This window comes from Mesorhizobium sp. B2-3-11 (genome assembly GCF_006442215.1).
Lineage (GTDB): Bacteria > Pseudomonadota > Alphaproteobacteria > Rhizobiales > Rhizobiaceae > Mesorhizobium > Mesorhizobium salmacidum.
The window spans coordinates 56,159-111,702 of sequence record NZ_VFVS01000004.1 but is presented as its reverse complement, the minus strand read 5'-3'; the positions used below and the strand labels follow the sequence as shown (position 1 = coordinate 111,702).

Below are 55,544 nucleotides of genomic sequence, written 5' to 3'. Positions count from 1 at the left end.
GTCTGGCTGGTCTTGGTGTTGTTGGAGCCAGTCAGATCGGCCGAGCCGCCGATGGTCTCGGGCACCGCGCCGTTGATGACTTCCAGCGCCATCTCGGACGATTTGCGGGTGGCGACCTTCGGCTTGTCGGCCGTAAGCTTCTTCTTGTAGTCGGCGATGACGGCGTCGAAATTCGCCGGCAGCTTGCCCGCGGTGCGGCGCTCGAACTCGGCCTTCAGCTTCGGATCGGCCTTGGCGAGGCGGCCTTCCCAGTCGGTGCGCGCCTTGACGCCAGCCTTACCGGCGGTGCGCCAGGCGTCGAGGATGTCGGCTGGAATCTCGAAGGGCGGCGAGTCCCAGCTGAAGAACTTGCGCGCGCCGGCGATCTCGTCGGCGCCCAGCGGCGAGCCATGCGCCTTGTTGGTGCCGGCCTTGGTCGGGGCGCCGAAACCGATCGTCGTCTTGCAGGCGATCATCGTCGGCTTGTCCGAGTGGCGTGCGGCCTCGATGGCGTAGGCGATCGCTTCCGGATCGGTGCCGTCGATATGGCTCGCATTCCAGCCGGATGCCTGGAAGCGGGCAACCTGGTCGGTGTTGTCGGCGAGCGAGACCGGGCCGTCGATCGAGATGTTGTTGTTGTCCCAGAAGACGATCAGCTTGTTGAGCTTGAGGTGGCCAGCAAGCGCGATGGCTTCCTGGGAAACACCTTCCATCAGGCAGCCGTCGCCGGCCAGCACATAGGTGTAGTGGTTGACGAGGTCGTTGCCGAAGGCGGCGTTCATGATGCGCTCACCAAGCGCGAAGCCGACCGAATTGGCGAGGCCCTGGCCGAGCGGACCGGTCGTGGTCTCGATGCCGGTGGCATGGCCGTATTCGGGATGGCCCGCTGTCTTCGAGCCCAGCTGGCGGAAGTGCTTGATCTGGTCGATGGTCATGTCTTCGTAACCGGTCAGATGCAGCAACGAGTAGAGCAGCATCGAGCCATGGCCCGCCGACAGGATGAAGCGGTCGCGGTCGGCCCAGTGCGGGGCCTTGGGGTCGTATTTCAGGAAGCGGGTGAACAGCACCGTGGCGATGTCGGCGCAGCCCATGGGCAGGCCAGGATGGCCGGAATTCGCCTTCTCGACGGCGTCCATGGAGAGAAAACGGATCGCATTGGCCATCCGGTCATGTTGTTCACGCGACGTCATGGTACCTCCAGGGTGGGGGTTTGGGGGCTTGGGAGAGCCCTTGAAAAGGGTGCGCGACACATAGCAGGCGCGGGCTTTTAGTCAACAAATCGGGTGCACATTTGCCGGTCTTGTGATGCCGCAGGCGGGACTACTTTAGCGTTAGCGGGGGACAGTCGCGAGAGCTTTGTTGACGTGGCCTTCACCCGGTGCCTAATGTTTCTGACATAACGCGTTCTGAACGCGAACGATTCGGTGATGGGCAGGGCACAGGACGAAGGCCATGACCGGGGAAACCACGCTCAAGGAAGTAATCGCCAGGCTGAGCAAGGCCATCGAGGGGCTGGAAAACGCGGTCGCGGCCAAGCTCGAGCACGAACGCGACTATTCGGAAGCCGAGGCAGAAGTGCAGCGGATGAATGCCGATCGCTCGCGGCTGGCGCAGGAGCTCGACAATTCCGAAGCGCGCGCCGAACGGCTGGAAGACGCCAACAAGGAAGTCTCGCGACGGCTGGTGACCGCGATGGAAACCATCCGCGCCGTGTTGGACAGATAGGAGCTGGCCCGATGGCACAGGTCACGGTTTCAATCGACGGCAAGCAGTACCGCATGGCCTGCGACGAGGGCCAGGAAGAGCATCTGATCGATCTCGCCGAACGCTTCGATCGTTATGTCTCGCATCTGAAGGATTCTTTTGGCGAGATTGGCGACCAGCGGCTGACCGTCATGGCCGGCATCATGGTGATGGACGAGCTTTCCGAACTGCAGAAGCGCGTCAAGGGCATGGAGAGCGAAGTGCTGACCTTGCGCAAGACGCGCGACGAGGCACTGACCAAGGCCGACAAGAGCGACAGCGTGCTGACCAACGCGCTCGGCGCCTTGGCGCAGCGCATGGAAGACCTGGCGACGTCGCTGGCGATCACCAAGGCCTGAGGCGGGCCTCGCCGATCCCTGGCGTTTGTCTCATGCCCAATGTCACGCTTTATTTTCGCCCCGATCCGAAGGCGCGGAAAAATTTTTGCCCGTCGGGTGAATAGCCGTCATCTCCACCGTTTAATCAGTCACGTAGCGGTGCTAGGAATAGGTGCCGGCGCCGGCCGGCGATAGAATGCAGGCTAAATTTCACCAGGGGTAGGGATAGGTCATGAGTCTTCGTATCAACGACATCGCGCCGGACTTCACCGCCGAGACCACGCAAGGGACCATCAAGTTCCATGATTGGATCGGCGACGGTTGGGCGATCCTGTTCAGCCATCCGAAGAATTTCACGCCGGTCTGCACGACCGAGCTTGGCACGATGGCGGGGCTCGAGGGCGAGTTCAAGAAGCGCAACGTCAAGATCATCGGCATTTCGGTCGACCCGGTCGAAAGCCACGGCAAATGGCAGGACGACATCAAGACGGCGACGGGCCATTCGGTGCATTATCCGCTGATCGGCGACAAGGACCTCAAGGTCGCCAAGCTCTACGACATGCTGCCAGGCGGCGCCGGCGAAACCTCGGAAGGCCGCACGCCCGCCGACAACGCCACCGTGCGCTCGGTCTACGTCATCGGACCGGACAAGAAGATCAAGCTGGTGCTGACCTATCCGATGACGACGGGGCGCAACTTCGACGAGATCCTGCGCGCGGTCGATTCCATGCAGCTCACCGCCAAGCACCAGGTGGCGACGCCGGCGAACTGGAAGCAGGGCGAGGACGTCATCATCACGGCCGCCGTTTCCAACGAGGATGCGATCAAGCGCTTCGGCGCTTACGAGACCATCCTGCCCTACCTCAGGAAGACCAAACAACCTTCCGCCTGAAGCCGACTCGTCGGAACAGTTTTTGGTTTTCCTCTCCTGCGAGCCAAGTCATGCTTGACTGGCTCGACGGGGCGGACAACCATGCTCGCGGCGGGTTCCGGCGGAGAAAATCGTTCCTGCCGGCTGTGAGCGATGGAGCCGGGAATGGATGTAGCTTTGGCCAGGCCTTTGGTCAGCGGCTTCTATGACAAGCCGACCGGAGCCATCCAGTATGTCGTCGCGGACCCGACGACGAAGCGCTGCGCCATCATCGATCCGATCCTGGATTTCGACGAGAAATCCGGCGCAACGGGTACGAGGAGCGCGGATGCGCTGCTCGCTTTCATTGGAGAAAATGGGCTGGAGCTCGAGTGGATTCTCGACACCCATCCCCACGCCGACCATTTCTCAGCGGCGCACTATCTGAAACAGAAGACCGAAGCGCCGATGGCGATCGGCGACAGGATCGTCGACGTCCAGGCACTATGGAAGGTCATCTACAACTGGCCCGATTTTCCCGCCGACGGTTCGCAGTGGGACAGGCTGTTTGCCGAAGGCGAGACGTTTCGGATCGGAACCCTTCCAGTCAAGGTGCTGTTCTCACCCGGACATACGCTGGCCTCGATCACCTATGTGATCGGTGACGCCGCCTTCGTGCATGACTCGCTGTTCATGCCCGACAGCGGCACGGCAAGGACGGATTTTCCCGGCGGCAGCGCCGCGCGGCTCTGGCGTTCGATCCGGGGCATCCTGGCCTTGCCGGAGGAAACCCGGCTGTTCGTCGGCCATGATTACCAGGCCGGCGGGCGCGAGCCGATGTGGGAGAGCACGGTCGGAGCGCAAAAGGCGACCAACATCCATCTTGTCGCTGCCCGCAGCGAGGCCGAGTTCGTCGCCCTGCGCGAGGCGCGTGACCGGACATTGCCGATGCCGCGGCTGATCCTGCATGCGCTGCAGGTCAACATGAATGGCGGACGGCTGCCGGAGCCGGAAGCCAATGGCCGGCGGTACCTCAAGTTTCCGCTTGATGGGCTCTGAGGGTACGCTCCGGCTTCTTGTATACAAAGAGGGCGGCGCCAGTTTCCTGACGCCGCCCTCTATTTCGTAATCGGTCCCGGCTTTAAGCCGCCGGCTGCGCCTCGATGGTGCGCAGCGCCTGCATCTGGCGCTTGGCGGCGGCCTTGACGGCATCCTGCACCTTCTCGAAAGCGCGCACCTCGATCTGGCGCACGCGCTCGCGGCTGATGTCGAACTCGGCCGAAAGCTCTTCCAGGGTGAGCGGCTCCTCGGCGAGGCGACGCGCCTCGAAGATGCGCCGCTCGCGATCGTTGAGTACGGCCAGAGCGCCCGACAGCATGCCGCGCCGGTTTTCCAGTTCGTCCTGCTCGATCAGCATCTCTTCCTGGCTTTCGTGGTCGTCGACCAGCCAGTCCTGCCATTCGCCGGACTCGCCTTCCGTCGCCCGGATCGGCGCGTTGAGTGACGCGTCGCCGGACAGGCGGCGGTTCATCGACACCACTTCGGCCTCGGAAACGTTCAGCCGAGTGGCGATTTCGGCGATCTGGTCGGGCTTGAGATCGCCGTCGTCCAGCGCTTGAATCTTGCCCTTCACCTTGCGGAGATTGAAGAACAGGCGCTTCTGGTTGGCGGTCGTGCCCATCTTGACCAGGCTCCACGAGCGCAGGATGTATTCCTGGATCGAGGCCTTGATCCACCACATGGCGTAGGTCGCGAGGCGGAAACCGCGCTCGGGTTCGAATTTCTTGACGGCCTGCATCAGGCCGACATTGCCTTCCGAGATCACCTCGCCGATCGGCAAGCCGTAGCCGCGATAGCCCATGGCGATCTTGGCGACGAGCCTCAAATGGCTGGTGACGAGCTTATGCGCGGCCGTGGTGTCTTCATGCTCGGCATAACGCTTGGCGAGCATGTATTCTTCCTGCGGCTGAAGCATGGGAAAGCGGCGGATTTCTTCCAGATAGCGGCTGAGGCCGCCTTCGCCGGAAACGATACTGGGTAATGACTGGGCCATGATAGCGCCCCCTCTCTATTGGAGTAATGCCCCCGAAACGCGGCGGGCATGTGACGCGAGCACCAAAGGCTCGCCCGCGACATCAGATCTTATACAGGAACAAAACCAGAAAAGACAGGCATTTGTTCAACACGAAACAGTGTGTCACGCTGAAGTGAACAATGACAGTCAGGTTTTTTGATGGTTGGTTCAGAGTCTGCGGAAGCCGTTGACGAGTTGCTCCATATCCTCCGGTATCGACGCCTCGAACCTCATCATTAGATGGGTAGTGGGGTGCCGAAATGCAAGGAGCCAGGCATGCAAAGCTTGCCGGGAAAATGCCTTGACCTGAGTTTTCAGGGGCTCCGGCAGCCGATTGGCCTTGGTGCGGAATGCCAAGCCGTAATCGGGATCGCCGATAACGGGATGGCCGATATGGGCCATGTGGACGCGGATCTGGTGGGTGCGGCCGGTTTCCAGCCGGCATTCGACGAGGCTCGCGGTGGCGAATTCCCGCTGGCCCTCGCCGAAGCGCTCTTGCACGGCAAAGCGGGTGACGGCGTGGCGCGCGTCGTCGCGGTCTTCCGGCACGACGGCGCGGCGCACCCGGTCGGCAGCGCGGCCAAGCGGCGCATCGATCGTGCCGGTCGGCCTTTGCGGTGTACCCCAGACCAAAGCCAGGTAGGCGCGTTCGAGGTCGCCGGTCAGGCCGTGGTCGGCGAAAGCTTCCGATAGCGACTTATGGGCGCGGTCGGTCTTGGCGACCACCATGACGCCGCTGGTCTCCTTGTCGAGGCGGTGGACGATGCCCGGGCGACGCACCCCGCCAATGCCCGACAGGCTGTCGCCGCAATGGTGGATGAGCGCATTGACCAGCGTGCCGGTCCAGTTGCCGGCGCCGGGGTGCACGACAAGCCCCGCCGGCTTGTTGATGACGATCAACTCGTTGTCTTCGTAGAGCACGTCGAGCGCGATGTTCTCGCCCTGCGGCAGCGCCGGTTCCGGTTCCGGCATAGCGACCGACACATTTTCGCCAGCGCTCATCTTGCGCTTGGTTTCGTTGACCGGCTTGCCGTCGATGACGACGCCGCCTTGCCTGATCAGCATCTGCACGCGACTGCGTGACATGTCCGGGCCAAGCGCTGCCGCCAGCCACTGGTCGAGGCGTTGGCCGGCCGCATCCGCGCCGGCGACCAGCAAGGTGGGCGCGGCCTCTATCAACAGGTCCTCTATCAATTCGGGGGCCTCTTCGCTATGAGCGCTCATCGAAAAACCATTCCGGAATATTTGCCATGGCCCGGCCCGATGCCGATGAAGAGCAGGAAAAGCCGCTTGACCCCGCGGTCGACAAGCTGCGCGGCAGGCTCATCCGCTTCATGGCCATCAATCTCGGCCTGCTCCTTCTGGCTCTTATGGTGGTGATCGCGGCGATTGTCTACAAATCACGCAAGGCAACGCCGGTGAGCCCGCCGCTGGCCGGCGACGTCCAGGTGCCCGCCGGCGAACCGCTCAGCGGGGACATCGTGCTGCCGGTAGGCTCCCGGGTGGTCAGTCAGTCACTGTCGGGCAGCCGCCTTTCTATCGACGCCGAGCTTGCCGACGGCAGCCGTGCGATCTTCGTCTATGATATCGCCGAGCGCCGCCTGATCGGCCGTTTTGCAATCCGCAACAAATAGGCAGGCGGCAATGCAGCAATCAAGTTTGCGCCGGACATGACCGGGTTTGCCGAACATCGCCGTGTCGCGACCGTGACGCTGGTCGTCGCCGATTATGACGAGGCGATCGCCTGGTATGTCGAGCGGCTGGGTTTTACCCTGACCGAGGATGTCGATCTCGGCGGCGGCAAGCGCTGGGTGACCGTCGCGCCGGACAACGGACAGGGTGCCAGGCTGCTGCTTGCCGAGGCGTCCGACGAGGCGCAGAGGAAAAGCATCGGCAACCAGACCGGCGGCCGGGTCTTCCTGTTCCTCGAAACCGACGATTTTCCCCGCGATCACGCCGCCATGCTGAACAAGGGCGTCGAATTCCGCGAGGCGCCGCGCTTCGAGCCCTACGGCACCGTGGCCGTTTTCGCCGATCTCCACGGCAATCTCTGGGACCTGATCGAGCTGAAACGCTAGCTTGCCGGCTGTTTTTCGTTCGATGCTGCAAAGCCGGCAAACCCCAGTTGCTTTTTCCCAGCCGCCAGCCTATATCGCCCCTTCTTGAACGCGCCCATCGTCTAGCGGTCAGGACACCGCCCTCTCACGGCGGGAACAGGGGTTCGATTCCCCTTGGGCGTACCAAGCAACGGCCCGGTCGTTGCCCTCCTGACAAGCTAACAAGTTCGGACCAATACCTGCATGGCTCGGCATGCCTCGAACGCGTGCACGATGCCCCGTGAAAAACCGGCAGTTCCCATGCCCGAATCCACCTGCCGGAAGCCGAGTTCAGGGCGGTCGCCTGGACCATCCTACCGCAAGATGATGGTCTCACGGCTATCGAATCCTGACTTGGTGCGTGGGACGGCAGGCACGTTAAGGTTTGGTTTACCAATAGCCTGTCTACTGGAGACAATTCGCTTTCGGCCCGCGACCACGGATGTACTGGCGCAACTGTCGAGGGCGGAAAGGAAAGGTCGGCTCAGTGCCGGCCTTTTTGTTTTTAGGCATTGGCTCGCATCGGTTTTCGGTCCGTCGCCCGGGCGGCTTCGCAGTCGGCTCTCTCCGAACAACTTTTTGGCGAGGGATATTGCCATTGCCTGTATCGGCCCTACCATCGATTCCGGCAGTCCGCGCGCGGATTGCCGGCTGGTCGTGACGATGAGGCGTGCGATGAAAGGCGTTGCAAAGCTGGTGATCGCGGGTGTGGTGTCGACAGGTGTCGTATGCACATCGGTTGCCGCAACGCTCAACACCATGGACGCTGTCGGGGCCGCGATTCAGTCGTGCTGGACGCCGCCGGCCGACGCCGGGAATTCGACTGTAACCCTGAGTTTCAGTTTCAAGCGCGACGGTACTCTGATCGGCGCGCCGCGACCAACCGCCGTCAAGGTGGCCGGCGACGACAAGGCGCGTCAGTCGTTCATCGAGGCGGCAATAGCGGCGGTGAAGAATTGTACGCCGCTGAGTTTATCGCCGGAGCTGTCGCAAGGAATTGCCGGCAACGTGTTCACACAGCAATTCGTTTCGCCCAAGCAGTAGCGGCACGCCCAAAAAAGTCTGCCATGGAACGGGCATCAAGGTGGCTGGTTCGTCTGAATCGGAAAGCTGCGTCGGGCGTCTTTCCCTGGTTGGCGCAAATCAACGGCTCAGGCGCCGTACTTCGGCATGCCGTGCCAGATCCGGTGTCTCAAAGACATAGTCGCTCCATGCCGATTCAGGAATCTGCCCGGCCAGATAGCACTCGAGCAACAGGTTTTGCTCGGGGTTGAGCGGCCGTGGGCCACGCTCGTGATCCCGCCCGAGAGAGTGAAAAAGGTTTCTAGTCAGTTCCGACACCGTGAAGTGGATCGACATCCGCGTTCTCCTTCGCCCCTCAACGCAGCAGCACGAGCAAAGGTTTCAAGGCCAGAGACCGGTAACGCCCGATTGATCGCATGGCTCGACACATCGGCCTGCCGACGAACGCGGATCTGTCTCCGTTGCTTCCCGGTTCGTCTCAATCTTGAAATAAAAATGTAATATGGAATTTACATGCAGGACTATATTACACTAGATGAAGTCTAAATATTAGGTATAGCTCATTTAGTGGAAGTTTGCCCAAGTCGAAAGAGCGTAGTTGCGGACTATCGGCAACAAGGATCATGGCGTTCGGATGACCCGTTTCTGTCTTTCCATGATGATGGCGCTGGCAACGGTCGCTGCGTTTGCGTCCGGCACGACACCTTCCTACGCGGACAGTTGTGGTGCGATCAAAAGTCAATCGCTCTCCGCTGGCCGCGGCGGAGGCGTGAGCCCGGCACTGGCTCAGCTTCGTCGCCAGCTCGCGGCAATCCAGGGCCTGGAGAGGCAGCGCAAGTGCACCGCGCAAAGTGCCGCGGGCGGCTTCTTCAACGCTTGTGCCGACCTCGGTCGAAACCGGACGGAGGTGCAGCGCCAGATGGCGGCTGCGTCCAATTCCGGCCGTGACAATTCGGGCTTGCAGGCGCGGTTCGCGGCGCTCGGCTGTTCATCGGGGGTAACGCAGGAGCGCCCGGCGCCGAAGGCGAAATCCGCGACGGCAGCGGCCGGGGCCACGACCGGCGGCAATGCGATGCTGTTTTGCGTCCGCCTTTCCGATGGCTATTTCTTCCCCGCGCCAAAGTCGCAATTCGCCGGCAACCGCGATCTCAAGGAAATGGCCGATCAATGCCGCTACATCTGCGATGATCCGGCGGTCGATCTCTACACGCTGAGCGATATCAGCCAGGAAACCGACAGCATGGTGGCGCTCGACACGCGCAAACCATACACCGAGTTGCCGGCCGCTTTCCGGTATCGTGACGATGCCAATTTCAAGGCCTGCGACGTCAAGCGTTATTATCAGCGGGTTGCCGAACTGAGGGCTAGGACGGTGACGCCCACGAACATGACCAATGCAATCATCCCTTTGCCTCAGGCAAAGCCGGACCTCGGCAGCGTCGCGGCAATTCCGGAAACCGACATCGAGGCTCCGGGTGCCGCTCAACTCCAGTCGATCGAGCCCGGCAAGCGCACCGTGCGTGTGGTCGGTCCCGCCTTCTTCCCGGCTGAATGACAGGCTGGAGCCAAGCAACCGAGGAAGGTCGCGGCGTCGCTATAGGACATTGTTCGCGGGAGCGGTCTGGCGACACTGTCAAACGCCGAACCGCTCTATTCGCAGACCATGCGAACCCTTTGGCCGGGCGCGCTCACGTTCCTGCATGCCAATTGCTTTTCGGAGTCCGATGGCGGGGAAGGCGGCGGTGACGCCCTGGCCTGATGCCGTCTGTGCGGCGCACGTTTCAGGGCCTTGCGCTCGGAAACCGGTCCGGGGGGTTGTGGCGGCCCCGGAAAGGCGCCGTTGTCGACCTGCGGCTGGTAATCGACATTGGGCGGTGGCCGGTCCCAGATCCGCCTGGCATCGAGCGGCCGCGGGATGATGACCGTGCCGTCATAGCTGCGCGAGCAGCCGCCGCCGAAAAGCAGCGCCACACCCAGCAAGAAAGGCCCTATTCGTCCATACATTAGCAACACCCCTGCGCATGCTTATAGCGCGGCCTTGCCGCGCGCCACAACCGGACGGAATAACGCAGCAGGAACAGGCCGGTTGCGCCGTTAAGGTTAGCGGATCGTTAATGCTTCTGCGGCACATTCCGCCGATGAACCGCGGAGGGAGGGTTCGGCCTTGATTTTCGGGGTGGGGACAGCATGGCGGAATCGAACGAAGCAATCGGCGCGCGCGGCAAGCGTGAGCCCGGCAAGGCAGCCGCGCATGATGGACCGTCCGGCGTAGACATGGATCGCGCCGGCGCGCTTCGCCAGCTCGTCGAAGCGGCTTCGGACTGGACCTGGGAAACCGACGCGGAGCTTCGCTTTTCCTGGCTTTCTCAAGACTACCAGGCTGCGACGGGTATCGATCCGGCTGATGTGCTTGGCCGGTTCCGGTTCGATTTTCTCAATCAGGTCCGGAAGGGCAACCGCAGCGCGGCAGCCCATCTGGAGGACTTGCAGGCGCACCGGCCGTTCCGCGACTTCGTGTACGAACTGAAGGGTGGCCGCCCCGACTGCCGCTGGGTGCTAACGTCAGGTTTCCCGCGTTTCGACAGTGACGGAAAATTTGCCGGCTATCGCGGCATAGGCCGCAATGTCACCGCGCTGGCCAGTGCCTTCGAGGACATGGAGCCTCCGGCTGGCGGCGAGCCCGTCCAGCATCTTGCCGATCTCGAGCGGACGATGGACGCCATGCATATGGGCGTCGTGCTTCTGGATGCCGGGCTCGACACGCTGATCGTCAACAAGGCCTATCGCGATCTCTCCAGGATTCCGGATGGGGCCGTGACGGTTGGAGCGCCGTTCAGCCTTTTGATGGAACTCAACCGCCGCAATGGCATCTATGGCGACATCGACGAAGAGCAATGGCAGCGCTACCTCGCCACTCGCATCGAGGAGATCAGGGGCGGTACCGTCGCACCTCGGGAGTTTGTCCACAGCGACGGGCGGACTATGATGTTCTCGGTGACGGCTCTGTCGGGAGGCAAGCGGCTGCTGACCTACTATGAGGTCACCGAGGTCAAGCGTCGTGACGCGGAGATCGAGAATGCCAACGCCAAGATCGCCGAGACATTCGCCAATCTCCGCACCATGGTCGATCAGATGCCGATCGGTGTCCTCGTCCTCGATGCCGACATGCGTGCCGAGGTCATCAACCGCGCCTTTTACGATTTCTGGCAGATCGACGCCCGGCGCGCCGAGATCGGCTGCAGCTTCCGCGATCTGATGGACGCGAGCCGCGACATAGACCCCTATGGTTCGGACGACGCGACATGGCAGCGACATGTCGCCGAACGCGAGGCTGAAATCAGAGCCGGCACAGCCGGATCGCGGCAGTTCCCGCGCAATGACGGCCGGACGCTGATCTCGTCGATGGCGGCGCTGGCCGGCGGCAAGCGGTTCATTTCCTACGTCGATATCACCGACATGAAGGACCGAGAGGCTGAACTTGCCGAAGCACTGGAGAAGGCGCGCCTGGCGGAGGCCGTGATCAACGGCGTCAAGGATCCGATCTTCGTCAAGGACGACAATCTGCGATTCGTCTTCGTCAACGAGGCCTTCGCGGCGCTGTTCAAGCAGGCGCCGCAGGCCATGCTTGGCAGGCCGGGGGGCGATTTCCTCGGGCCGGCCGACGTCGCGCTGTTCGAAAGCAGCGAACGTGAGGTGCTGGCTGGCGGGCGGCAATATGAAGTGGAAGAAAGCTTCGAGGCCGACGGCGCCAGCCGTTCGCGCATTGTCAGGAAGAACCGCGTCCGCATGGCAAGCGGCCGCGACTATGTCGCCGGCTTTCTCTTCGATATTTCCGACATGAAGCGGCGCGAGACCGAAGCCGAAGATGCGCGCAAGCATCTCGCCAGCGTGCTGGAATCGCTGCCGGCAGGCGTTATCATCTACGACCGGGACGACAAGTTCGTCTTCGCCAACCACAGGCTGCAGGATTCGCTGCCGGCGCTGAAGCCCTTCTGGCAGCCCGGCCGCACTTTCCGCGAAGCGCTGGAGTTCGGCCATTCGGTCGGCTATTTCCGGTCGAGCGGCGATCCTGGAATCGACAGCCTTTACGAAGTCGATTCCGAACGCTGGCTTGATGGCATTCTGGCGCGTTACCGCCTGCCGAATTCCTCCTATGAGCGCCTCAATGGGGATGGACGCTGGTACCAGGTCTACGACATGCGCACCGGAGACGGCACCTTCATCGGCGTGCGCGTCGACATCACCGACCTGAAGAGCCGCGAGGCTGCGCTTCATCACTCGATGCGCCAGCTCGATCTCTTCCGGCATGTCATGGACGAGTTGCCGGTAGCCGCCTTCATCAAGGCGCAGGACCTGAGCATCGAATTCGTCAACAAGGCCTGGTGCGCGCTGACCGGTCTCGCCAAGGACGATGTCATCGGCCGGACCGACCGCCAGCTGTTCAGCGGCGAGGAAGCAGAGGGCTTCAGCCAGGACGACACCGATGTCGTGACGAACGGCAATGTGCGTGAGGTCGAGGAGCCCGTCACCCATCGTGACGGAACGGTGCGGCAGTTGGTGACGCGCAAGAGCCGCCTAGTGGCTACGGACGGATCGGTGCATCTGGTCGGCTCCAGCACCGACATCACCGACGTCAAGGCGCGCGAGCAAGCTCTGGAAGAGAGCATGCGCGAGAACGAGGTGTTCCGCAGCCTTATCGACAATGTGCCGGTGTCGATCTACGCCAAGCGCTCCGATCTCAGGCAGTTCTATGTCAACAAGGGCTGGTGCGATCTCACCGGCTTCAGCAAGCAGGAGGCGATCGGCAACACCGACGTCGAGATCTTCGGGCCGGATGGCGAGGCCTTCGTGGCCAGCGATCTCGCCGTGCTGCGTACCGGCGAGACCCAGGAGATTGAGGAGACGGTGCGCCTTCCCGACGGCAGCGTCAGACATCAGTTCGCCCGCAAGGGCGCAATGATCGCCTCCGACGGTTCGCTCTATTTGATCGGTTCGACGACCGACATCACGGAACTGAAGCAGCGTGAGGCGGAGCTCAGCGAAGCGCGTCAGCGCGCCGTGCTCGCCGACCGCGCCAAGTCGGAATTCCTCGCCAATATGAGCCACGAGATCCGCACGCCGATGAATGGCGTGCTGGGCATGGCTGAACTGCTGGCCAAATCCAATCTCGACCCGAAGCAGAAGACATTCACCGACATCATCGTCAAATCGGGCAATGCGCTGTTGACCATCATCAACGACATCCTGGATTTCTCCAAGATCGATGCCGGCCAGCTGGTGCTCGACCCGGCGCCCTTCAATCTCGCCGAGGCGATCGAGGACGTGGCGACGCTGGTGTCTACGCGGGCCAAGGAAAAGGACCTCGAGCTCATCGTGCGCATCGAGCCGCGGCTCGAAAGCCTGTTCATCGGCGATGTCGGCCGCATCCGGCAAATCGTCACCAACCTGGTCGGCAATGCGGTGAAGTTCACCGAAGAAGGCCACGTGCTGGTCGATGTGAGCGGCGAACGAGTTCCGACGGGAACCAGGCTGACGATCTCGGTCACCGACACCGGCATCGGCATCCCCGAGGAAAAACAGAAACTGGTGTTCGAGAAATTCAGCCAGGTCGACACGTCGTCGACAAGGCGCCACGAGGGCACCGGGCTTGGCCTTGCCATCACCTCGCGGCTGGTCGACCTGATGGGTGGCGACATCGGCGTCGAGAGCGCCGAAGGCAAGGGGTCGACCTTCTGGTTCACGGTGACGCTGCCGGGGGCCGGGCAGCAGAACGGGCAGCGCATCACGCCGGTGGACGTGACGGGCGCACGCGTGCTGATCGTCGACGACAATGCCGTCAACCGCGCCATCCTGACCGAGCAGATGACCTCGTGGACGTTCGATTCCTGCGCGGCCGAAAGCGGCGCCGAAGGTCTCAAGGTGCTGATCGCCGCGGCAGCCTATGGCGTGGCGGTGGATTGTGTCGTGCTCGACTATCAGATGCCTGAGATGAGCGGCGCCGAAATGGCGCGCATCGTGCGCAACACCGAGGGCCTCGCGGACACGCCGATCATCATGCTGACCTCGGTCGACCAGTCGCTTGCCAACACCAGCTACCGCGATCTCGGCATCGACGCGCAGTTGATAAAGCCGGCACGCTCCTCGGTACTCCTGGAGACCTTGGTTGCGACCATCCAGCGCCATCGCCACGCCACCAACGATCAGGCCGTTCAGCCGCCAGCGAGCGAGGCGCTCGAGATTACCCCGCGGTCGCCTCTGGCGCTTTCCGAGCAGCGCGCGCAGCTGCAGCCGCCGCCGGTTCGTCCCAGACTGCCTGCCACCGGGGGCGGGCACAGGCTGGATATCCTCGTGGCCGAGGACAATGAGGTGAACCAGATGGTCTTCACCCAGATCCTCGGCGAGACCGGCTACGGTTTCGAGATCGTCGGCAATGGCCGCAAGGCACTCGACGCCTTCGGCACGCTCAATCCGTGCATGATCCTGATGGATGTCTCGATGCCGGAGATGAGCGGTCTCGAAGCGACGGCCGCGATCCGCCTGCTGGAGCAGGAAACCGGTACGCATGTGCCGATCGTCGGGGTCACCGCGCATGCGCTCAAGGGTGACCGCGAACGCTGCCTGGAGGCGGGCATGGACGACTATCTGCCCAAGCCGATCAGCCCCAAGGCCCTGCTCGAGAAGGTCGAGCGTTGGGTCGGCGCCGGCCGTCAGGTCCATCGCAACGCGGGATAGCGCCCGCGTCGCTGGATTTTGGATCCGGTGAGGCAAATCGAGGGAATCAGCTGGGGATTTGCCGCTACTTCCGCGTGCAGTGACTATGGTGCGATCGCGCCATATCAAAGACGGTGTCCAGCCGGAACAATAGCAAAATCGAATTCCGCTCTTCTCAGTTACGGGCGGGAGCAGCGACCGCCTGCAAGAAACAGTGTCACTCTACCCCAACGGACCTGTTTTTGGCGATGGCCCAGCCATGACACGCTCTGGCTGCGAGCAACGCGCTCCCGTCCGGATTTTCTTCACTTGGGAAAGCCCCGTCGAATTCCGGGTGCTTCCAGCCGTCGAACGGCTCAAGCCCCTGATTCCGGCGGTAAACTCGGATCGCGCCGCGAAGCGCCCGACACCGGTGCTTTTCCCGGTGCCGGCGACGCGTTACCGGGCTGACATGAAACTGTCATGCGACTGTTATAATCCAAGGCTATTGGCCTCAGCGGGCGCCGGAAAGAAGTGGCGCCGAGAGACCATCTTCCGAACAGGAGCAGGCCACATGAGACACTTCATCCGCTCGGCGGCCGTTGCGATTGCAATGGCTGCGGCGTCCACCCTCACCCTTTCCGCAGCAATGGCAGCTGATCTTTCCGGCGCCGGCTCGACCTTCATCTATCCGGTGTTCGCCAAATGGGCCGACACCTACAAGAAGGACACCGGCATCGGCCTCAACTACCAGTCGATCGGCTCCGGCGGCGGCATCAAGCAGGTCATCGCCAAGACCGTGACCTTCGGCGCCACCGACAAGCCGATGTCCGACGCAGACCTCGAAAAGAACGGCCTCGTGCAGTTCCCGATGGTGATGGGCGGTATCGTGCCGATCGTCAACCTCACGGGCATCAAGCCGGGCGAACTCGTCCTCGACGGCAAGACGCTGGCCCAGATCTATCTCGGCGCCATCACCACCTGGGACGACGCCGCGATCAAGGCGCTGAACCCCTCGCTCACCCTGCCGTCGACCGCGATCGCGGTCGTGCATCGCTCGGACGGTTCGGGCACGACCTTCAACTTCACCGACTACCTGGTGAAACTGTCGCCCGACTGGAAGGACAAGGTTGGTTCGGACACGGCCGTCGAATGGCCAACCGGCGTCGGCGCCAAGGGCAGCGAAGGCGTTGCCAACACCGTCAAGCAGACCGACGGCGGCATCGGCTACGTCGAATATGCCTATGCCAAGCAGAACAAGCTGTCCTACTCCAAGATGGTGAATGCAGCCGGCAAGGTCGTCGAGCCGTCGCTCGAATCCTTCGGCGCCGCCGCTTCGAATGCCGACTTCAAGGGCGCGAAGAACTTCAACGTCATCATCACCAACGAGCCCGGCGACGCCACCTGGCCGATCGCCGCCTCGACCTGGGTGCTGATCCACAAGGCTCCGGACGATGCCGCTGCCACCGGTGAAGCGCTGAAGTTCTTTGCCTGGGCCTACAAGGACGGCAAGGAAACCGCCAAGGCGCTCGACTACGTGTCGATCCCCGACAGCGTCGTCGACCTCATCAAGGCTTCGTGGAAGGCCGACATCAAGGCCGACGGCAAGCCCGTCTACGCCGGCGAGTAATATCTTTCTGGAGGAGCGCCGCCCCGCGGCGCTCCTTTTCAATCAACACAAAGAGCCGAGCTTGACATGAGCGCTGCCCAGGAAGCCTTGCCAGCCATTCGAGGTTCACGCGACGCCACCGTCAGACGGTTCGCGTTGACCGATTCAATCTTCCATGGGCTGACCCGCGCCGCAGCCATTCTCGTGCTGGTGCTGCTCGGCGGCGTTGCCATCTCCTTGTTCGCCGGTTCCTGGCAGGCACTGTCGACCTTCGGCTTCTCCTTTCTGACCACCGAGAGCTGGAATCCCGTCACCGAGAAATTCGGCGCCCTGGCGCCGATCTATGGCACCATCATCACTTCGGCCATCGCTATCCTGATCGCCGTGCCGCTCGGCATCGGCATCGCCATTTTTCTCACCGAGCTCTGCCCGCGTCCGCTTCGGCGCCCGATCGGCATGGCGGTGGAACTGCTGGCCGGCATTCCTTCGATCATCTACGGCATCTGGGGCCTGTTCGTGCTGGCACCGTTCCTGCAGACGACAGTGCAACCTTTCATCATCAGCGTGTTCCATGGCATTCCCGGCCTTAACAGCCTGTTCGCCGGACCCCCTTATGGCATTGGCCTGCTGACCTCGGCGATGATCCTGGCCATCATGATCCTGCCTTTCATCACCTCGATCACCAAGGATGTGTTCGACACGGTGCCGCCGGTGCTGAAGGAGTCCGCCTACGGCATTGGCTGCACGACCTGGGAGGTAACACGCCGGGTCGTCGTCCCCTACACCCGCATCGGCATCATGGGCGGCGTCATGCTTGCTCTCGGCCGTGCGCTCGGTGAAACCATGGCGGTCACCTTCGTCATCGGCAACGCCCACCGGATCAGCGCCTCGCTGTTCGCGCCGGCAACGACGATCTCGGCAACCATCGCCAACGAATTCACCGAAGCCGTCGGCGATCTCTACACCTCCTCGCTGGTGGCGCTCGGCCTGATCCTGTTCGTCATCACCTTCCTCATCCTTGCCATCGCCCGGTACATGCTGATGCGCATCGATGCCCGTACCGGAGTCTGACCGATGTCGACAGCCGCATCGCTTCACCAGAGCCGCAAGCGCAAGAACGGCGTGATGATGACGCTCTGCGTCATCGCCGCCGGCATCGGCCTTGCCTGGCTGGCGCTGATCCTCGGCGCGCTGCTCTATAAGGGTCTGTCGGGCGTTTCGCTCTCGGTGTTCACGGAAATGACCCCGCCGCCCGGTGATGCCGGTGGCCTGCTCAACGCCATCTACGGCAGCATCGTGATGACCATCATCGGCATCGTCGTCGGCACGCCGATCGGCGTGCTGGCCGGCACCTACATGGCCGAATACGGCCGCTTTTCGAAACTCACCACCGTGGTACGCTTTATCAACGACATCCTGCTGTCGGCGCCATCGATCATCATTGGTCTGTTCGTCTACGAATTGATGGTGCGGCCGATGGGGCATTTCTCCGCCATCGCCGGCGCCGTCGCGCTGGCCATCCTGGTCATCCCCGTCGTGGTGCGCACCACCGAGGACATGCTCAACCTTGTGCCGAACGCCTTGCGCGAGGCCGGCACGGCGATTGGCGCGCCACGCTGGGTGGTGATCCGTTCGGTGGCCTACCGCGCGGCGATGTCCGGCATCGTCACCGGCATATTGCTGGCCATCGCCCGCATTTCCGGCGAGACGGCGCCGCTTCTTTTCACGGCGCTGAACAACCAGTTCTGGTCGAGCAACCTCAACGCGCCGATGGCCAGCCTGCCGGTCACCATTTTCCAGTTCGCTCTCAGCCCCTACGAGGAATGGCAGCAACTGGCCTGGACCGGCGCACTCATAATCACATTGACGGTTCTCGCGCTCAGCATCTTCGCGCGCAGCCTGACCGGACGCAGAGAGGACAAATGAGCCAGATGTTGTCTCCAGACATGACGATTGCCACCGAGGCGGCCGCCAAGGCGAAGATCGAGGTCAAGAACCTCAATTTCTACTACGGCCAGTCGAAGGCGCTGAAAGACATCACGCTGTCGCTGCCCGAGCGCAGCGTGACGGCCTTCATTGGACCGTCGGGTTGCGGAAAGTCGACGCTGCTGCGCGTCTTCAACCGCATCTACGAACTCTACCCCAAGCAGACCGCCGAGGGTCAGGTGCTGCTCGACGGCCAGAACGTTCTCGACCGCTCGCAGGATCTCAACCTATTGCGCACCAAGATCGGCATGGTGTTCCAGAAGCCGACGCCGTTCCCGATGTCGATCTATGAGAACATCGCCTTCGGCGTCAGGCTCTATGAGAAGATCGGCAAGGCAGAGATGGACGGCCGTGTCGAGCAGGCGCTGAAGCGCGCCGCGCTGTGGAACGAGGTCAAGGACAAGCTCAATGCCAGCGGACTCAGCCTGTCGGGCGGCCAGCAGCAGCGGCTTTGCATCGCCCGCACCGTGGCGGTGAAGCCGGAGGTCATCCTGCTCGACGAGCCGGCCTCGGCGCTCGACCCATTGTCGACCGCCAAGATCGAGGAATTGATCGACGAGTTGCAGGCCGACTACACGATCGTCATCGTCACCCACAACATGCAGCAGGCCGCGCGGGTCTCGAAGCAGACGGCTTTCATGTATCTGGGCGAGCTGGTCGAATTCGACAAGACCGAGAAGATCTTCACGTCGCCTCGCGAGAAGCGCACGCAGGACTACATCACCGGCCGCTTCGGCTGATCTCACGCATACGAGGACCAGGATCATGGCCGAACACACAGTCGCAGCCTTCGACGAGGATCTCGGACAGATCAGCAAGCTGATCAGCGACATGGGCGATCTTGCCGGCACGATGGTCGGCGGCGCCACCAAGGCGCTGCTGAATTCCGACAATGCGCTGGCACAGCGCGTCGTCTCCGATGACGCCATCATGGACGCGCGCCAGCGCGAACTCGACGATCGCGCCATCACCCTGATCGCCAAGCGCCAGCCGATGGCCGACGATCTGCGTCATGTCGTCGGCTCCATCCGCATGGCGGGCGATCTCGAACGCATCGGCGACCTTGCCAAGAACATTGCAAAGCGCGTCGGCTCCGTCGGCCTTACCGCCACCCCGCGCGATCTGTCGCACTCGATAGATTCCATGGCGCAGCTGGTGCTGATCCAGGTGCAGGGGGTAGTCGAGGAATACGCGGCAGGCGATGCCGCCGCCCTCGCCAAGCTCAGGAATGACGACGAACGCATCGACATCAAATACACTTCGGTGTTCCGCGAACTCCTGACCTACATGATGGAGGATCCCCGCAACATCACGGCTTGCACGCATCTTTTGTTCTGCGCCAAAAATCTCGAACGCATCGGCGACCACGTGACCAACATTGCCGAGAATGCATATTATGTGCTGACCGGTACCCAACTGCCCGCCAACCGTCCGAAGCAGGACGAGACGGCGATGTCGGTGCCGGCGGCTTGACGGCAGGGATGATCGATCGATGATCGCGCCACGCATCATGGTGGTGGAGGACGAGGAGCCGCTCGGTGTGCTCCTCCGCTACAATCTCGAATCCGAGGGTTACCAGGTCGAGGTGGTGACACGCGGCGACGAAGCCGAGATACGCCTCCAGGAAAACGTGCCCGACCTCCTGGTGCTCGACTGGATGGTGCCGGCGGTTTCCGGCATCGAACTCTGTCGGCGCCTGCGAATGCGGCCCGAGACCGAGAGGCTGCCGATCATCATGTTGACGGCGCGCGGCGAGGAGAGCGACCGCGTGCGCGGCCTCTCGACCGGTGCCGACGACTATCTGGTCAAGCCGTTCTCGACACCGGAATTCATGGCCCGGGTCAAGGCGCTGCTGCGCCGCGCCAAGCCGGAAGTGCTGTCCAGCGTGCTCAAGGTCGGCGACATCGTGCTCGACCGGGAATCGCACCGGGTCTATCGCAAGAAGAGCGAGATCCGGCTCGGACCGACCGAGTTCCGGCTGCTCGAATTCATGATGCGTCATCCCGGCCGCGTGTTCTCGCGCAGCCAGCTGCTCGACAATGTCTGGGGCGAGACGATCTATATCGATGAACGCACCGTGGACGTGCATGTCGGCCGGCTGCGCAAGGCGGTCAACAACGGCCGTATGCCGGACGTGATCCGCACCATTCGCGGCGCCGGCTACGCGATCCGCGAAGACTGAAATCAGGCTACATTCTTGCCCGGAACGCCGGGCCTCGCCAGCACGCCCGGCGCGAAAATCTCCTGGTCCACGAAGGTCAATGCGCGCATAGCGCAACCTTCGCGGATGAGCGGCAGCTCGTTCGGCTCGGTGTCGAAGGAAATCGATTCCGAATGCTGGCCGCCGGCGGTCTGGCCGATGGCCTCGCGCAAGGCCGGCTCGATCAGGTCGAAGGCGGCGGCGCTGACGCCGACCATGGCGACGGGTGCGGGATCGATCAGCGCGAACAGGCTGCCCAGCCCATAGCCCAGCGCCTCGCCGGCCTTGCGATAGGCTTCGCGCTCCGGTCCGTCTTTCTCCCTTGCCGTCGCGGCGAGTGTCCGCATCTGCGCATCGCTGACATCTGCGACCGGTTCGGCGTCCTCGCCAAGCTGCCTGGCGTTGCGCCAGATGGCGTAGTTGCCGGCATAGGCCTCGACGCAGCCGCGCCGTCCGCAGCGGCAGAGCGCGCCTCCCGGGCGATGGATCATGTGGCCGAACTCGCCTCCCGATGAATGCGTGCCGGTGAACAGCTCGCCCTTCAGCACCAGGCCCATGCCGATGCCGTGCGAGAGCAGGATGGCGATGAAGTCGTCGCGGTAGCGTTCGGGGTCGCGCCAGCGCAGCGCCACCGCCATCATGTTGCAGTCGTTCTCCATGGTGGCGGGGATGCCGAACTCGGCTTCAAGTATGTCGGCGAAGGGAATGTTCGTCTGCGGCGTGATCGGCGACCACAGCATCGCACGCGCCTCGCTGTCGGTGATGCCCTGGATCGCCAGCGCGATGCGGGCAATACTGCGGACGTCGAGATCGGGGTCCTCGAGGCGCCGCCGCACTATTGCCGTGCATTCGCCGATCAGCGCCTCGCGCGACATGGTCAGCGTGTCCAGCCGTCGCTGTTCCTCGGCGACCACCTGGCCGGAATAATCGATGACGGCGACGGACAGGAAATTCAGCGACAGCACCACGGTCATCACAGCCGCGGCCTCGGGGTTGAGGCCAAGGCCAACCTGCGGCCGGCCGCGTTTCAGTGAACCGGCTTCGTTCGGCTTGCCTTCGGTCAGGATACCCTCGTCGATCAGGTCGGCTGATATCGCCGATATGGTCGAGTGGCTGAGGCCGGTGGTGGCGGCGATCTCGGTGCGCGAGGGCTGACCACCCTGACGCACGGCTGCAATCACCATGGCGCGGTTGCGCCGGCGCAGATCGTCGTGGCGGATTCCGACCGACATGCTTCCCACATCCTCCCCGTCGCCGCGGTTCTTGACACCCCCTCGAACCTCTCCGGCAATGGGCCGAATACTGGCAGATGCGGCAGGAGCTGTCATTTATTTATTGCGGGACTCGAAAAAAGGCTCCCGGCACCTCAAAATCCATCAGAATCGATGTTGACAGTGTTCCGACGATGGATCAGTATTTTTTCGAGGCTCGAAAAAATAGGGCCTTTGTGCCGGCCTTCGGGCCAGTTTGGTCGCGCCATACGCGGCGCAGGGAGGATATACCATGAAGAGATTCACAGTCGCCATCCTGGCGGGTGTCGCCATGTCGCTGACGCTGGCGTCGGTGGCGCAGGCGAAGGACAAGGTCATCGGCGTTTCGTGGTCGAATTTCCAGGAAGAGCGCTGGAAGACCGACGAGGCCGCCATGAAGAAAGCGATCGAGGCCGCGGGCGACAAGTACATTTCCGCCGATGCGCAGTCCAATCCCGGCAAGCAGCTGACCGATGTCGAAAGCCTGATTTCCCAGGGCGCCAATTCGCTGATCATCCTGGCGCAGGATGCTTCGGCCATCGGCCCAGCGGTGCAGAAGGCGCTCGACGAGGGCATTCCGGTCGTCGGCTATGACCGCCTGATCGAGAACAAGGACGTCTTCTACCTGACCTTCGACAACAAGGAAGTCGGCCGCATGCAGGCTCGCGAGGTGTTCAAGGTGAAGCCTGAAGGCAATTACGTCTTCATCAAGGGCTCGGGTGCCGACCCGAATGCCGACTTCCTGTTCTCGGGCTCGATGGAAGTGCTGAAGGAAGCCATCGACAGCGGCAAGATCAAGAATGTCGGCGAAGCCTATACGGACGGCTGGCTGCCCGCCAACGCCCAGAAGAACATGGAGCAGTTCCTCACCGCCAACGACAATAAGGTCGACGCCGTGGTCGCGGCCAATGACGGCACCGCCGGCGGCGTCGTCGCGGCGCTGACGGCGCAGGGGCTCGCCGGCACCGTGCCGGTCTCTGGCCAGGACGGCGACCACGCCGCGCTCAACCGCATCGCGCTCGGCACCCAGACCGTGTCGGTGTGGAAGGATGCGCGTGAACTCGGCAAGAACGCCGCCGAGATCGCCTCGCAGCTCGCCGACGGCAAGAAGATGACCGACATCGCCGGCGCGAAGGACTTCACGACGCCTGGCGGCAACACCGTCAAGTCGCTGTTCCTGACCCCGGTCGCCATCACCAAGGACAATCTCAACCTCGTCATCGACGCCGGCTGGATCAAGAAGGACGAAGTCTGCGCGGGCGTCGCCGCCGGCAGCGTCGCGGCCTGCAACTGAGTTTGACCGCTTGAAGAATGAAGGCGCCGCGGCCCCAAGCCGCGGCGTTTTCTCAAAAAGATTTGTGTTTCCGCATCACGCGGATAGCTTCTAGGCTGGGTTCGGCATCCGTGTCAGACGGCCAGCCGGTTGGAGGAAATCATGACCGACACGACGTCCAACCTGCAGGCCGATACCGCGCGCGCCTCGGAACTCGGCGCGGTTGCCCGGTTCCTGAAAGCGACCGAGATCGACACCCGTATGCTCGGCATGATCGGCGCCCTGCTGCTGATCTGGGTCGCGCTGCATGTGATTTCGAGCTTGCGTCTTGGCGTCAATCCGTTCGATTTCGACAGCCGCACGTTTCTGACGCCGCGCAATCTGTGGAATCTGTCGGTGCAGACGTCCGCGGTCGCAATCATGGCCTGCGGCATGGTGCTGGTCATCGTCATGCGCAACATCGACCTGTCCGTCGGTTCCGCCGAGGGCCTGATCGGCATGGTCATGGGCTTTGCCCAGGTGCATTTCCTGGTCCGGTTCGTGGGGCTTGAACTCGGCAATCCATGGATTTGGGTGCTGGCACTGGTCATCGGCCTGGCGCTCGGCCTTTTGATCGGCGCCTTCCAGGGCTTCGTCATCGCCTATCTCGAAGTGCCGGCCTTCATCGTCACGCTGGGCGGCCTGCTGGTCTGGCGCGGTGCCGCCTGGTGGGTCACCAGCGGCCAGACGGTGGCACCGCTCGACGCCACCTTCCAGCTGATGGGCGGCGGACCGGCCGGATCGATCGGTGCGACCTGGAGCTGGGTCGTAGGCATCGTCGCCTGCCTGGCCGTCGTGTTTGCGCTGTTCAACGGGCGGGTGCAACGAAAGCGGTTCCGCTTCCCGCTGCGGCCGATCTGGGCCGAGACGCTGCTCGGCGTCGTCACCTGTGCCGTCATCATGGGCGCGGTGTGGCTGGCCAACTCCTATCCGTGGCCGATCGGCATCGTGAACCGGTACGCGGCCGCCAACAACATCACCGTGCCGGAGGGCGGGCTATTCATCGCCCACGGCATCGCCATACCGGTATTGATGGCCGTCGCCGTCGGTCTGGTCATGACCTTCATCACAAAACGCACCCGTTTCGGCCGTTATGTCTTTGCCATCGGCGGCAATCCGGAAGCGGCCAACCTCGCCGGCATCAACACGCGCTGGATCACCATGAAGGTGTTCATGATCATGGGCGTGCTGGCCACGATCGCCGCCGCCATTTCGTCGGCCCGGCAGAACTCGGCCACCAATGTGCTTGGAACATTGGATGAGTTGCTCGTCATTGCCGCGGCCGTCATCGGCGGCACGTCGCTTGCCGGCGGCTCGGGAACGATCATCGGCGCCATGCTCGGCGCGTTGCTGATGCAGTCGCTGCAGTCGGGCATGGTGCTGCTCGGCGTCGATTCGCCTCTGCAGAGCATCGTCGTCGGCGCCGTGCTGGTCATCGCGGTGTGGCTCGACACCGTTTACCGCAAGCGCGTTTAGGGAGGCATCACCGTGATTGACAAGACTGCTCCTGCAGCCACCGCGCTGGTCGACATGCGTAATATCTCGATCGCATTCGGCGGCATCCGTGCCGTCGACGATGCCTCGATCGATCTTTTCCCCGGCGAGGTCGTGGCGCTGCTCGGCCACAACGGCGCCGGCAAGTCGACGCTGATCAAGATCCTGTCCGGCGCCTACAAGCGCGACTCCGGCCAGATATTCGTCAATGGCGAGGAGGCAGCGATCTCCAACCCGCGCGACGCCAAGAAATACGGCATCGAGACGATCTACCAGACGCTGGCGTTGGCAGACAATGTCGATGCCGCCGCCAATCTGTTCCTCGGCCGCGAGCTGATGACCGCCTGGGGCACGCTCGACGACGTCGCCATGGAGGCCGAGGCGCGCAAGGTGATGGGGCGGCTCAATCCTCGCTTCCAGCGTTTCAAGGAACCGGTGATCAAACTATCGGGCGGACAGCGCCAGTCAGTGGCGATCGCACGCGCCATCCTGTTCAACGCCCGCATCCTGATCATGGACGAGCCGACGGCGGCACTCGGCCCCCAGGAAACGGCACAGGTCGGCGAGCTGGTCAGGCAGCTCAAGTCCGACGGCATCGGCATCTTCCTGATCAGCCACGACATCCACGACGTGTTCGAGCTTGCCGACCGGGTCTGCGTGATGAAGAACGGTCAGGTCGTCGGCACGGCACGCACCACGGATGTCACCCAGGACGAGGTGCTGGGCATGATCATCCTGGGTAAATGTCCTCCAGGTGCCATACCGGGGCCGGGTGCGCTGAAGATCGCCGCCTGAGGCCGGCCAGGCTGCTCGGGCACGCGCCGTTGCCGTTCACATGATATGCCAGTGATCACGATGGCTTGGCCTGACCATTGTGTTGGCCCGGTGACTTGCCCATAAAGGTCCTGTTTGATCGTGGACCGCATCATCCGTTGAAGAAGCTTTTTCCAATCGTCGCGTTCATTGCCGTTGCATTGATCAGCATGACCATGGCGGGATTCGCTTATTTCGCGACGCAGGAAGCCGCCCGCATCAAGTTCGAAGGGGCGGCCGATGACGCCCTCAATCGGATCGAGAGCCGCATCGACCTGCATCTGTCGCTGCTGCGCTCGACGAAGGCCCTGTTCGACGCGCGCAACGGCGATATTTCCCAGAACGAGTTCAAGGCCTTCTTCAAGGCGCTGGATGTCGACAGCAATTTCGGCGGCCTGCGCGGCATCGGCTTCCTGCGGCTGGTCAAGACGGGCGACGAGGAAACGGTCGAACGCGACATCCTCCACGATTTCGGCGCCAGCCATCCGGTCTATCCGGATACGACGCAGCCCTGGCGCACGCCGATTGCGCTTTTCGAGCCGCTGGATCCGTCCAACCAGGCCAGCATCGGCTACGACATGTTCAGCGAGCCGGTGCGGCGCGCGGCGATCGAAAAGGCAATGGCCGACGACCAACAGCATGCAAGTGGGCTGGTGCAGCTCGGCCAGGGCACGGGTGCCGCGCAGACCTTCACCGGCTTCCTGGTCTTCGTGCGGCTCAACGTCGAAACGGCGCCGGAGGTCATCAACGCATCGCGCTCCTCGACCGCCGGCTTTCTCTATGCCGCCTTCCGCGCCCGGGATCTGTTCCAGATCGCGCTGAGCCGCACGCCGCTGCTGCCGGTCAACACAGAGATCTATGACGGAACGGCAAACAGCGACAATCTGTTGTTCCGCTCGGAGACGCCACCGGCTTCATCCTTGGGAGACCGGCTGCTGGCCACCCGCAAGATGACCGTGGCGGGGCGCCCGTGGACCGTGTTGTTCAGGCCGACCAGTGCCTTCTCGCAACCCTCGTCGCGCGCCATCCCTGTGATGCTGGGACTGTTCGGCCTGCTCCTGGCCGGCGCCATCGCGCTGGTGGCGCGCTATCAGGAGCGAGCCTATGACGCGGTGTCGGCCTTGCATGAAACAACGGAAAAGAGCCTGCTCGAAAAGGACCTGATGCTGCAGGAGATGAAGCATCGCATCAAGAACTCGATCACCAGGGTGCTGGCGATCGCCCGGCAGACGGCGTCGCGGGCAACCGACGTCAATGAGTTCTCCAATTCCTTCTCGGCCAGGCTGCAGGCGATGGCCGCCTCGCAGGACATGTTGACGCGCTCACGCTGGCAGAAAGCCGACCTTGCCGACCTGCTGCGCATCGAGCTCGGCCAGGTGTTCGGCAAGGAGTTGCCGGAGGGGCTCCTGTCAGGCCCGGAGGTGCTGCTCGATGAAACCACGACGCAGGCGCTTGGCCTGACCTTTCATGAACTCGCCACCAATGCGCTGAAATATGGTGAAGCCGGCAATTCCGCGAATTCGTCCAAGGGGGATTGGGCGCTGAAAGTGGATTGGTCGCTGGAAGGGCGTGGACGCGAGCGGATCCTGGCGCTGAACTGGCGGGAAGCTGGAAAAAACAAGATCGAGGCGCCGGCCGTGACCGGATTCGGTACGAAACTGATCGACCTCAACGTCACCCGCGAATTGCGCGGCACGATCAAGCGGGATTTCCAGGCTGACGGCCTGAAGGTGGAAATCAGAATTCCGCTGGTCGGCTGAAATCCTGCCGATCGGCAACGGCCAAGAAAATCCGGAGGCCGGATATGGCCCCCGGTTTTGTATTCCATTAGAGCGGTTCAGCGTTTGATGGAAATCGCCGAGCCGCTCCTGATTGCTCTAATCGCTGAATTAGTTGCAGCGGGCCGTATAGATACGGCCGCGATGATCGCGATACTGGCAGTAGCCGTTGCGCAGGTTGCGAACCAGCAGGCCGGACCCGGCACCGACGGCCGCGCCTATCAGCGCGCCCTTGCCGCCGCCGACCAACCCGCCTACGCCCGCACCGATCAAGCCGCCGCCGACGACGTCCTGCTCGGTCGTGGTGCAGCCGCTGACGGCGACCACTGCAACCATGGCAATAAGTATTTTCCGCATAGAGTCACTCCTCACTTGTGTCCACACTTTAGTAAGCTCCAACCGCCGTTTAGCACGAAACGACGGCCTTTGCTGCTGCAATTTATTGTTGATTAACGTCGTCTTTTCCTGGGCTGAGGTCGGAAATGGTCAACGAAGCGTTAAGGCTACCGTCTGGCCGCATCTTGCAGACAATTTGATCGTACTCGTCCTCCGACGCAGGATCGACCGCGAGGCATTCGGTGACGAAATGCTGCGCCTGCCCCTGTACGTCGCCCATCGCGAAGGGGCGCTCAGCGTTGCATTCGTCAGCAGTCGCAAAAACACTGACAGGGACCTGCAATTCCCGGCATTCGGCCAACGCGGTTATGTGTTGCATGACAGATGTTCCTCTGGCCGCAATAACGACCGACATCGTCAAAAAGTTCCTGTCATTCCAACGGGGCTCTCACGGTCGAAGATGCCCCCGCGTTGACCGATCGGCGATTTCAACAGCGCGCACGGTGAGGTGAGCAGGACCTAAGTCAGCTCAACTGCCAAAGAACGGCCAGCGACATTATCGCGGCCAGCGCAAGAACGAGCCCCTTCATCAAACCCTTGCCTGCTTCAGGGAGTGTTCTTGCGGAGGATTCGGATTCCTGAAATTCGCCCATCGAAATCCGGGCGGCTTGTTCCAGTCTGTTCATGTCGGCAACCGTCAAGACGTTCCTCCCGTACCGCGCTGCAAGCCTGCCAACAATGTCCGAAAACGGGGTGGGTTCCGGCGATATCTGGGAAAAACAGTATTCGCTCTTATGGTGAACAGCCGGTTAAGAATCGCTGCTTGCCGGGCTCTCACTGCGTCTCGAAATTGCTGTGCGGAACGACCAGGCGGTATTCGAGGTGGCCGTCGCCGATATCGAGGTTCGCGGTTCCGTTCAGGGACGCTGGCACCACACGCTCCAACGCGACGCTGCCGAATCGCTTTTGCCCGCCCCCATCGTCGTCGGTCCCTATCGTTTCGACCCATGTCAAAGACAAGGCCACGTCCCCCGTGGCGGCGGCGTTAAGGTCGGCGGTGACCTCGACGAAACCGTCCGGCCGGGACAGGGCGCCGTAGCTGACGGAGTTGACGGCGAGTTCATGCATCGCCAGGCCAATATGCAGCGCGGCGTTGGGATTGAGGTAGGGATTGGCGCCACGGAAGCGAAGGCTGTGCGATGGGTTCGCTCCGTAGCGGCCGACCTGGCTCGCCACCAGTTCATGAAGGGCTGCCCCCCGCCAGTTGGAGGATGTCACCAGATCCTGGGAGGAGGCCAGCGACTGCAGCCGGCCGCGGAAGCGCGTCAGGAAGTCGCCGACGCCGTCGGAATAACGACCGGTCTGGGTCGCGATGCTCTGGATGATCGCCAGCAGGTTCTTCGAGCGGTGGCTGACTTCACGCAGCAACGTCGTCAATGTCTGTTCGCGCCGCTTCTGCTCGGTCGTCTCAACCATGGTGGTGACGACGCCTTGTACATCGCCACCATCGCCTCGGTCGGCATCGACCCAGATATGAAACCAGCGAACGCCGTTCTCGACCGGGACACTGATTTCAAGGCGCTGAGCATCGCCGGTCGCGACCACCTCGCGCTTGGCGGCGGCGATGCGGTCGGCCTGCGCCATCGGCAGGGTGCCGTTCCCCTCGACCTCATCGGAGACCCAGGGCGCGCGCATGTTGCGGGCCCATACGGTTTTCATCTCGCGATCCTGATAAAGAACGGAAATGCCGGCATTGTGCAGGGCGTGAAGAAGGGCACGGCCAAGCTGCATGCCGCTTTCAGCGGGGTGCATGGCGATGACTTCATCGCTCCGTGCGCCTTCCGTCTTATCTGAAGTCCTGGAGCGCATAGGTCAATCTGTTCACCCAACTCAGCCTGAACGGCTCACTGTCGAATGGGTTCCGCTAAAAGCGGTCCGCCGGACGGTGTCCATTGAAGGACGCCGCCCGGCGGTGGCTGGAAACCGTTTGAGGGGTGCGGCTTCCAGTGTTCGCCTGATAACTCGCCAGGCTCACGCCCGCCTGAACAGGCCGGCCAGAAGCGAAATGATCAGGAAAGCCAGGAAGATGAAGAACAATATCTGCGCGATACCAGCGGAGGTGCCGGCAATGCCGCCGAAACCAAGCGCACCGGCGATAATCGCCACAACGAGAAATACGAGCGCCCAGTAAAGCATGGCTCATCTCCTTCCAATGATGCGGTAAAAACGTGGGTGGATGCGGTTTGTTCCACCATTCGCCGAAAAAGACGGTGCTTGCAAATCGTTCCGGGCAGCGCGGGCCGGAAATTCGCCGATGGCCGATCCGGCTTGTCAAAAAGGCCACCGGAAACAATCGCATCCAGCGGCCTTGATGTCTCTGTCCTGCGTCCGAGGCAGCGATCTATGCGGCAGCCTTGGCCTGCCGGTCGAAGAACAACGCCTGGCTGATCAGCGCCTTGACCATGTCGGGATTGAACGGCTTGGTCACGAGGAAGGCGGGTTCGGGGCGCTCTCCGGTCAGGAGACGTTCGGGAAAGGCGGTGATGAAGATCACCGGCACCGATGTCGAAGAGAGCATTTCGTTCACCGCCTCGATGCCTGAACTGCCGTCGGCGAGCTGGATATCGGCCAGGACCATCTTCGGCCGGGTCTTGCCGAACATCGTCACCGCTTCGGCATGGGTGCGCGCCGTTCCCACGACCCGATGACCGAGGCTTTCGACCATCTCCTCTATGTCCATGGCGATCAGCGGCTCATCCTCGATGATCAGCACGTCGGTCGCCACCTGACGGGAAATCTCGTTGCTTGCCTGGGCGAGCAGCTCGGAGAACTGCTGGTCGCCGACGTCGAGGATTTCGGCCGCCTCGTCCTCGCTGAAACCTTCGACTGCAACCAGCAGGAAGGCCTGGCGGGGAAGCGGCGCGATCGCATTGAGATTGGCGGCCGCGCGCTGCTCCCAAGCCGATTGTGACTGCTCCTGCGGAACGCGGATGGCAACGGATGTGAAGAGCTTGGCAAAAACCTTGTACAAGGCGATCCGGTCACTCGACGCCTCCGGGAAGATGTCGATATCGGCAATGATGGCCTCAAGCATCGCGGCGACCAGCGCGTCGCCGCTCTCCTGCGATCCCGAGACGGCACGCGAGAAGCGCCGCAGGAACGGCAGATGCGGAGCGATGGTGGCGGACAAGCTCATGATGGACGTCTCCCTCAGCTGACGCGGTTCGATGCATTGCAGGTCACTGATTGCAAGCCCGGTGGAAATAACGCCGCTTTTCCGAAAAAGTTCCGCCGATATGGAACGAATCAGTGGCAATGGCGTTTGGACGTCGGGTTGGGCAAACCAGACGAGGGTAGCGCTTGTCTCGTGTTATGTATGAGCGGCTTGAGCTCTGGGAATAAAAGGGCGAAATGAAGGATATGACGAAAGATATTCTGGCTGGCGCCGCGGGCAGGCGCCGGAACGGCGTCGGCGACCCTCTTGGGCCGAACTCCGAAATCGGGCGCAAACTCAAACAATATTATGACGAGCTGGTCTCCGACAATGTGCCGGATCGCTTCGCCCGGTTGCTCAGCCAACTGGAACAGGCCGAACCCGCACAGAAGAAGGACTGAGGCATGGCAGCGGTCTCCCAAGGCTTCAAGACCGATTTGCTTGGGGCAATCCCAAGCTTGCGGGCTTTTGCCGTGTCGCTGACTCAGAATGCCGATAAGGCCGACGATCTCGTTCAGGAAACGCTGGTCAAGGCCTGGGACAAGCATGAGAGCTTTCAGCCCGGCACCAACCTCAAGGCGTGGCTTTTCACGATCCTGCGCAATGAATTCTATTCGCAAATGCGCAAGCGCGGCCGCGAGGTGCAGGACAGCGACGGCATCATGACGGCCCGGCTTGCAGTGCATCCTGCCCAGCACGGCCAACTCGACCTCAAGGATTTTCGCGGCGCTCTCGAGCAATTGCCGGAGGACCAGCGCGAAGCCATCATCCTGATCGGCGCTTCGGGCTTCTCCTATGAGGAGGCCGCCGAAATCTGCGGTTGCGCGGTCGGAACGATCAAGAGCCGCGTCAGCAGGGCCCGCACGCGCCTGCAGGAAATCCTGAAAATCTCCGGCGAGGACGAGTATGGTCCCGATGCGATCTCGGCTCAGGTCACGGGGACGGCGGCGCATTGAACGCGGGCCGAATAACGGCGATGCGGACGTGTCGCGTCAGTCAGGGGAGCCGCGACCGTAGGCCAGCGCCACGGCTTCGACGAGGTCTTCGCCTGAATAGGGCTTGGTGACCAGCCTCACCCCGGGGAATGACGCCTTGATCTCGTCCGCATCCGAATAGCCGGACGCGAAAACGAACGGGACGCCGGTTTCACGCAGACCCGCGGCGAATTCAAGCGTCGAGGCACCGCCCAGCACTAGATCGACAATGGCCGCGTCGAAATCCGTCGCGACCTTCCGGCCATCGACCTCGGCCAGGTCGCGGGCAACCACCACCTCGCTTGCACCGTGGTCGCGGCAGAGTTGCTCGACATCCATGGCTATGAGGTATTCATCCTCCAGGACAAGAATGCGCAATCCGTCAAGTAATTGAGGCACAGGCAATTGCTCCTTGAAACGTCGGGAGTCATGATCGCAATTCGGTGTGTTGTCATTTAAAAAAGATACACGGCGCCGATGAAAGGCCAATCTCAGGCAAGCGCGTAGAACGGACCTGCTGCGGCAGGCATTTGCAAGCGGGCGGAATGCCCAGCAAGACCGAGTGCGGTTTTTCAAACCGGCAATATCCTTGCGAGCAATGGCCGTTACCGGCCGCTGACCTGACGCAGCGCTTCTTGCCAGAGGCGGGGGATCGGGTGCGCATGACCGAGTTTTCGGCTAGTTTGTCCCGGCATCGGAACCTTGAAGCGCAAGGCGCGTTTGAAACCGAGCAATCACAAGGAGTTAAGCAATGGCAACCGCCGCAGGGAAAACCGCCAACGAAGGCCGGACTAATTCGGATCTTGAAGCCGACATCAGGCAGTTGAAGGCCGACATCGACAAGCTCACCAAACAGTTAGCCCAGACCGGTCAACACGGCTACGGCACAGCACGTCGGGCGGCGGCCGAAGGCGTCGAGCAGTTGCGCGCCCAAGGGGAGGCCGCATTCGACAGCCTGCGCGGCAACGCCAGGGATATCGAGGCGCAGATGGTGGCAAGCGTACGCGAAAAGCCGGTAACGTCGCTGGCAATCGCCGCTGGCATCGGCTTCCTGTTCGCGCTGCTCGCGCGTCGCTAGTTTCGCCGAGATGGGACTGCTGGCTTCCCTGCTCTCGGGTTTCGCCTCGGGTGAGACCATGGCTGTGATGCGCCGTGCGCGCACAGCGGCCACCGCCTATGCGCTTGCAGCGCTGGCGGCATTCTGCGGCCTCGGCTTCCTGGTCGGGGCGGCTTACATCTGGACATCGGCGCGCTATGGATCGCTGGCTGCCGCGGTTGGTTTCGGTGTCGGCTTCCTGGTGATCGCGGGCCTTATTGTTCTGATCCATCGGCTGGTGTCGGGCGCCCAGGTCCGCCGCGAAGCAAGGCGGCGCAAGGCCGACATGAAGACGATCGGAATTACGGCCGCGCTTGCGGTGCTACCGACATTGCTCAAGGGAAAAAGTGGGCTCAAGGGAAAAGGTGGGCTCGGGATTATTCTTGGTCCGGCCGTGGCACTCGCGGCCTATGCCATCTACCGCGAGAACGTGAAGTCCGACGCCGACCGTCCGGATGCCGGCGAGGGATAGCAGCGCCGGCCGGCCCGCCTCGTGTCACTTCGACAGATATTCCAGCGCCATCAATATCTCTCGCGCTGGACACCGTTTCCACCCGGTATCCAACGAAGTCTCCAACGGCTTGCCTTGATGTCCTCGCCGACCCGAGACAACCTTGCAGCCGGAACCATCCTTGCGAGGGACCGTTACCCGAGCGTGATTTGCCGATCGGGCCAGCCGACGCGAAACCGGACGAGGAACCGCCATGACCAAGAACATTCCCGAAAACAAAGCGCGTCAGGGGCGATGGGGTTGGCATGGGTTCCAAATCCTGATCGCCGGACTACTCTTGGCGCTCATCGCCTGGGGCGTCGCCGAGATCTACGGCGAGTTGATCAAAGCACCGAACACAGGCGAACAACCCGTCCCCGCTCCGCCGGATTCCGGCCCGGCGCCTTCCGGCTAAAATCGCGGCTCCCGTGGCGTCACACCGCATCAGGCGGCCTTCGCCTGGGCCACGCTGGCCGGCACCAGCACATTGAGCGCTCCGGGTTTGATTTCGATCGTCGTCTCACGATCGAGCCTGACCAGTTCGCCATCCATCACGGCGCGAAATTTTCTGCCGCCGGAGTGGATTTTCAGCACTGCACGGTCGGCCTGATGGATTTCGACGTGCTCGTTGTCGCGCCATTTGCCGCGCGCCATGTTGAAGAAGAACTTGACCAGTTCAGCGCGCTGTTGCGCCACCGTGACGTAGATGCCAAGCACGCCGCCCGCAGGGTTGTCGGCATAAGGCAAATGGCCTTCGCCGAACAGATTGTTGGTGACGCCGATGCCCGAGATGTGCGCCGTCACCTCGGCGTCGCCAATGCCGAGCGTAACGTTCAGTGCCGGGGGGTTCTTGATCGTCGCCCAGGCGGCCTTGGCTGAAGCACCGATCTTACCCAGGCGCGACCCGAATTCCATCTTCTGGCGCAGTTGCACCATCTTGGCATGCATGCCGATCGAGAACTGATGAACGAATGGCTGGCCATTGGCCGTGGCCATGTCGACCGAAATGATTTCGCCGTCGGCGAAGGATTCCAGCGCGGCATCGAGCGACTGCGGAATGCCGAGACCGCGCGCGAACAGGTTCATCGTGCCGGCCGGCAATATGGCGAGCGCCTTTTTCTTGCCCATCAGCCTGGCAGCCGCGGCTGAGATGGTTCCGTCGCCGCCGCCGGCGAGCACGACGTCGACGGTGCGGCGCGAGACGGCGCTGTCGAGGGTTTCCGCTATATCCCGGCCGGCAACGATGTCGATGCTGAGAGAATGGCCCGCCGATTCCAACGTCTGACGCATCCGGTCGGAAAAGGCCATGAGATCGGTGGTGCGCAAGGTGCCGCCGTCGCGGTTCAGCACCGCTGCAAATTTCATGCCCGGCTCCGCTGTTCAATCAAACTGGCCCAGGGGTACCTAGCCGGAGGCCGAAACGCAGCGGACCAGGAAAGGTTCCGGTTGCGCTGAAATGCAGGCCGGTATCCAAGGTCGGAATCCAGGGGTTGCGTCGGCTGGCGGTTACCCATCCGCATGGTGGTTTTGGTCTCGGATGCCGCGGTTTTTTGTCGGAACAACAGCATGGTCACGACGTTGTGAACCTGTAGAGATGCCGCGACCGATTTCCCAGCGATGGTTCAACCGGCTGCGGCGTGCACGAAATCAGGCACGAGGAGAGATTATCATGATCCGCACCCTTTTAGCGACCACCGCCCTTGCAACAATGGTTGCAACCGGTGCCTTCGCGCAAAACGCAACCCCAGCCCCCGCGAATCCACCGGCCGCCCAGGAGCCGGCAGCGCCAGTGATCCGGGCGGAAGGCAGCATCGTCACCAATATCATCGGCGAAACCGTGTATAACGGCACTGGTGACAATGCCGAGAATATCGGCAAGGTCACTGACGTCGTCTTTGACAAGGACGGCATGGCGAAATCCGTCGTCATCGGCGTGGGCGGCTTCCTTGGCGTCGGAACCAAGAACGTCGCCTTCGACTATGACAAGCTGCAATGGGCCGAGAAGAACGGCGACCGCTGGCTCGTGGCCCAGACAACCAAGGACGAGCTGAAGGCGCATCCGGAGTTCGACAGCAAAGCTTATGCGCCGGCCCCGGCCGCACCGACGACTGCCCAGGCACCGGCCACGTCTACCGACACCGCACAGAAGCCCGCAGAGGCGAACGCGCAACCGGTGAAACAGGCTGATGGCAACCTGGCCACAAACATAATCGGCGAGAATGTCTACAATGGCACAGGCGATGACGCCCAGAAGATCGGTGACGTGAACGACATCGTACTGACCAAGGAAGGCAAGGCGCAGTCGCTGATTATTGGCGTGGGCGGCTTCCTCGGCATGGGCGAAAAGAACGTCGCTTATGATTTCGCCAAGGCGCAGTGGGCACAGAAGAATGGCGACCGCTGGCTGGTGGCGCAGACCACCAAGGAAGAGCTGCAGGCGCAGCCGGACTTTAACCGCAAGGCCTATGATCCGGCGCCGGCCACCACGGCATCGAACGCGCCGGCGGCAATTGCGCCCGCGACGGCGCCTTCCGCCGCGACAGCTCCCGCTGCCGCTCCGGCGGCCAAGACGGCGGCTGCGCCGGCTGACGCCACGGCTCCCGACCAGACAAAGACCGCGGCTATCGACAAGTCCAAGCTGACGGAGATGCCGATTGGCGAGATCAGGGGTGACGATCTGAAGGGTACGACGGTCTATGGCGCCAACGACGCCAAGGTCGGCGAGATCGGCGATGTCGTGCTGACGCCCGACAAGAAAACCGATGCCGTGATCGTCGATGTCGGCGGCTTCCTCGGCATCGGCTCGAAGGAGGTCGCGGTCGGCATGGATAATTTGAAGTTCATGACCGACAAGAACGGCAAGAAGTACCTTTATACGACCTTCACCAAGGAGCAGCTTGAGAAGCAAGCGGCCTACGACAAGGGCTCCTACGCCCAGAAGCGCGACGAGCAGCGCCTCGTCGTCCGGTAGGCAAGGATGCGGGCGGTAGGGGAAATCCCTTACCGCCCTGCTTGCTACCTAGCATATCCAGCCACCCCGTTTTCCGTCAGTTCCCAGAGTGCAAGCGACTGGTCGAGATGTTCGGCCCGCCAGGCAAGCAGCCTTTCGGCGAATTCCAGTCGGGTGGAACGGTGTGCCGGACTGCTGGCGAGGTTCTTCAGTTCGCCAGGGTCGGCCTCCATGTCGAAAAGCAGGGGCGGCAAGCCGCCGCCAAAATGCACGTATTTGAATTTCTGTGTGCGGATGACAGCGAGGTTGCACTGGCGCGAGGTAATACCGAAGTGCTGTTCGGCTTCACCGTCCGCGACCGAGCGGAAGTCGAACTCCCAGTGCGCGGCGTCGCGCCAAACGGCTGGAGTTCCACCGCTCAAGAAGGGTTTCAGCGAGCACCCGTCAAGATGCGGCTCGGGAGCCACGCCGAGCAGGTCGATGAGCGTAGGCAAAATGTCCACCGCTTCGGTGAAACGATCGATCTTGCTGGCGGCGGCCTTACGGTGGCGCGGATCGCGGATGATCAGCGGGATATGGTAGCTGCCGTCGAAATAGCCGCCCTTGCCCAGCATGAAATGGTCGCCCATCATTTCGGCGTGGTCGGAGGTGAGCACGATGATGGTGTTGTCCCACGCGCCTTCGGTCTTCAGCGCTTGCCATAGGCGGCCGAGCTGTGCGTCGAGCTCCGAGATCATGCCGTAATAGATTGCCCGGATACGGCGGAAATCGTCCTCGCTCCAGTCGTGTACCTTGCCCGTGGCGCCGGGGCGGAACTTCGCGCGTTCTTGCCGGCCAAGATCATAGGCGATGTAGGGGTGGCCCTGAGATTCGGCACGCCAGCTTTCCGCGCGGTGAAAAGCGGGGCCGTCCGCCGGATCGTATTGGATGTTGTACGGTTCCGGCGCGATGAAAGGCGGATGCGGGCTGATAAAGGAAAGATGCGCAAACCATGGCGTGGCTTCCTCTTGCTCGCTCAGCCAGCGGATGAATTCGCCGGCGAGGAAGGCCGTTGGGGTCTGATCCTTCGAGTAGATGGGTGGCGCCTCAGTCACCGCGCCGTCCGCCTCGCCAACGGGACGATGGATACCAGGACTTCCAGCGCTGGCATCGATGCCCTGCTGCTTCAGCCAGGACAACCACTGCTTCTGATGTTCGGGCAGCAATTGGCGCACAGTGAAGCCGGGCAGCACGCCTTCGTAGCTGTGCAACCGCGGATCGGCCGGTGCAAGCTGGCGCGGATCGAGCGACACATCGGTATAGCCGAACAAGGTTGGATCGTAACCGACGCTGCGCGCGGCAAGCGCAATATTGCCGTGGCGGGCATCGAGCGGTGTGCCGTTGCGACAGACACGGTTGTTCATCTGGTAGAGGCCCGTGTAGAGGCAGGCACGCGCGGGCGAGCACGGAGCCGCACCGCCGTAATGGCGCTTGAACAGCACACCTTCGGCGGCCAGCGCATCGGCATTCGGTGTCTTCACCTGGGCATGGCCGGCAGCCGACAGGCAATCACCGCGCCACTGGTCGCAAGTGATGAGGAGGACATTCGGCCGCCTGCCTTTTCCAGTCACTTGCGCTACCCCTTCCCAGTATATTCGAATGCGCACATGGAACCGATTTCCATCAACCGCGCAAGACCAAGGCTGTTGGCTGGATGGTGAACAAGGGCCTCTCATTGTTCACTTTTGAAGCACAGTCCATTCTGTGTTTGCCGCCTTTGCCACAATCGATCGCGTCCTCATATTGGCGTGGACAGCGGCGAGGCCGCACAAGCACCAAGGGAAGGAGCAAAGACCATGCTCGACCAGATCAAGGGCCTGCATCACGTCACCTCGATGGCCAGGGATGCACGGCAGAACAATGATTTCTTCACCCACAAGCTTGGCCTGCGCCGGGTCAAGAAGACGGTCAATTTCGATGCGCCCGACGTCTACCATCTCTACTATGCCGACGAGGTCGGAACGCCGGGTTCGGTGATGACCTATTTCCCGTTTCCCAATATTGGCAAAGGCCGCCATGGCGTCGGCGAAGTCGGCACCACGGTCTACTCCGTGCCGGAAGGCACGCTCGCCTATTGGGAAAAACGCTTCACCGACGAAGGCGTAACCAATGTCGCCCGCGAGGACAGCTTTGGCGAGAAGCGGCTCGGATTTGCCGGCCCGGACGGCGATGGCTTTGCCCTCGTCGAGGACAAGGCCGACAGCAGAGCGCCCTGGGTGAAAGGCGGCATTGCCGCGGACGAGGCGATCCGCGGCTTTCACTCGGTTTCGCTCAGGCTGAAGGATGGAGGCGCCACCGAGGAGCTATTGAAGTTCATGGGCTACGAGGAGGTCGACAAGTCAGGCAATGTCAGGCGGCTCGCCATCAGGAACGGCAACGGCGCCGATATCGTCGACATCGAATCGCTGCCGACTGCTCCTTTCGCCGATCTCGGCGCGGGCTCCGTCCATCATGTCGCCTTCTCCGTCGAGAACCGCGCCAAGCAGCTCGAAGTGCGCAAAGCGCTGATGGATACGGGCTATGGCGTGACGCCGGTGATCGACCGCGACTATTTCTGGGCGATCTATTTCCGCACCCCTGGCGGCGTGCTGTTCGAAGTCGCCACGAACGAGCCGGGCTTCGACCGTGATGAGGACACCGCCCATCTCGGCGAGGCACTGAAGCTGCCCACCCAGCATCAGCACCTGCGGCCCTATCTCGAACAGCATCTGCAGAAGCTGGAGGGCTGAGACGATGAGCAAGGACGCTTTCATCCACAAGGTGCTGCCCGGTCCGCCGGGCGGTTCGCTGCTCTTCGTCTTCCATGGCACGGGCGGCGACGAGAGCCAGCTTGTTTCGCTGGGGCGTGATCTCGCGCCCCAGGCCACCATCATCTCGCCGCGCGGCGATGTTTCCGAACAAGGCGCGGCGCGTTTCTTCCGCCGCACCGGCGAGGGCGTCTACGACATGGACGACCTGGCGCGGGCGACGGGCAAGATGGCTGAATTCGTCAAGGCCCATGTCGAGGCTGCGACGCCGTCGGCCGTGCTGGGCCTCGGCTATTCCAACGGCGCCAACATCCTGGCCTCGCTGGTGTTCGAAGCCCCTGACCTGTTCGACGCTTCGGTGCTGATGCATCCGCTGATCCCGTTCGAACCGGAGGTGAAAGGCAGCCTTGCCGGCCGTCAAATCCTGGTGACCGCCGGCAGGCGCGATCCGATCTGCCCGCCGAACCTGACGGCGCGGCTGGAAGCCTATTTGCGTGCCGATGGCGCCGATGTCACAGTGGAGTGGCACGAAGGCGGGCACGAGGTGCGGCCAAACGAAATCGAGGCGGCGCGGCGGCTTTTTGCCGGTGTCGTCCAAGGAGTGTAGAGATGCCCGATCAACTGCCAGAGATCGAACTTGAAGATCGCGGATCCAAGGGTCGCTACTTCCTGCGCGGCCCCGGCGGCGCCGAGGCCGAGATGACCTTCACCAAGATCGGCGAGCACCAGCTCATCATCGACCACACCGAAGTACCGGACGCCTTTCGCGGCCAGGGCGCCGGGCTTCGGCTCGTCACCCGCGCCGTCGAGGACGCGCGGGCAGCGGGCAAGAAGATCATCCCGCTCTGCCCGTTCGCCAACGCCCAGTTCCGCCGCCATCCGGAATGGGCCGACGTGCTGAAGCAATAGGTCGGACAGGCTTTGTCATTTGCGCGGGTAGCACATCTTGCCTAAGTGGGTATGATATATCGCTCCCGCGCCGATGAACGAACCGAATGACCCCCTATGACAGATTCCGACCTCGTCCCCGTCTTCGACGGCCATAACGACACGCTGCTGAGGCTCTATCAGTCCAAGGACAGCGACGTCGAAAAGCTGTTCATCGACGGGAAATCGGGCGGCCATATCGACCTGCCGCGTGCGAGGGCCGGCGGATTCGCCGGCGGCATGTTCGCCATCTTCCCGCCGCCGGTCGAGAAAGCGCGGCGCAGCGCCGTGCCTTCGGCGCCGAGCGACAGCGAGCCGCTGCCGCCCGAGGTTCCACGCGCCGATGCGCTCAACTCGACGATCGCCATGGCGTCCATCCTGTTCCGGCTTGAGCGCGCCGGCGCATTGGCGATCTGCCGCAGTGCCGGCGACGTGCGCAACGCCATGGCACAAGGCACGATTGCCGCGGTGTTCCACATCGAGGGCGTCGAGGCGATCGATCCCGAACTCACCATGCTCGACGTTCTGCATGCCGCGGGCCTGCGTTCGCTCGGCATCGTCTGGAGTCGGCCGAACGCGTTCGGTAATGGCGTGCCGTTCCGCTTTCCGTCCTCGCCCGACACCGGACCTGGCCTGACCGATGCCGGCAAGGCGCTGGTCAAGGCCTGCAATGAACTGAAGATCATGATCGACCTCTCGCATCTCAACGAGAAGGGCTTCCGCGATGTTGCAGCACTTAGCGATGCGCCGCTGGTCGCCACCCACTCCAACGTGCACGCGATCTGCGGCCATTCGCGCAATCTGACGGACTGGCAGCTCGGAGCGATCCGCGAGTCCGGCGGCATGGTCGGCCTCAACTTCGCCACCGGCTTCCTGCGCGAGGACGGCCGCATGAATGCCGACACCAGCCTCGACATCATGGTGCGCCATATCGATTCCCTGCTGCAGGCTTTGGGCGAGGACGGCGTCGGCCTCGGCTCGGATTTCGACGGTGCCATGATCCCGGCCGTCATCGGCGACGTCGCTGGCCTGCCGAAACTCATCGATGCGCTGGCGGCACGCGGTTTCGGCCGCGCGCTGATCGAAAAGATCGCCTACCGCAACTGGCTGAGCATGCTGGAAAGAACGATAGGTTAGAGTGGTTTATTCGAAGCCCATGCGCTTCAGCCAGTTCTTGCCGACACCACGATCGCGAATGATCGGCAAGGGGTTTTCCGCATCCAACCGCGCGCAGATGCGGTAGACTTCGAGCGTCTCGGCGCTCATCTCGCCCTGCTTGTAGAAGAACATGGCGGCGGCATAGCGCGTGCGGCCGGACCATTTCTCGCCGAGCGGCGTGTTGACCAGCTCCCACTGCTCGGCGGCCTCGCCTTCTTCCTGGTGCTTGCCCGCTTCCTCGGTCATGGTCAGAAATCCGATGGCGGGTTGGCGGTGCGGCGGTCGAGCTTTATGAAAGGCCGCGCCACGACCTTGGCCCGTTTCATCAGCTTCTGGTACTGCAGCTCGCGCATGGCGTAGATCTCGACCCAGAGGTCCTCCACGACAGTATCACCATACGGCCGCGCCAGCGAGGCGATGGCGATGTTGCGCTTGGCCGTTGGCGACCACATGGCGGCGCTGACCAGGCCGACGTCCTTTGACTTCTTGTGGTAGACGATCGCGTGTTCGGCCGGGATGTTGCCCTCGATCTCCAGCCCGACCAGGACATGGCGCAGCTTGCGTTTCGCCCTCGCTTTGAGGATGGCACGACGGCCGTTGAAATGGCCTTTTTCCAGATCGATCATGAAGCCGAGCCCGACCTCGTCGGGCATGCGCCGGCGGTCGGCGCGAATGGCGTGTTCGGCGGTGGTGAAATCGGCATTGGCGACGATCAGCCCGGCTTCGAGCCTAGTCCGATTAAGCGCGGTGTAGCCGATGGCGCGGATGCCGCGAAGTTCGCCCGCGGCCATCAACCGGTCCCACAGGCTGAGCGCCTTGTCGACCGGCACGAACAGCTCGTAGCCGAGATCGCCGGTAAAGCCGGTGCGCGAGATGGTGACCGTGCCGCCGTCATGCGGGAACTCGGCAAGGTCGAATATTTTCAGCTTGTCGACACCGGCGAAACCGGCATCGCGCAGCACGGCGAAGGCGGTTGGGCCCTGCAAGGCGAGCCCGGCGGCCTCGGTTTCTTCCTCGACAATGACGTCGAAGCCAAGGGCACTGTCCAGCAGCCACGGCAGATGCCGCTCCTGCGAACACAGTCGGAAGCGTGTCGGCGACAAGCGAAAAAGCGTACCATCGTCCAGGACGAAACCTTCGTCGTCACACCACGCGGTGTAATGGACACGGCCGGGGCTGAGCTTGGTGACATCGCGCAAGGTGACGCGGTCGAGGAAGGCTTCGGCATCCGGTCCCTCGATCCGGTATTTGGTCATCGGCGAGATGTCGAACAGTGCTGCCTGGCTGCGGATGGCGAAATATTCGAGCTCCTCGTCCCAAAGCGAATGCGGCGCGCGGTAGCCGGCCCAATTGTACCAGTCCTGGGTCTTGGCTAGCGCGTCGATACGCGGCTGGAACAGCGTGCCAATGCGCAGCGTGCGGAAGTGGGATTGCGCCAGGCTGCGGGCCGCGTTGTCGAGCTGACTGGTCATGGCAGCGTTCCTTCGCAGTGGAAGCCGGTGTTGGCCAACTGAGACATCCCGTCACCCTTTCATCGCGATGATGTGCCGTGCCGCGTTCAAGCCGGGCGCACCCGAAACACCACCACCGGGATGCGAACCCGCACCGGCCAGGAACAGCCCGTCGAGCGGCGTGTCGTAGCCCGACCGGCCGGAGACGGGTCGCGAGATCAGCATCTGATCGGCCTGCAGTTCACCATGGTGCCAGTGGCCGCCCGGCATGCGGAAGCGCTTCTCGATGTCGGCAGGGGTGAGCAGTTCGGCTTGAACCACCGTCTTGCCTATGCCAGGCGCGTAGGCCTCCAACTGAGCCATGATAGCCTCGAGGAATTTCGGCTTGCCGGCATCCCAGCCTTCCTTCAGTGCATAAGGCGCATATTGCACCACGGCCGACAGCACGCAGGCGCCGCCTGGCGCCAGCGATGGGTCCGCAAGGCTGGGCAAGGTGATTTCCATCACCGGCTCGGGCGAGAACTCGCCATATTTGGATGGATTGAAGGCACGCTCGACATGGTCTGGGGAGGGCGCAATGACCAGCCGCCCCTTGCTGCCGGCAGCATCGACCCCGGAAAATTGCGGCGGCCGGTCGAGCGCCAAATGGAGCTTGGCGGCATTGCCCTTCATGCGGATATTTCTGACCTTGCGCATGAAGCCGGTGTCGATCCCGCGCGGCCCGACAAGCTCGAGGAAGGTGGTCGCCGGATTGGTGGCGGAGACGATCGTCCTGGCGCGAAGCTCCTCGCTATTGTCGAGGACGACGCCGACGGCGCGGCCTTTCTCGACAATGATCCTTGCGACGGGCACCGACGTGCGGATCGTGACGCCAGCCTTTTCGGCAGCGGCGCGGAGCGTGGCGACCACCGCGCCCATGCCGCCCTGTGGCAGTATCTGCGCTCCGGCCGCACCGCCGATCTCTCCGGCCAGACGATAATAGAGGCCGAGCAGCGAGGTCGGCGAGCGCGGGCCAAGATGGCTGCCGAGCGTGGCATCGAAGGCGAGCAGGCCTTTCAGCCTGTCGTCGGTAAGCTGCTCGTCAAGCAGGTCGGCGACGTTCATCAAAAGCAAGCGCAGGAAGTCGCGCATGTCTTCCTTGCCGAGCTTCTTCAGCGCCAGCGCGGTCTGGCCAAGTGCCGCGCCTTCGAACAGCGACATGCCGCCGAAATCGGGCGGCCGGCGCGACAGGAAGGGTTTCAGGACGCCTGCATAGCGCAGCAGTTGCGCGCGCAATTCCCTCCAGGCGGACTGTTCAGACGGACTGGCGCCGGTCAGCACCTCGCCATAAGCGCCATGCAGGACAAGCGGCGGCCCATCCTTCGACAAGGCGACCGACGGGGCGAAGTCGGCGCGAGCGATTTGCAGCCCGTGTTTTTCCAGCCCCAGCGTCTTCACCACATCGGGATGCAGCCGGTTCAGCACATGCGCGACCGACGAGATGCGAAAGCCGGGCGCGAATTCCTCGATGCGCGCGGCGCCGCCGAGTTCGGCTCCGGCTTCCAGCACCAGCGCCTTGCGGCCTGCCTTCGCCAGCGTGGCGGCGGCGACAAGCCCGTTGTGGCCGCCGCCAATGACAAGAACATCCCATTTTGGTGCATCAGATGACGTCATGGGCCGGGCTCATATGCGAGGTGGATTTTGCGAGATCGCGCAGGATTTCGGCCGCGGCATTGCGTCCGGGCGCACCCATGACGCCGCCGCCGGGGTGGGTCGAGGAACCGCACATATAGAGCCCACTGAGCGGTGAACGATACTGCGCGTAGCCCGGCACCGGGCGGTTGAACAGCAGCTGGTCGAAGGTGAGTTCGCCCTGAAAGATGTTGCCCTCGGTGAGGCCGACCTCGGTTTCGATCTCGCGCGGCGTGCGGACCTCCATATGGACGATGTGGTCGCGAAAACCCGGCGAATACTCAGCGATCTGCGCGACCACGCTTTCGGCAAAACCGTCGCGATCGGCGTCCGTCCACTCGCGACCAGCGATCTTGTGCGGCGCGTACTGCACGAAGCAGCTCATGAAATGCTTGCCAGGCGGCGCCATGGTCGGGTCGAGTGTCGTCGGGATGACCATGTCGAGGAAGGGATCGGCGGACCAGCGGCCGGCCTTCCAGTCGTCATAGGCGCGCTCCATGCGCTCGATCGAATCGGTGAAATGCATGTCGCCGCGATAGACTGGCGAGTCCTTCGGCAGCGCGGGAAATTCCGGCAGCGAATCGAGCGCGATGTTGACCTTGCCTGAGGAGCCCCGGATCTTGAAATTCTTGACCCGGCGCAGGAAGATGTCGGGCAGTTCCTTTTCCTCGACCAGCTTCAGGAAGGTGCGCTTCACGTCGGCATTGGAGACAACCAGCTTGCCGTAAATCTCCTCGCCGCCGGCCAGAACGACGCCTTTCGCCTTGCCTCTGTTTACCAGCACGTGGTCGACCTCGGCGCCGGTGCGGATGGTTCCACCCGAGGCCTTGAAGGAAGCGGCCAGTGCCTTGGTGACCGCGCCCATGCCGCCGCGCGCATAGCCCCAGGCACCGACCGAACCGTCGACCTCGCCCATATAGTGGTGCAGCAGGACGTAAGCCGTGCCGGGCGACATCGGCCCGAGTGCCGTGCCAATGATGCCGGACAGCGCGAAGTTCGACTTGATGACATCGGTCTCGAAATATTCGTCGAGGAAGTCCGAGATGGACATGGTCCAGAAGCGCAGAGTCAGCGCCATTTCCTCGGCGGAGAGACCGGCGAATTTCTTGCCGAGATAGAGCAGTTCGCCGAGATCGCGCGGACGCAGGCTGGTCGGATCTGGCGCCGTGCGCATCAGCAGCGGCTGGATGAAACGGCACTGTCGCGTCACGTCGCGGGAGTAGCGGTCATAGGCCTCGGCATCCCTTTTGGAGAAGCGGGCGAATTCGCGCCGGTGCGCGTCGTGGTCGCGGTAGTTGGCGAGATAATCGCCATCCCGGGTGAAGACCGCGCCGCCTTCATAGGAAATCACCTGCAGGCCGAAGCGCGGCAGCTCGAGATCACGCATGATCTCCGGCCGGAACAGCGAGCAGACATAAGAGCAGTTGGAATAGAGGAAGCCCGGCGTCAGCTCGCGGCTGGTGGCGGCACCGCCGACCCAGTCGTTCTTCTCCACCACCAGCACGTCGAGCCCGGCGCGCTGCAGGTAACAGGCGTTGACCAGGCCGTTGTGTCCGCCGCCGATGATGATCGCGTCCCAAGCTTTCATTTTGGCCCAGTTCTCATCTGCGACCCGCTCTTCATTTTCGCGTGATCTGTTCCCCGAATACGTGGAATTTGGCATGGCGTCAGCCATTCTGTCCAGCCATTCTGAATGAATGTTCAACAAATGATGTTGCATTTTTCCAGACATGGATTACGCTCTGCCGGCGTTCGAAACAGGCGTTCGTCCATTGGGGACCGAGGGCTGATGATCGAAACGGCCGAGGCCGAGCCGGAGTATGACTACACCGCCATCCGCTCCCAGAGGCGCTATGGGGTTGAAGGGATCGCTATTCGGCCGTTGCCGCCGTGGTCGGTCGGCCTGTGTCGACAACATTCGAACCTGGGAAGCCATGCAGAAGGTGCTTGACAGTGGCGAGCACCGTCCCACTCATCTTCGCGGGTTGAAGCCGGACGCAAAGGGATAGCCGGCGATGCTGGAGACCATCATACGCATGAAGACGGCAGACGCCAGGGACGCGCTCCTTGAACCCGTACGGAAGGCTGAATCCGAAAAGCGCGGGCGCAAGGCCGCGAAGGAGGTCAGGCAGCTTCAGCTTATCGAGGCGACGATCGATTCGCTGGCCAAGCGCGGCTATTCGGAAACGACGATGGCCGATGTCGCCGATGGCGCCGGTCTGTCGCGCGGCATCGTCAATTTCCATTTCGAGAGCAAGGAAAAGCTGCTCATCGCGACCTTGCAGTACATGTATGACGAATACTCGGCGCATTGGCGCAATGCGCTGCACAAGGCAGGCGACGATCCTGCCGACCAGCTCCAGGCGCTGGTCGCGGCCGATTTCGACCGCTCGATCTGCAACAAGCGCAAGCTTGCCGCCTGGTGCGCCTTCTGGGGCGAGGCCAAATCGCGGCCGACCTACCAGGCGCTGAGCAGTGCGCGGGATGCCGTTTACCAGAACATTTTCATCGACCTCTGCACGGCGCTCAAGCAAAACGGCGGCTATGCCTACGAGCCGCAGGTCATGGCGCTGGCGCTGAGCGCCATGCTGGAAGGCTTGTGGCTGCGGTTGATGATGGGCACCGAGGACACGACCCGCGAGACGGCCTTGCAGGCGGCCAATGAATTCCTGTCGGCGGCTTTCCCGAAACACTACCCACGGAAGGGGGCCGGCCCAACGAAATCATAAGAAAATCACAGAGGATGGAGCAGCAATGAAGACACTGACAAGACGCCTGACACTGACGCTTGCACTGGCCGGTGCACTGGCGGCTTCCGCCGCCGCCCTGGCGATCGCCGCCGACAAGGATCTTATCGTGTTCGACTGGTCCGGCTACGAGGCCCCGGGCTTCCACCCGAAATACGTCGAGAAGAACGGCGATTCGCCGACCTTCGCATTCTTCGGCGATGAGGACGAGGCGTTCGAGAAGGTCCGTTCCGGCTTCAAGGCCGACCTTGGCCATCCCTGCTCGCAGAGCGTGGTGAAGTGGCGCGAGGCTGGCCTGCTGCAGCCGCTCGACACCTCTAGGATCACGGGCTGGAAGGACCTCAATCCCGGCATCATGGCGATGAAGAATCTCGCCACAACCGATGACGGAAAAGCCTGGTTCATGCCCTGGGACTGGGGCAACACGCAGCTTACCTACAATTCCTCCAAGATCGACGAGAAGGACGTGCAGTCGCTGAAAGCGTTCGTAGATCCGAAGTTCAAGGGCCGGGTCTCGATCGGCGACAATGTCGACGATGCCTATGCGCTGGCGAGCCTCGCCATCGGCCTGAGGGACTGGACCAAGATGACCGACGACCAGTTCAAGCAGGCCTCCGACTTCCTGCGCCAGGTACACAAGAATGTGCGCTCCTACTGGACCGACACCACCGACGTCGTCCAGCTTCTGAGCGGCGGCGAGGTCGATCTCGCCTGGGCCTGGAACGATGCGACCGTGCAGTCGGTCGCCGCCGGCGTGCCGATCAAGTCGAAGAAGGACACGGCGGAAGGCATCTCGACCTGGGTCTGCGGCTATGTGCTGTTCAAGGACTCACCCGGCAATACCGACAAGGCCTATGATTATCTCAACGCAGTCAATGATCCGGAGATCGCCAAGGTGCTGGTCAAGGATTGGGGCTACGGCCAGGCCAATGCCAAGGGCATGACCGGCGTCGATCAGGCCGTCCTGAAGGAAAAGGGCTATGACGACGTGCAGAAATTCGTCGACAAGACGCTGTTCCAGCAGCCGCTGCCGTCGGATCTCAAGCTCAAGATGATCGCCGAGTTCGAGAAGATCAAAGCGGGCTATTAAGCCTTTGACTGGCGGACCCGTCCGTGCGCCGGCAGGAGCGGCGGATGGGCTCGCCAAAGCGCTTGAATTTGCCTAACCTCGCTCTCGGCATCTTTCGCGATGGGGGAGTTTTTCGCACCATGAATTCCGTGCTTCGCCACCTTGTCATAGCCGCTGCCTGCACGTTCGGTGCCGGCGCGGTTTATGCGCTCGCCGAGGGCGGCGGCGACCTCGTCGTGTTCGACTGGTCGGGCCATGAGGACCCGCTGCTACACCCGGCCTACACGACAATCTCGACAAGTTCCTCGACAAGACCCTGTTCCAGCAGCCGGTACCGCCGGAGCTGAAGAAGCGCATGATCGACGAGTTCGAGAAAATCAAGGCTGGCTATTGAACGACAAGATCGAAAGAACCGACGTCGTTATCGTCGGCGCCGGCTTCACCGGCCTATCGGCCGCGATTGAATTGAAGCGCGCCGGCGTCGACTTCGTGCTTGTGGAGGCCCGCGATCGTGTCGGCGGCCGCGTCGAGACCGTGCGAAATGGACTTGGCGAGCGCATCGACAGCGGCGGCCAATTCCTGTGCGAGGACATGCCGCAGTTGATGGAACTGGCCCGGGCTCGCGGCAAGACATTCGTCGAGACTTACGTCGAGGGTGATTTCATCACCCACCCGTCAATGTCGGTCGACCAGGCCGAGCGGACCTATCACGCCTCCATGGCAATCCGCGAGCGCATGAACAGGATCGAGCCCAACGATCCTGCCATTGCGGGATTGACCGTTGCCGGGTGGCTGGAGACGCAGGGTGACGCCGGCGAGGCCAAGGCGGCCTTCCGGTCGATGATCGAAGGCCTGTGGTGCCTGGCATTGGAGAAGGTGCCACTGTGGTATCTCATCGACAATGACCGGCGCATCACCAACGAGGTGCCGGAGCTGCAATATTCCCTGCGCGAGACCATGCAGTCGATGGCCGATGATCTGGCCGAGGACCTCGGCGGCCGTGTGAGGCTCGGTGAACCGGTGAGCCGCATCGAATACGGTCCGCCAAGGGTTCGGGTCGTCTCGATCAATAGCGTGGTCGAAGCGCGCGAAGTTCTGGTCGCCGTGCCGCCGGCGACAGCCGCGAAGCTCGATTTTACGCCAGCCTTGCCAGCAGCCCTGGAAACGGCGCTCGGCGCCTGGGAAAGCGGCGCTGTGATCAAGATCCTGGTGCGCTATCCCAAGCCATTCTGGCGCGAACGGAATTTGAGCGGGATGGTGATGTGGCGGGATCTGCCGGGGCTGTTTGCCTGCGACGCCAGCAGGGATTCCGAGCATGCGGCGCTAGTCGTTTTCATTGGCGGGCCGCTGGCGCTGCGCTGGCACGAACTCGGCCAGGCGGACCTGCGGGCGCAGGTGACGACGAGACTTGTGGAGGCTCTTGGTTCGGAGGCTGCCGATATTCTCGATTTCAACCGCCGCGACTGGACGCATGATGGCTGGAGCGGCGGTGCCTATAGCGACCTGATCGTCGATGTGACGGCGAGGGATGCCGAGCGCACCATTCTTGCCGGTGCGCCGCCGGTGCATTTCGCTTCGTCGGAACTGTCGCCGTCATTCCCGGGCTATGTCGAAGGCGCGATCGTGGCCGGGCGCATCGCGGCGCGCAGGATCATCGTCGACGTTCAGTCGGCCATCGCGACCAGGGCTTCGGGATCGTAGGCGAGGCGGATGGAGGTGCCGACTGGGATATCATCGGCACCGAAATCGTTGGTCTCGGTCACCGATAGCGGCTTTTCCAGCCCGGGGATCTCGACGATCAGATGGGTGATCTCGCCGAAATAGTGGCGCTCGACCACCTTGCCGGCGACCTCGAACTTGGCTGTCGCATTGTCCCATAGCACGCGCAGGCGCTCAGGCCTGATGCCGAGCGTGGCGCCGCCGCCGTTGCGCACGAAAGCCTTGGGCTTGTCGGTCTTGATGCGGCCGAAACCCAGCGTGTCGAGGATCAGCGAGGCGCCGTTCTCCTCGACGATCTCGGCCTTGACGAAGTTCATGCCGCCAAGGAAGTCGGCGACTTGGCGGTTGACCGGGCGCTGGTAGATCTCCTTCGGCGAGGCGACCTGGGCGATCTTGCCGCCGAACATCACGGCGATGCGGTCGGACATGGCGAGCGCCTCATACTGATCGTGGGTGACCAATACGAAGGTGATGCCGACGGCCTGCTGCAGGCGGCGCAGTTCGACCTGCATCTGCTCGCGGAGCTTCTTGTCGAGCGCCGAGAGCGGCTCGTCGAGCAAAAGCACCTTGGGCCGCATCACCAGGGCACGGGCGAGCGCGACGCGCTGGCGCTGGCCGCCGGAAAGCTCCGTGGCAAGCCGCCTGCCGAGGCCGGTGAGCGAGACCTGCGCCAGCGCTTCCTCGACGCGGCGCTTCTCCTCGCCGGCCCGCAGCTTCAGCCGCTTCAGTCCGTAGGCGACGTTCTGCTCGACATTGAGGTGCGGGAAGATCGCATAGCTCTGGAACACCATGTTGGTCGGCCGGCGGTTGGCCGGGATGCCTTCCATGGACTGGCCGCCAACCGCGATCGAACCTCTGGTCGGATTGTCGAACCCGGCGATCATGCGCAAAAGCGTGGTCTTGCCGCAGCCGGACGGACCAAGCAGCGAGAAGAACTCGCCTTCCCTGATGGTCAAGGAGGCGTCGTCCAGCGCCCTGAAGGCTCCGTAGCTGCGGGTGACGTTGCGGATCTCAATCATCGGTCTTTCGGATTGGATCCTGTCCGCGTGAGTGCGCTCGATCCGCGGCCGCTCAGGCATAGAGGCCTCCCTCGTTCTGGGTGCGTCTGGCCGCGCGGCGACGCAGCATTTCAGCGATCGTCATCAGCAGGAAGGAGGCGACCAGCAGCAGCGTGCCCAGCGCCAGAACGCCGGGCAGTTTCGATGCGAAACGCAACTGGCCCCAGATGTAGATCGGCAGCGTCGCCTTGGTGCCGGTGAGGAAGAAGGCGATGATGAATTCATCCAGAGAGATGGTGAAGCAGACCAGCAGGCTGGAAATGATCGCCGGCGCCACCATCGGCAACGTCACGCGCCGGAAAGTGCCGAAGGCGCTCTCGCCGAGATCGGCGGAGGCTTCCTCGAGGCTGCGGTCGAAACCTTCGAAGCCGGAGGTCAACACTGTCATCGAATAGGGAATGCAGATCAGCACGTGGCCGAGCACGACGGTGACCAGCGACAGGCTCAAGCCAAGCTGCAGCATCACCAGCAGCATGGAGATGGCAACGATCACTTCAGGCAGCACAAGCGGCGCCATGATCAGGCCATTGATGGCGGGGCGGCCGGGATAGCGGTAGCGGGTGATCGAGCGGGCGGCGAGGATGCCGAGTACGGTCGAGAGGATGGCCGCCGAGACGCCGACGATCAGGCTGTTCCAGGCGGCATCGAGCAGCGCCGGTGTGCGCGGCAGGTCTTCGTACCACTGCAGGGTGAAGCCGGTCAGCGGGAATTTCGGCGTCGCCGCCGTGTTGATCGAGAAGATCGGCAGGAAGATGACGGGCAGATAGAGGAAGACAATATAGAGGAACGCGTAGGCGGACAGCCAGCCGCCCGGCAGGAGGCGCCGCGCCCTCATCGCGCCATCCTTTGCAAAGTGCGGATGATCAGCACCGTGGCGCCGGCCATCAGGGAGACGATCAGCATGGTGGTGACGGAAAGTGCGGCACCGAGCGGCCAGTTGGCTGCCTTGCCGAACTGTGCCTGGATGGCGTTGGCGATCATAACGCCGTCCTTGCCGCCGACGAGCTTTGGCGTGACGTAGTCGCCGACCGTCGGGATCATGACGATCAGCGCCGCGGAAATGATGCCAGGCGCCGAGAGCGGCAAGGTCACGCGCAGGAACGAGCGCAAGGGGCCATCGCCAAGATCGGTGGCCGCTTCGACCAGCGTGCGATCGACCTTCTCCAGGGACACGAAGATCGGCAGAATGGCGAAGGCCGCCCAGGCATGGGTAAGGGTGATGATGACGGCGCTCGAATTGTAGAGCAGGGCTGTCGACGGTTCGTCGATGATGCCCAGACCCATCAGGCCGGAATTCAAGACGCCGTTATAGCCCAGGATGACCTTCCACGACATCACGCGCAAGAGATAGCTGGTCCAGAACGGGATGGTGATGAGGAACAGCCACAGGCTCTTGTGACGGCCGCCGCGGAAGGAAATGAAGTAGGCGATCGGGTAGGCGAGGACGACGGTGAACAGGCTGACCGTCAGCGAGATATAGAGCGAGCGCCATAACAGATCGCGGTAAATCGGCTCGGTCAGCGCGACGCGGTAATTCTCCAGCGTGAAGGTGCGGTCGATGGTCAGGTAGTGCTGCGTCCAGAAGGAGTGGGCGATGACCACCAGTATCGGCAGGACCAGCAGGATGAGCGCGTAGAGCAAGGTCGGGCTGATCAGGGCAAAGCCCTGTACGGGCTCGGATTGCAGAAGGGCATTTCGTCTGGCCCGCGTCGTGCGCAACGGAGGCAACCCTTCCGCAGCCACCGTCATTGCAGGGCACCAGAGGGCGGGGCTCCGGTTGTGATCTCGGTTGCTGGCCTGGACTGTCCCGCCATACGGCATCCCATTGGGCTGGCGCCGGCTATTGTTCCCCTTGCCGGCTTTCTTTCATCATGCGCGCATCCGCGGATTGAAATCAAGCGCCATTTCTGCAATGTTGATTGAACGGACATTCAAAATCGTGTGAGCGGAGCGATGATTTCGGCCATAGCGAATCGGATTGATACCCGGGAAAATTCGGTGATGTGGAGGCGATGATGGCGGCGGTGAGAGATCTGAAGGCAGGCGAAACGGCTGGCCCTGGCGACGACGATGCGGTCGAGCTGGCCAAGCGTCATCTCATCCAGCCCTGGCCTTATGCCGGTTCCGTCGGTTCGGAGGCGCGTGCGCTGATCGGCGAGGGCGATGGCATCTACATCACCGACAACACCGGCAAGCGGCTCATCGACGGCCCGGCCGGCATGTGGTGCGTCAATGTCGGCCATCGTCGCGAGGAACTCGCCAGGGTGATGTACGACCAGGCGATGGCGCTGTCCTACAACACGCCCTGGTACACGATGAACGCGCCATCGGCGGAGCTTGCCAAACGTCTCGCCGGCCATGCCCCAGGCGACCTCAGCCATGTCTTCTACACCACGGGCGGCTCATCCGCGGTCGAGACGGCGTTGCGCTTCATGCAGTTCTACAACAATGTACGTGGCCGGCCGGAAAAGAAGCTGATCCTGAGCCGTGGCGGCGCCTACCATGGCTCGACCTATCTTTCGGCCTCGCTCAATGGCCGCCCGCGCGATCGCGACTGGATGGACGGCGCCGGCGATATGGTGGTCAAGCTCTCCTCGCCCGACCCGTTCCGGCGTCCGCAAGGGATGAGCATCGCTGCCTTCACCGATTTCCTCGTCGACCAGTTCCGCGACGCGGTCGCGCGCCTCGGAGCCGACAGAATAGGCGCGTTCGTCGGCGAACCGGTGCAGGCGTCCGGCGGCGTCGTCGTGCCGCCCGACGGCTATCTCAAGCGCATCCGCGAGATCTGCCGTGACAACGACATTCTCTATGTTTCCGACGAGGTGGTGACGGGCTTCGGCCGGCTTGGCCATGTCTTTGCCTCCGGCGACGTCTTCGGCATCGACCCCGACATGATCACGTTTGCCAAGGGCGTCACCTCAGGCTATTTCCCGCTCGGCGGCGTCATCATCTCGGAACGGCTGCTGGAGGAGCTGCGCCGCTCGAACCATCCCGACGCAATGTTCGGCCACGGGCTGACCTACACCAGCCATCCCGTCGGCTGCGCGGTGGCCTTGAAGAACCTCGACCTGCTGGAAGAAAGCGTGCTTGCCCACGCGCAGGCGGTCGCCCCCTATTTCCAGGCGCAGCTGAAGACGCTGGAAGAGCTGCCGCTGGTCGGCGAGGTGCGCGGCGTGGGGCTGATGGGTTGTGTCGAATGCGTCGCCGACCGCGAAAGCAAGGATCCGCTGCAACTCGACAAGAATGTCGGAAAACGCATCGACGCCCACTGCCATGAGCTTGGCCTGCTGGTGCGGCCACTGATCAACATGTGCGTGATGTCGCCGCCGCTCATCATCACGCGCGAGCAGATCGACGACATGGTCGGCACCCTGCGCGAAGGCATTTCGCGCACCATGGATGACCTCAGGAAAGAGGGTGTCTGGCGGGGGTGATAGCCAATCTTCCTCTTGTGGGGGAGAGTTTCGCGGCTTGCGCCGCTACCCTCGCGATCTCAGCGCATCGTTTAGGTTCCACATGTCCTTTTCTTCCGGCGCTGTTTCCAGGCCGAGCACCGGAAGCTGCTTGCGCAGATGGTCGTGGTGGGTGCGCACCCCATATTCGAGGTCGGAGAAGTAAAAACCCTCGAAGGACTCGGACAGCATGGATTCGTTCGACCAGACCGAAAGCTGCACGTCTTCCGACATGGTGTCGCGATCGATACGGAAGGAGAGATAGCGGGCAGCGGCCTGCTCGCGACTTTCGTCGCGGTAGCGATAGATGGCGCCACGCAGCAGCGTCTCACCCGTCGACAGCGGGAACTCCTGATAGAACTGCACCGATTCCGGCATCACCGACAGGACGGCGTTCGGGAAGATTCCGTAATAGACCCAGGCCTTCCTGAGGTGGTCCGGCAGATGCGTCGGCTCCGGCGCGATCTTGACGTAGTTCCTGACGCTCCAGCGACGACCGGCATGCGGGTTGTAGGTGGCGAAGGAGCGCGAGACGCCGTTGACGAAAGGCTCGTCGAAATAGGTGGCGCCGTAGAGATCCTGCAGGGCCGGATGCGCCATGGCGACGTGATAGCCTTCATTGTCGACGTCGCGCACGGACTTCCAGTTGACCGGTGTTTTCTGGGTCCAGATGCCCCAGGAGGGCACCATGTCGGCTGCATTGTAATGCGCGAATTCGGGTTCGATCGGCTTCAACAGCTCGGCGACGGAAGGCTGTGGCCCGCCATTGCGGAAGCGGATGAAGATGAAGCCCATCCAGATTTCGAGATCGAGCGGCATCAGGCCGAACTCGGTCTTGTCGAGATCGGGGAAGGAGCGCGGGCGGGCGGCGCCGCGCAGCGTACCGTCAAGATTGTAGACCCAGCCATGGAACGGGCAGACCAGCGCGTTCTTACAATTGCCCTGGCTGTCGGCCACGACGCGGCTGCCGCGGTGGCGGCACATGTTGTTGAAGCCGCGCACGACGCCGTCCTTGCCGCGCACGATCAAAGCGCGCTCGCCGATGACATCCATGGTGAGGTAGTCGCCGGCATTGGGTATGTCGCAGATATGCCCGGCGATCTGCCAATGATTGCGGAAGACATGCTCCTTCTCCAGTTCGAGAAGGGCGGTGGAATGGTAACTCCAGCCCGGCAATCCCCGCCGGTCCCAATCGTTCGGGATTGCCACGT

At 62.6% G+C, this 55,544-nt stretch carries 56 protein-coding genes and 1 tRNA gene (2 of these 57 running past the window's edge); 35 read left to right on the top strand and 22 right to left on the bottom strand.

Translation table 11 applies throughout. The annotated features are described in order from the left end of the window. Positions 1-1,169: the 5' portion of a transketolase gene (tkt, locus tag FJ960_RS07800; RefSeq protein ID WP_140712949.1), read on the bottom strand. Its footprint begins 823 nt before the window's first position; 1,169 of the gene's 1,992 nt are visible here — the first part of the coding sequence; the start codon lies at positions 1,167-1,169; its stop codon lies beyond the left edge, outside the window. 262 nt (positions 1,170-1,431) lie between these two features. On the opposite strand from tkt, the gene FJ960_RS07795 reads away from it, so the two are divergent. From FJ960_RS07795 to FJ960_RS07780, 4 genes are all read left to right on the top strand, one after another. Further along, positions 1,432-1,704, top strand: coding sequence for a DUF4164 domain-containing protein (locus tag FJ960_RS07795; RefSeq protein ID WP_015315371.1), 273 nt, complete (start codon positions 1,432-1,434; stop codon positions 1,702-1,704). 11 nt (positions 1,705-1,715) lie between these two features. Beyond that, entirely contained in the window at positions 1,716-2,081 is a 366-nt protein-coding gene (locus FJ960_RS07790; protein WP_027141889.1) for a cell division protein ZapA, read from the top strand. Between the two features lie 211 nt (positions 2,082-2,292). Then, positions 2,293-2,952, top strand: coding sequence for a peroxiredoxin (locus FJ960_RS07785; protein ID WP_140509714.1), 660 nt, complete (start codon positions 2,293-2,295; stop codon positions 2,950-2,952). A 144-nt stretch (positions 2,953-3,096) separates the two neighbouring features. Then, positions 3,097-3,969 carry an MBL fold metallo-hydrolase gene (locus FJ960_RS07780; protein ID WP_140712947.1) on the top strand — a complete coding sequence of 291 codons (873 nt, stop codon included), beginning with the start codon at positions 3,097-3,099 and terminating at the stop codon, positions 3,967-3,969. A gap of 82 nt (positions 3,970-4,051) precedes the next feature. Here the strand turns inward: FJ960_RS07780 and rpoH are convergent, their stop codons facing one another. Then, entirely contained in the window at positions 4,052-4,963 is a 912-nt protein-coding gene (rpoH, locus tag FJ960_RS07775; RefSeq protein WP_015315375.1) for an RNA polymerase sigma factor RpoH, read from the bottom strand. Between the two features lie 189 nt (positions 4,964-5,152). Next, positions 5,153-6,208: an RluA family pseudouridine synthase gene (locus FJ960_RS07770; protein WP_140712945.1), complete on the bottom strand. Its 1,056-nt coding sequence runs from the start codon at positions 6,206-6,208 to the stop codon at positions 5,153-5,155. A gap of 26 nt (positions 6,209-6,234) precedes the next feature. Between FJ960_RS07770 and FJ960_RS07765 the strand changes: the two genes are divergently transcribed. The 4 genes from FJ960_RS07765 to FJ960_RS07750 all read left to right on the top strand — a co-directional run bounded on the left by FJ960_RS07765 (position 6,235) and on the right by FJ960_RS07750 (position 8,124). Continuing rightward, positions 6,235-6,618, top strand: a complete 384-nt coding sequence (locus FJ960_RS07765) for a fimbrial protein (RefSeq protein WP_140712943.1) — start codon at positions 6,235-6,237, stop codon at positions 6,616-6,618. Positions 6,619-6,654: 36 nt separating this feature from the next. Then, positions 6,655-7,062 carry a VOC family protein gene (locus tag FJ960_RS07760; RefSeq protein ID WP_140712941.1) on the top strand — a complete coding sequence of 136 codons (408 nt, stop codon included), beginning with the start codon at positions 6,655-6,657 and terminating at the stop codon, positions 7,060-7,062. Positions 7,063-7,152: 90 nt separating this feature from the next. Continuing rightward, positions 7,153-7,227, top strand: a tRNA-Glu gene (locus FJ960_RS07755). A gap of 528 nt (positions 7,228-7,755) precedes the next feature. Further along, positions 7,756-8,124 carry a cell envelope integrity protein TolA gene (locus FJ960_RS07750; RefSeq protein WP_140509724.1) on the top strand — a complete coding sequence of 123 codons (369 nt, stop codon included), beginning with the start codon at positions 7,756-7,758 and terminating at the stop codon, positions 8,122-8,124. A 99-nt stretch (positions 8,125-8,223) separates the two neighbouring features. On the opposite strand, the gene FJ960_RS07745 is transcribed toward FJ960_RS07750, so the two are convergent. Further along, the gene (locus FJ960_RS07745) at positions 8,224-8,439 is read right to left on the bottom strand and encodes a hypothetical protein (RefSeq protein ID WP_084636366.1); all 216 of its coding nucleotides are present in this window, start codon (positions 8,437-8,439) and stop codon (positions 8,224-8,226) included. 298 nt (positions 8,440-8,737) lie between these two features. Between FJ960_RS07745 and FJ960_RS07740 the strand changes: the two genes are divergently transcribed. The 8 genes from FJ960_RS07740 to phoB all read left to right on the top strand — a co-directional run bounded on the left by FJ960_RS07740 (position 8,738) and on the right by phoB (position 20,570). Next, positions 8,738-9,658 carry a DUF2865 domain-containing protein gene (locus tag FJ960_RS07740; protein WP_140712939.1) on the top strand — a complete coding sequence of 307 codons (921 nt, stop codon included), beginning with the start codon at positions 8,738-8,740 and terminating at the stop codon, positions 9,656-9,658. A gap of 632 nt (positions 9,659-10,290) precedes the next feature. After that, positions 10,291-14,835 carry a PAS domain-containing protein gene (locus tag FJ960_RS07730; protein WP_181174176.1) on the top strand — a complete coding sequence of 1,515 codons (4,545 nt, stop codon included), beginning with the start codon at positions 10,291-10,293 and terminating at the stop codon, positions 14,833-14,835. Positions 14,836-15,367: 532 nt separating this feature from the next. Beyond that, a complete protein-coding gene (gene pstS / locus FJ960_RS07725) occupies positions 15,368-16,423 on the top strand; it encodes a phosphate ABC transporter substrate-binding protein PstS (protein ID WP_140509728.1) in 1,056 nt (351 codons plus the stop codon). A 66-nt stretch (positions 16,424-16,489) separates the two neighbouring features. After that, entirely contained in the window at positions 16,490-17,473 is a 984-nt protein-coding gene (gene pstC / locus FJ960_RS07720; protein WP_140712935.1) for a phosphate ABC transporter permease subunit PstC, read from the top strand. Between the two features lie 3 nt (positions 17,474-17,476). Next, the gene (gene pstA / locus FJ960_RS07715; protein ID WP_015315385.1) at positions 17,477-18,328 is read left to right on the top strand and encodes a phosphate ABC transporter permease PstA; all 852 of its coding nucleotides are present in this window, start codon (positions 17,477-17,479) and stop codon (positions 18,326-18,328) included. Beyond that, positions 18,325-19,128 (top strand): phosphate ABC transporter ATP-binding protein PstB, encoded by an 804-nt coding sequence (gene pstB, locus FJ960_RS07710; RefSeq protein WP_140509733.1) that lies wholly within the window; start codon positions 18,325-18,327, stop codon positions 19,126-19,128. The genes pstA and pstB overlap by 4 nt, the downstream gene beginning before the upstream one ends. Positions 19,129-19,153: 25 nt before the next feature. Next, positions 19,154-19,861, top strand: a complete 708-nt coding sequence (gene phoU, locus FJ960_RS07705; RefSeq protein WP_140509735.1) for a phosphate signaling complex protein PhoU — start codon at positions 19,154-19,156, stop codon at positions 19,859-19,861. Between the two features lie 19 nt (positions 19,862-19,880). Next, positions 19,881-20,570: a phosphate regulon transcriptional regulator PhoB gene (gene phoB / locus FJ960_RS07700; protein WP_010911896.1), complete on the top strand. Its 690-nt coding sequence runs from the start codon at positions 19,881-19,883 to the stop codon at positions 20,568-20,570. 2 nt (positions 20,571-20,572) lie between these two features. Here the strand turns inward: phoB and FJ960_RS07695 are convergent, their stop codons facing one another. Continuing rightward, positions 20,573-21,820, bottom strand: coding sequence for an ROK family protein (locus FJ960_RS07695; RefSeq protein WP_140509739.1), 1,248 nt, complete (start codon positions 21,818-21,820; stop codon positions 20,573-20,575). A gap of 271 nt (positions 21,821-22,091) precedes the next feature. Here FJ960_RS07695 and xylF point away from each other — a divergent pair, with 271 nt between their 5' ends. The 4 genes from xylF (at position 22,092) to FJ960_RS07675 (ending at position 27,217) form a co-directional block, all read left to right on the top strand. Continuing rightward, complete coding sequence (gene xylF / locus FJ960_RS07690) at positions 22,092-23,132, top strand: D-xylose ABC transporter substrate-binding protein (RefSeq protein WP_027141905.1); 1,041 nt, start codon at positions 22,092-22,094, stop codon at positions 23,130-23,132. Positions 23,133-23,273: 141 nt separating this feature from the next. After that, positions 23,274-24,626: a sugar ABC transporter permease gene (locus FJ960_RS07685; protein WP_140509741.1), complete on the top strand. Its 1,353-nt coding sequence runs from the start codon at positions 23,274-23,276 to the stop codon at positions 24,624-24,626. 54 nt (positions 24,627-24,680) lie between these two features. After that, complete coding sequence (locus FJ960_RS07680) at positions 24,681-25,439, top strand: ATP-binding cassette domain-containing protein (RefSeq protein WP_246672658.1); 759 nt, start codon at positions 24,681-24,683, stop codon at positions 25,437-25,439. Positions 25,440-25,576: 137 nt separating this feature from the next. Next, positions 25,577-27,217, top strand: a complete 1,641-nt coding sequence (locus FJ960_RS07675; RefSeq protein WP_140712933.1) for a CHASE domain-containing protein — start codon at positions 25,577-25,579, stop codon at positions 27,215-27,217. 129 nt (positions 27,218-27,346) lie between these two features. Here FJ960_RS07675 and FJ960_RS07670 read toward each other — a convergent pair whose 3' ends face one another. The 6 genes from FJ960_RS07670 to FJ960_RS07650 all read right to left on the bottom strand — a co-directional run bounded on the left by FJ960_RS07670 (position 27,347) and on the right by FJ960_RS07650 (position 30,767). Next, positions 27,347-27,592 carry a YMGG-like glycine zipper-containing protein gene (locus FJ960_RS07670; RefSeq protein ID WP_027141909.1) on the bottom strand — a complete coding sequence of 82 codons (246 nt, stop codon included), beginning with the start codon at positions 27,590-27,592 and terminating at the stop codon, positions 27,347-27,349. An 82-nt stretch (positions 27,593-27,674) separates the two neighbouring features. Further along, positions 27,675-27,950, bottom strand: a complete 276-nt coding sequence (locus FJ960_RS07665; protein ID WP_246672654.1) for a hypothetical protein — start codon at positions 27,948-27,950, stop codon at positions 27,675-27,677. Positions 27,951-28,095: 145 nt separating this feature from the next. Then, the gene (locus FJ960_RS29430; protein WP_181165928.1) at positions 28,096-28,272 is read right to left on the bottom strand and encodes a hypothetical protein; all 177 of its coding nucleotides are present in this window, start codon (positions 28,270-28,272) and stop codon (positions 28,096-28,098) included. A gap of 133 nt (positions 28,273-28,405) precedes the next feature. Next, positions 28,406-29,440 (bottom strand): sensor histidine kinase, encoded by a 1,035-nt coding sequence (locus FJ960_RS07660; RefSeq protein ID WP_140712929.1) that lies wholly within the window; start codon positions 29,438-29,440, stop codon positions 28,406-28,408. A gap of 162 nt (positions 29,441-29,602) precedes the next feature. Then, positions 29,603-29,767, bottom strand: a complete 165-nt coding sequence (locus FJ960_RS07655) for a DUF1328 domain-containing protein (protein ID WP_006203859.1) — start codon at positions 29,765-29,767, stop codon at positions 29,603-29,605. Between the two features lie 205 nt (positions 29,768-29,972). Then, entirely contained in the window at positions 29,973-30,767 is a 795-nt protein-coding gene (locus FJ960_RS07650) for a response regulator (RefSeq protein WP_140509751.1), read from the bottom strand. A gap of 215 nt (positions 30,768-30,982) precedes the next feature. Here FJ960_RS07650 and FJ960_RS07645 point away from each other — a divergent pair, with 215 nt between their 5' ends. Beyond that, positions 30,983-31,186: a NepR family anti-sigma factor gene (locus tag FJ960_RS07645; RefSeq protein WP_032934943.1), complete on the top strand. Its 204-nt coding sequence runs from the start codon at positions 30,983-30,985 to the stop codon at positions 31,184-31,186. Positions 31,187-31,189: 3 nt separating this feature from the next. Next, on the top strand, positions 31,190-31,741 hold the full coding sequence (locus FJ960_RS07640) for an RNA polymerase sigma factor (RefSeq protein ID WP_010911883.1): 552 nt from the start codon (positions 31,190-31,192) through the stop codon (positions 31,739-31,741). 36 nt (positions 31,742-31,777) lie between these two features. Here FJ960_RS07640 and FJ960_RS07635 read toward each other — a convergent pair whose 3' ends face one another. Continuing rightward, complete coding sequence (locus FJ960_RS07635) at positions 31,778-32,158, bottom strand: response regulator (protein WP_181169955.1); 381 nt, start codon at positions 32,156-32,158, stop codon at positions 31,778-31,780. 352 nt (positions 32,159-32,510) lie between these two features. Here FJ960_RS07635 and FJ960_RS07630 point away from each other — a divergent pair, with 352 nt between their 5' ends. The 3 genes from FJ960_RS07630 to FJ960_RS07620 all read left to right on the top strand — a co-directional run bounded on the left by FJ960_RS07630 (position 32,511) and on the right by FJ960_RS07620 (position 33,760). Next, positions 32,511-32,837, top strand: a complete 327-nt coding sequence (locus FJ960_RS07630) for a DUF883 family protein (protein ID WP_140509753.1) — start codon at positions 32,511-32,513, stop codon at positions 32,835-32,837. 10 nt (positions 32,838-32,847) lie between these two features. Further along, positions 32,848-33,327, top strand: coding sequence for a hypothetical protein (locus FJ960_RS07625; RefSeq protein WP_140712927.1), 480 nt, complete (start codon positions 32,848-32,850; stop codon positions 33,325-33,327). Positions 33,328-33,559: 232 nt separating this feature from the next. Next, positions 33,560-33,760: a hypothetical protein gene (locus FJ960_RS07620; protein ID WP_140712925.1), complete on the top strand. Its 201-nt coding sequence runs from the start codon at positions 33,560-33,562 to the stop codon at positions 33,758-33,760. A gap of 29 nt (positions 33,761-33,789) precedes the next feature. Here the strand turns inward: FJ960_RS07620 and FJ960_RS07615 are convergent, their stop codons facing one another. Next, entirely contained in the window at positions 33,790-34,710 is a 921-nt protein-coding gene (locus FJ960_RS07615; protein WP_140712923.1) for a diacylglycerol kinase family protein, read from the bottom strand. Between the two features lie 304 nt (positions 34,711-35,014). On the opposite strand from FJ960_RS07615, the gene FJ960_RS07610 reads away from it, so the two are divergent. Continuing rightward, a complete protein-coding gene (locus FJ960_RS07610) occupies positions 35,015-36,316 on the top strand; it encodes a PRC-barrel domain-containing protein (RefSeq protein ID WP_140509761.1) in 1,302 nt (433 codons plus the stop codon). A gap of 44 nt (positions 36,317-36,360) precedes the next feature. Here the strand turns inward: FJ960_RS07610 and FJ960_RS07605 are convergent, their stop codons facing one another. Next, complete coding sequence (locus FJ960_RS07605; RefSeq protein ID WP_140712921.1) at positions 36,361-37,905, bottom strand: alkaline phosphatase family protein; 1,545 nt, start codon at positions 37,903-37,905, stop codon at positions 36,361-36,363. Between the two features lie 225 nt (positions 37,906-38,130). Between FJ960_RS07605 and FJ960_RS07600 the strand changes: the two genes are divergently transcribed. The 4 genes from FJ960_RS07600 to FJ960_RS07585 all read left to right on the top strand — a co-directional run bounded on the left by FJ960_RS07600 (position 38,131) and on the right by FJ960_RS07585 (position 41,145). Continuing rightward, positions 38,131-39,063 carry a VOC family protein gene (locus tag FJ960_RS07600; RefSeq protein WP_140509765.1) on the top strand — a complete coding sequence of 311 codons (933 nt, stop codon included), beginning with the start codon at positions 38,131-38,133 and terminating at the stop codon, positions 39,061-39,063. 4 nt (positions 39,064-39,067) lie between these two features. Continuing rightward, the gene (locus FJ960_RS07595; protein WP_140712919.1) at positions 39,068-39,688 is read left to right on the top strand and encodes an alpha/beta hydrolase; all 621 of its coding nucleotides are present in this window, start codon (positions 39,068-39,070) and stop codon (positions 39,686-39,688) included. A gap of 2 nt (positions 39,689-39,690) precedes the next feature. Continuing rightward, complete coding sequence (locus tag FJ960_RS07590; RefSeq protein ID WP_006200562.1) at positions 39,691-39,990, top strand: GNAT family N-acetyltransferase; 300 nt, start codon at positions 39,691-39,693, stop codon at positions 39,988-39,990. Between the two features lie 96 nt (positions 39,991-40,086). Next, the gene (locus tag FJ960_RS07585; RefSeq protein ID WP_140509769.1) at positions 40,087-41,145 is read left to right on the top strand and encodes a dipeptidase; all 1,059 of its coding nucleotides are present in this window, start codon (positions 40,087-40,089) and stop codon (positions 41,143-41,145) included. A gap of 6 nt (positions 41,146-41,151) precedes the next feature. Here the strand turns inward: FJ960_RS07585 and FJ960_RS07580 are convergent, their stop codons facing one another. From FJ960_RS07580 to FJ960_RS07565, 4 genes are read right to left on the bottom strand one after another with little or no spacing between them, the layout of a single operon-like run. Next, on the bottom strand, positions 41,152-41,412 hold the full coding sequence (locus FJ960_RS07580) for a hypothetical protein (RefSeq protein WP_140712917.1): 261 nt from the start codon (positions 41,410-41,412) through the stop codon (positions 41,152-41,154). A 2-nt stretch (positions 41,413-41,414) separates the two neighbouring features. Continuing rightward, positions 41,415-42,638, bottom strand: a complete 1,224-nt coding sequence (locus FJ960_RS07575) for an aminomethyltransferase family protein (protein WP_140712915.1) — start codon at positions 42,636-42,638, stop codon at positions 41,415-41,417. A 51-nt stretch (positions 42,639-42,689) separates the two neighbouring features. After that, the gene (locus FJ960_RS07570) at positions 42,690-44,270 is read right to left on the bottom strand and encodes an NAD(P)/FAD-dependent oxidoreductase (RefSeq protein WP_140712913.1); all 1,581 of its coding nucleotides are present in this window, start codon (positions 44,268-44,270) and stop codon (positions 42,690-42,692) included. Continuing rightward, positions 44,257-45,876 (bottom strand): NAD(P)/FAD-dependent oxidoreductase, encoded by a 1,620-nt coding sequence (locus FJ960_RS07565; protein WP_140712911.1) that lies wholly within the window; start codon positions 45,874-45,876, stop codon positions 44,257-44,259. The genes FJ960_RS07570 and FJ960_RS07565 overlap by 14 nt, the downstream gene beginning before the upstream one ends. A gap of 427 nt (positions 45,877-46,303) precedes the next feature. Here FJ960_RS07565 and betI point away from each other — a divergent pair, with 427 nt between their 5' ends. The 4 genes from betI to FJ960_RS07540 all read left to right on the top strand — a co-directional run bounded on the left by betI (position 46,304) and on the right by FJ960_RS07540 (position 49,805). After that, positions 46,304-47,017 (top strand): transcriptional regulator BetI, encoded by a 714-nt coding sequence (gene betI / locus FJ960_RS07555; RefSeq protein WP_140712909.1) that lies wholly within the window; start codon positions 46,304-46,306, stop codon positions 47,015-47,017. Between the two features lie 25 nt (positions 47,018-47,042). Continuing rightward, a complete protein-coding gene (locus tag FJ960_RS07550; RefSeq protein WP_140712907.1) occupies positions 47,043-48,125 on the top strand; it encodes an ABC transporter substrate-binding protein in 1,083 nt (360 codons plus the stop codon). Between the two features lie 119 nt (positions 48,126-48,244). Further along, on the top strand, positions 48,245-48,451 hold the full coding sequence (locus FJ960_RS07545; protein ID WP_246672653.1) for a hypothetical protein: 207 nt from the start codon (positions 48,245-48,247) through the stop codon (positions 48,449-48,451). A 43-nt stretch (positions 48,452-48,494) separates the two neighbouring features. Beyond that, the gene (locus tag FJ960_RS07540; RefSeq protein ID WP_181166625.1) at positions 48,495-49,805 is read left to right on the top strand and encodes a flavin monoamine oxidase family protein; all 1,311 of its coding nucleotides are present in this window, start codon (positions 48,495-48,497) and stop codon (positions 49,803-49,805) included. Here the strand turns inward: FJ960_RS07540 and FJ960_RS07535 are convergent. Genes FJ960_RS07535 through FJ960_RS07525 form a run of 3 tightly spaced genes read right to left on the bottom strand, consistent with a single transcriptional unit; the run spans position 49,769 to position 52,630 of the window. Beyond that, positions 49,769-50,842, bottom strand: a complete 1,074-nt coding sequence (locus FJ960_RS07535; RefSeq protein ID WP_140712903.1) for an ABC transporter ATP-binding protein — start codon at positions 50,840-50,842, stop codon at positions 49,769-49,771. The two genes, FJ960_RS07540 and FJ960_RS07535, sit on opposite strands and share 37 nt — an antisense overlap. Positions 50,843-50,894: 52 nt before the next feature. Beyond that, complete coding sequence (locus tag FJ960_RS07530; protein ID WP_140712901.1) at positions 50,895-51,716, bottom strand: ABC transporter permease; 822 nt, start codon at positions 51,714-51,716, stop codon at positions 50,895-50,897. Further along, entirely contained in the window at positions 51,713-52,630 is a 918-nt protein-coding gene (locus FJ960_RS07525; RefSeq protein ID WP_140712899.1) for an ABC transporter permease, read from the bottom strand. The genes FJ960_RS07530 and FJ960_RS07525 overlap by 4 nt, the downstream gene beginning before the upstream one ends. Positions 52,631-52,896: 266 nt before the next feature. Here FJ960_RS07525 and FJ960_RS07520 point away from each other — a divergent pair, with 266 nt between their 5' ends. Further along, positions 52,897-54,315, top strand: a complete 1,419-nt coding sequence (locus FJ960_RS07520; protein ID WP_140712897.1) for an aminotransferase — start codon at positions 52,897-52,899, stop codon at positions 54,313-54,315. A gap of 45 nt (positions 54,316-54,360) precedes the next feature. Here FJ960_RS07520 and FJ960_RS07515 read toward each other — a convergent pair whose 3' ends face one another. Continuing rightward, a protein-coding gene (locus FJ960_RS07515) for an aromatic ring-hydroxylating dioxygenase subunit alpha (RefSeq protein WP_140712895.1) crosses the window boundary here: on the bottom strand, positions 54,361-55,544 show its 3' portion. It continues 19 nt past the right edge of the window; the window shows 1,184 of its 1,203 coding nt (coding positions 20-1,203); the start codon falls outside the window, past its right edge; it ends in the stop codon at positions 54,361-54,363.

Bases quoted from the DNA above. Each gene is read 5' to 3' on its own strand.
- FJ960_RS07730 (WP_181174176.1), top strand. From the start codon at position 10,291: ATGGCGGAATCGAACGAAGCAATCGGCGCGCGCGGCAAGCGTGAGCCC.
- pstB (WP_140509733.1), top strand. From the start codon at position 18,325: ATGAGCCAGATGTTGTCTCCAGACATGACGATTGCCACCGAGGCGGCC.
- phoU (WP_140509735.1), top strand. From the start codon at position 19,154: ATGGCCGAACACACAGTCGCAGCCTTCGACGAGGATCTCGGACAGATC.
- FJ960_RS07670 (WP_027141909.1), bottom strand. From the start codon at position 27,592: ATGCGGAAAATACTTATTGCCATGGTTGCAGTGGTCGCCGTCAGCGGC.
- FJ960_RS07650 (WP_140509751.1), bottom strand. From the start codon at position 30,767: ATGAGCTTGTCCGCCACCATCGCTCCGCATCTGCCGTTCCTGCGGCGC.
- pstA (WP_015315385.1), top strand. From the start codon at position 17,477: ATGTCGACAGCCGCATCGCTTCACCAGAGCCGCAAGCGCAAGAACGGC.
- FJ960_RS07695 (WP_140509739.1), bottom strand. From the start codon at position 21,820: ATGTCGGTCGGAATCCGCCACGACGATCTGCGCCGGCGCAACCGCGCC.
- phoB (WP_010911896.1), top strand. From the start codon at position 19,881: ATGATCGCGCCACGCATCATGGTGGTGGAGGACGAGGAGCCGCTCGGT.
- FJ960_RS07565 (WP_140712911.1), bottom strand. From the start codon at position 45,876: ATGAAAGCTTGGGACGCGATCATCATCGGCGGCGGACACAACGGCCTG.
- FJ960_RS07630 (WP_140509753.1), top strand. From the start codon at position 32,511: ATGGCAACCGCCGCAGGGAAAACCGCCAACGAAGGCCGGACTAATTCG.
- FJ960_RS07525 (WP_140712899.1), bottom strand. From the start codon at position 52,630: ATGACGGTGGCTGCGGAAGGGTTGCCTCCGTTGCGCACGACGCGGGCC.
- FJ960_RS07530 (WP_140712901.1), bottom strand. From the start codon at position 51,716: ATGAGGGCGCGGCGCCTCCTGCCGGGCGGCTGGCTGTCCGCCTACGCG.
- FJ960_RS07615 (WP_140712923.1), bottom strand. From the start codon at position 34,710: ATGAAATTTGCAGCGGTGCTGAACCGCGACGGCGGCACCTTGCGCACC.
- FJ960_RS07585 (WP_140509769.1), top strand. From the start codon at position 40,087: ATGACAGATTCCGACCTCGTCCCCGTCTTCGACGGCCATAACGACACG.
- FJ960_RS07595 (WP_140712919.1), top strand. From the start codon at position 39,068: ATGAGCAAGGACGCTTTCATCCACAAGGTGCTGCCCGGTCCGCCGGGC.
- FJ960_RS07570 (WP_140712913.1), bottom strand. From the start codon at position 44,270: ATGACGTCATCTGATGCACCAAAATGGGATGTTCTTGTCATTGGCGGC.
- FJ960_RS07750 (WP_140509724.1), top strand. From the start codon at position 7,756: ATGAAAGGCGTTGCAAAGCTGGTGATCGCGGGTGTGGTGTCGACAGGT.
- FJ960_RS07550 (WP_140712907.1), top strand. From the start codon at position 47,043: ATGAAGACACTGACAAGACGCCTGACACTGACGCTTGCACTGGCCGGT.
- FJ960_RS07785 (WP_140509714.1), top strand. From the start codon at position 2,293: ATGAGTCTTCGTATCAACGACATCGCGCCGGACTTCACCGCCGAGACC.
- FJ960_RS07745 (WP_084636366.1), bottom strand. From the start codon at position 8,439: ATGTCGATCCACTTCACGGTGTCGGAACTGACTAGAAACCTTTTTCAC.
- FJ960_RS07520 (WP_140712897.1), top strand. From the start codon at position 52,897: ATGGCGGCGGTGAGAGATCTGAAGGCAGGCGAAACGGCTGGCCCTGGC.
- FJ960_RS07600 (WP_140509765.1), top strand. From the start codon at position 38,131: ATGCTCGACCAGATCAAGGGCCTGCATCACGTCACCTCGATGGCCAGG.
- pstS (WP_140509728.1), top strand. From the start codon at position 15,368: ATGAGACACTTCATCCGCTCGGCGGCCGTTGCGATTGCAATGGCTGCG.
- FJ960_RS07625 (WP_140712927.1), top strand. From the start codon at position 32,848: ATGGGACTGCTGGCTTCCCTGCTCTCGGGTTTCGCCTCGGGTGAGACC.
- betI (WP_140712909.1), top strand. From the start codon at position 46,304: ATGCTGGAGACCATCATACGCATGAAGACGGCAGACGCCAGGGACGCG.
- FJ960_RS07680 (WP_246672658.1), top strand. From the start codon at position 24,681: ATGCGTAATATCTCGATCGCATTCGGCGGCATCCGTGCCGTCGACGAT.
- FJ960_RS07655 (WP_006203859.1), bottom strand. From the start codon at position 29,767: ATGCTTTACTGGGCGCTCGTATTTCTCGTTGTGGCGATTATCGCCGGT.
- FJ960_RS07795 (WP_015315371.1), top strand. From the start codon at position 1,432: ATGACCGGGGAAACCACGCTCAAGGAAGTAATCGCCAGGCTGAGCAAG.
- FJ960_RS07620 (WP_140712925.1), top strand. From the start codon at position 33,560: ATGACCAAGAACATTCCCGAAAACAAAGCGCGTCAGGGGCGATGGGGT.
- FJ960_RS07610 (WP_140509761.1), top strand. From the start codon at position 35,015: ATGATCCGCACCCTTTTAGCGACCACCGCCCTTGCAACAATGGTTGCA.
- rpoH (WP_015315375.1), bottom strand. From the start codon at position 4,963: ATGGCCCAGTCATTACCCAGTATCGTTTCCGGCGAAGGCGGCCTCAGC.
- FJ960_RS07740 (WP_140712939.1), top strand. From the start codon at position 8,738: ATGACCCGTTTCTGTCTTTCCATGATGATGGCGCTGGCAACGGTCGCT.
- FJ960_RS07760 (WP_140712941.1), top strand. From the start codon at position 6,655: ATGACCGGGTTTGCCGAACATCGCCGTGTCGCGACCGTGACGCTGGTC.
- FJ960_RS07780 (WP_140712947.1), top strand. From the start codon at position 3,097: ATGGATGTAGCTTTGGCCAGGCCTTTGGTCAGCGGCTTCTATGACAAG.
- FJ960_RS07770 (WP_140712945.1), bottom strand. From the start codon at position 6,208: ATGAGCGCTCATAGCGAAGAGGCCCCCGAATTGATAGAGGACCTGTTG.
- FJ960_RS07545 (WP_246672653.1), top strand. From the start codon at position 48,245: ATGAATTCCGTGCTTCGCCACCTTGTCATAGCCGCTGCCTGCACGTTC.
- pstC (WP_140712935.1), top strand. From the start codon at position 16,490: ATGAGCGCTGCCCAGGAAGCCTTGCCAGCCATTCGAGGTTCACGCGAC.
- FJ960_RS07685 (WP_140509741.1), top strand. From the start codon at position 23,274: ATGACCGACACGACGTCCAACCTGCAGGCCGATACCGCGCGCGCCTCG.
- FJ960_RS07535 (WP_140712903.1), bottom strand. From the start codon at position 50,842: ATGATTGAGATCCGCAACGTCACCCGCAGCTACGGAGCCTTCAGGGCG.
- FJ960_RS07790 (WP_027141889.1), top strand. From the start codon at position 1,716: ATGGCACAGGTCACGGTTTCAATCGACGGCAAGCAGTACCGCATGGCC.
- FJ960_RS07640 (WP_010911883.1), top strand. From the start codon at position 31,190: ATGGCAGCGGTCTCCCAAGGCTTCAAGACCGATTTGCTTGGGGCAATC.
- FJ960_RS07765 (WP_140712943.1), top strand. From the start codon at position 6,235: ATGGCCCGGCCCGATGCCGATGAAGAGCAGGAAAAGCCGCTTGACCCC.
- FJ960_RS07580 (WP_140712917.1), bottom strand. From the start codon at position 41,412: ATGACCGAGGAAGCGGGCAAGCACCAGGAAGAAGGCGAGGCCGCCGAG.
- xylF (WP_027141905.1), top strand. From the start codon at position 22,092: ATGAAGAGATTCACAGTCGCCATCCTGGCGGGTGTCGCCATGTCGCTG.
- FJ960_RS07665 (WP_246672654.1), bottom strand. From the start codon at position 27,950: ATGCAACACATAACCGCGTTGGCCGAATGCCGGGAATTGCAGGTCCCT.
- FJ960_RS07645 (WP_032934943.1), top strand. From the start codon at position 30,983: ATGAAGGATATGACGAAAGATATTCTGGCTGGCGCCGCGGGCAGGCGC.
- FJ960_RS07575 (WP_140712915.1), bottom strand. From the start codon at position 42,638: ATGACCAGTCAGCTCGACAACGCGGCCCGCAGCCTGGCGCAATCCCAC.
- FJ960_RS07660 (WP_140712929.1), bottom strand. From the start codon at position 29,440: ATGCGCTCCAGGACTTCAGATAAGACGGAAGGCGCACGGAGCGATGAA.
- FJ960_RS07590 (WP_006200562.1), top strand. From the start codon at position 39,691: ATGCCCGATCAACTGCCAGAGATCGAACTTGAAGATCGCGGATCCAAG.